At 56.0% G+C, this 57,541-nt stretch carries 53 protein-coding genes and 1 pseudogene (1 of these 54 cut by a window edge); 25 read left to right on the top strand and 29 right to left on the bottom strand.

Annotated features, from left to right (window positions below; translation table 11 throughout):
- Positions 1-654, top strand: the 3' portion of a protein-coding gene (locus JXQ78_RS15730) for a class I SAM-dependent methyltransferase (RefSeq protein WP_330633471.1). 132 nt of this gene lie to the left of the window's left edge; only the last 654 of its 786 coding nucleotides appear in the window; its start codon lies beyond the left edge, outside the window; the stop codon is at positions 652-654.
- Positions 655-668: 14 nt separating this feature from the next.
- Here the strand turns inward: JXQ78_RS15730 and JXQ78_RS15725 are convergent, their stop codons facing one another.
- The gene (locus tag JXQ78_RS15725; protein ID WP_330633470.1) at positions 669-1,277 is read right to left on the bottom strand and encodes a metal-dependent hydrolase; all 609 of its coding nucleotides are present in this window, start codon (positions 1,275-1,277) and stop codon (positions 669-671) included.
- A 384-nt stretch (positions 1,278-1,661) separates the two neighbouring features.
- Between JXQ78_RS15725 and JXQ78_RS15720 the strand changes: the two genes are divergently transcribed.
- The 6 genes from JXQ78_RS15720 (at position 1,662) to JXQ78_RS15695 (ending at position 8,410) form a co-directional block, all read left to right on the top strand.
- Positions 1,662-3,146, top strand: a complete 1,485-nt coding sequence (locus JXQ78_RS15720) for an MATE family efflux transporter (protein ID WP_330633469.1) — start codon at positions 1,662-1,664, stop codon at positions 3,144-3,146.
- 79 nt (positions 3,147-3,225) lie between these two features.
- Complete coding sequence (locus tag JXQ78_RS15715; RefSeq protein WP_330633468.1) at positions 3,226-4,587, top strand: ABC transporter substrate-binding protein; 1,362 nt, start codon at positions 3,226-3,228, stop codon at positions 4,585-4,587.
- A complete protein-coding gene (locus JXQ78_RS15710) occupies positions 4,587-5,369 on the top strand; it encodes an ABC transporter ATP-binding protein (protein ID WP_330633554.1) in 783 nt (260 codons plus the stop codon). Before JXQ78_RS15715 ends, JXQ78_RS15710 begins: the two co-directional genes overlap by 1 nt.
- Positions 5,366-6,064 (top strand): ABC transporter ATP-binding protein, encoded by a 699-nt coding sequence (locus JXQ78_RS15705; RefSeq protein WP_330633467.1) that lies wholly within the window; start codon positions 5,366-5,368, stop codon positions 6,062-6,064. Before JXQ78_RS15710 ends, JXQ78_RS15705 begins: the two co-directional genes overlap by 4 nt.
- Positions 6,061-7,071, top strand: a complete 1,011-nt coding sequence (locus tag JXQ78_RS15700; protein ID WP_330633466.1) for a branched-chain amino acid ABC transporter permease — start codon at positions 6,061-6,063, stop codon at positions 7,069-7,071. Before JXQ78_RS15705 ends, JXQ78_RS15700 begins: the two co-directional genes overlap by 4 nt.
- Positions 7,072-7,204: 133 nt before the next feature.
- Complete coding sequence (locus JXQ78_RS15695) at positions 7,205-8,410, top strand: branched-chain amino acid ABC transporter permease (RefSeq protein WP_407934084.1); 1,206 nt, start codon at positions 7,205-7,207, stop codon at positions 8,408-8,410.
- 2 nt (positions 8,411-8,412) lie between these two features.
- Here JXQ78_RS15695 and JXQ78_RS15690 read toward each other — a convergent pair whose 3' ends face one another.
- Positions 8,413-9,483 carry a rod shape-determining protein gene (locus tag JXQ78_RS15690; protein ID WP_330633465.1) on the bottom strand — a complete coding sequence of 357 codons (1,071 nt, stop codon included), beginning with the start codon at positions 9,481-9,483 and terminating at the stop codon, positions 8,413-8,415.
- A 466-nt stretch (positions 9,484-9,949) separates the two neighbouring features.
- Here JXQ78_RS15690 and JXQ78_RS15685 point away from each other — a divergent pair, with 466 nt between their 5' ends.
- The 7 genes from JXQ78_RS15685 (at position 9,950) to JXQ78_RS15655 (ending at position 17,797) form a co-directional block, all read left to right on the top strand.
- Positions 9,950-10,480: an SRPBCC family protein gene (locus tag JXQ78_RS15685; protein WP_330633464.1), complete on the top strand. Its 531-nt coding sequence runs from the start codon at positions 9,950-9,952 to the stop codon at positions 10,478-10,480.
- 185 nt (positions 10,481-10,665) lie between these two features.
- Entirely contained in the window at positions 10,666-11,883 is a 1,218-nt protein-coding gene (locus tag JXQ78_RS15680) for an MFS transporter (RefSeq protein ID WP_330633463.1), read from the top strand.
- A 115-nt stretch (positions 11,884-11,998) separates the two neighbouring features.
- A complete protein-coding gene (locus JXQ78_RS15675) occupies positions 11,999-12,880 on the top strand; it encodes an RNA ligase family protein (RefSeq protein WP_330633462.1) in 882 nt (293 codons plus the stop codon).
- 362 nt (positions 12,881-13,242) lie between these two features.
- Positions 13,243-14,433, top strand: coding sequence for a cytochrome P450 (locus JXQ78_RS15670; protein ID WP_330633461.1), 1,191 nt, complete (start codon positions 13,243-13,245; stop codon positions 14,431-14,433).
- A 175-nt stretch (positions 14,434-14,608) separates the two neighbouring features.
- A complete protein-coding gene (locus JXQ78_RS15665; protein ID WP_330633460.1) occupies positions 14,609-15,961 on the top strand; it encodes an MmgE/PrpD family protein in 1,353 nt (450 codons plus the stop codon).
- A gap of 85 nt (positions 15,962-16,046) precedes the next feature.
- Entirely contained in the window at positions 16,047-16,877 is an 831-nt protein-coding gene (locus tag JXQ78_RS15660) for a phosphosulfolactate synthase (RefSeq protein WP_330633459.1), read from the top strand.
- Positions 16,878-17,140: 263 nt separating this feature from the next.
- Positions 17,141-17,797, top strand: a complete 657-nt coding sequence (locus tag JXQ78_RS15655) for a hypothetical protein (RefSeq protein ID WP_330633458.1) — start codon at positions 17,141-17,143, stop codon at positions 17,795-17,797.
- Between the two features lie 699 nt (positions 17,798-18,496).
- Here JXQ78_RS15655 and JXQ78_RS15650 read toward each other — a convergent pair.
- The 4 genes from JXQ78_RS15650 to JXQ78_RS15635 form a co-directional block, all read right to left on the bottom strand.
- A complete protein-coding gene (locus tag JXQ78_RS15650) occupies positions 18,497-19,204 on the bottom strand; it encodes a peptidoglycan-binding domain-containing protein (protein ID WP_330633457.1) in 708 nt (235 codons plus the stop codon).
- An 81-nt stretch (positions 19,205-19,285) separates the two neighbouring features.
- Entirely contained in the window at positions 19,286-19,783 is a 498-nt protein-coding gene (locus JXQ78_RS15645; RefSeq protein WP_330633456.1) for a hypothetical protein, read from the bottom strand.
- A 478-nt stretch (positions 19,784-20,261) separates the two neighbouring features.
- The gene (locus JXQ78_RS15640; RefSeq protein ID WP_330633455.1) at positions 20,262-20,480 is read right to left on the bottom strand and encodes a hypothetical protein; all 219 of its coding nucleotides are present in this window, start codon (positions 20,478-20,480) and stop codon (positions 20,262-20,264) included.
- A 449-nt stretch (positions 20,481-20,929) separates the two neighbouring features.
- A complete protein-coding gene (locus JXQ78_RS15635) occupies positions 20,930-21,235 on the bottom strand; it encodes a hypothetical protein (RefSeq protein ID WP_330633454.1) in 306 nt (101 codons plus the stop codon).
- A gap of 102 nt (positions 21,236-21,337) precedes the next feature.
- On the opposite strand from JXQ78_RS15635, the gene JXQ78_RS15630 reads away from it, so the two are divergent.
- Positions 21,338-21,778: a helix-turn-helix transcriptional regulator gene (locus tag JXQ78_RS15630; protein WP_330633453.1), complete on the top strand. Its 441-nt coding sequence runs from the start codon at positions 21,338-21,340 to the stop codon at positions 21,776-21,778.
- 422 nt (positions 21,779-22,200) lie between these two features.
- Here the strand turns inward: JXQ78_RS15630 and JXQ78_RS15625 are convergent, their stop codons facing one another.
- Positions 22,201-24,402 (bottom strand): M48 family metalloprotease, encoded by a 2,202-nt coding sequence (locus JXQ78_RS15625; protein WP_330633452.1) that lies wholly within the window; start codon positions 24,400-24,402, stop codon positions 22,201-22,203.
- 231 nt (positions 24,403-24,633) lie between these two features.
- On the opposite strand from JXQ78_RS15625, the gene JXQ78_RS15620 reads away from it, so the two are divergent.
- A complete protein-coding gene (locus tag JXQ78_RS15620; protein WP_330633451.1) occupies positions 24,634-25,455 on the top strand; it encodes an MBL fold metallo-hydrolase in 822 nt (273 codons plus the stop codon).
- A 57-nt stretch (positions 25,456-25,512) separates the two neighbouring features.
- Here the strand turns inward: JXQ78_RS15620 and JXQ78_RS15615 are convergent, their stop codons facing one another.
- Positions 25,513-25,845 carry a hypothetical protein gene (locus tag JXQ78_RS15615; RefSeq protein WP_330633450.1) on the bottom strand — a complete coding sequence of 111 codons (333 nt, stop codon included), beginning with the start codon at positions 25,843-25,845 and terminating at the stop codon, positions 25,513-25,515.
- 90 nt (positions 25,846-25,935) lie between these two features.
- On the opposite strand from JXQ78_RS15615, the gene JXQ78_RS15610 reads away from it, so the two are divergent.
- Complete coding sequence (locus tag JXQ78_RS15610; protein WP_330633449.1) at positions 25,936-26,349, top strand: hypothetical protein; 414 nt, start codon at positions 25,936-25,938, stop codon at positions 26,347-26,349.
- A 580-nt stretch (positions 26,350-26,929) separates the two neighbouring features.
- Here the strand turns inward: JXQ78_RS15610 and JXQ78_RS15605 are convergent.
- Positions 26,930-27,550 carry a TetR/AcrR family transcriptional regulator gene (locus JXQ78_RS15605; protein ID WP_330633448.1) on the bottom strand — a complete coding sequence of 207 codons (621 nt, stop codon included), beginning with the start codon at positions 27,548-27,550 and terminating at the stop codon, positions 26,930-26,932.
- 98 nt (positions 27,551-27,648) lie between these two features.
- Between JXQ78_RS15605 and JXQ78_RS15600 the strand changes: the two genes are divergently transcribed.
- Together JXQ78_RS15600 and JXQ78_RS15595 are read left to right on the top strand one after the other, a co-directional pair.
- Positions 27,649-28,569: an ABC transporter ATP-binding protein gene (locus tag JXQ78_RS15600; protein ID WP_330633447.1), complete on the top strand. Its 921-nt coding sequence runs from the start codon at positions 27,649-27,651 to the stop codon at positions 28,567-28,569.
- Positions 28,562-29,350, top strand: a complete 789-nt coding sequence (locus tag JXQ78_RS15595; RefSeq protein WP_330633446.1) for an ABC transporter permease subunit — start codon at positions 28,562-28,564, stop codon at positions 29,348-29,350. The genes JXQ78_RS15600 and JXQ78_RS15595 overlap by 8 nt, the downstream gene beginning before the upstream one ends.
- 170 nt (positions 29,351-29,520) lie before the next feature.
- Here the strand turns inward: JXQ78_RS15595 and JXQ78_RS15590 are convergent, their stop codons facing one another.
- Positions 29,521-30,090, bottom strand: a complete 570-nt coding sequence (locus tag JXQ78_RS15590; RefSeq protein ID WP_330633445.1) for a hypothetical protein — start codon at positions 30,088-30,090, stop codon at positions 29,521-29,523.
- Positions 30,091-30,529: 439 nt separating this feature from the next.
- Between JXQ78_RS15590 and JXQ78_RS19130 the strand changes: the two are divergent.
- Positions 30,530-30,724: pseudogene (locus tag JXQ78_RS19130) on the top strand (RNA-guided endonuclease TnpB family protein); the annotation flags it as partial.
- 138 nt (positions 30,725-30,862) lie between these two features.
- Here JXQ78_RS19130 and JXQ78_RS15580 read toward each other — a convergent pair.
- Positions 30,863-31,078: a zinc ribbon domain-containing protein gene (locus JXQ78_RS15580; RefSeq protein ID WP_330633443.1), complete on the bottom strand. Its 216-nt coding sequence runs from the start codon at positions 31,076-31,078 to the stop codon at positions 30,863-30,865.
- A gap of 125 nt (positions 31,079-31,203) precedes the next feature.
- Between JXQ78_RS15580 and JXQ78_RS15575 the strand changes: the two genes are divergently transcribed.
- The gene (locus JXQ78_RS15575; protein ID WP_330633442.1) at positions 31,204-32,121 is read left to right on the top strand and encodes a Gfo/Idh/MocA family oxidoreductase; all 918 of its coding nucleotides are present in this window, start codon (positions 31,204-31,206) and stop codon (positions 32,119-32,121) included.
- On the opposite strand, the gene JXQ78_RS15570 is transcribed toward JXQ78_RS15575, so the two are convergent.
- Both JXQ78_RS15570 and JXQ78_RS15565 read right to left on the bottom strand, forming a co-directional pair.
- On the bottom strand, positions 32,122-32,871 hold the full coding sequence (locus tag JXQ78_RS15570) for a fumarylacetoacetate hydrolase family protein (RefSeq protein WP_330633441.1): 750 nt from the start codon (positions 32,869-32,871) through the stop codon (positions 32,122-32,124).
- Positions 32,872-32,915: 44 nt separating this feature from the next.
- Positions 32,916-33,752: a GNAT family N-acetyltransferase gene (locus tag JXQ78_RS15565; protein ID WP_330633440.1), complete on the bottom strand. Its 837-nt coding sequence runs from the start codon at positions 33,750-33,752 to the stop codon at positions 32,916-32,918.
- A 104-nt stretch (positions 33,753-33,856) separates the two neighbouring features.
- Between JXQ78_RS15565 and JXQ78_RS15560 the strand changes: the two genes are divergently transcribed.
- Positions 33,857-35,308: an enolase-like domain-containing protein gene (locus JXQ78_RS15560; RefSeq protein WP_330633439.1), complete on the top strand. Its 1,452-nt coding sequence runs from the start codon at positions 33,857-33,859 to the stop codon at positions 35,306-35,308.
- Here the strand turns inward: JXQ78_RS15560 and JXQ78_RS15555 are convergent.
- Complete coding sequence (locus JXQ78_RS15555) at positions 35,305-36,537, bottom strand: DegT/DnrJ/EryC1/StrS family aminotransferase (protein WP_330633438.1); 1,233 nt, start codon at positions 36,535-36,537, stop codon at positions 35,305-35,307. The two genes, JXQ78_RS15560 and JXQ78_RS15555, sit on opposite strands and share 4 nt — an antisense overlap.
- Before the next feature lie 110 nt (positions 36,538-36,647).
- On the opposite strand from JXQ78_RS15555, the gene JXQ78_RS15550 reads away from it, so the two are divergent.
- Positions 36,648-37,583, top strand: a complete 936-nt coding sequence (locus JXQ78_RS15550) for a Gfo/Idh/MocA family oxidoreductase (protein WP_330633437.1) — start codon at positions 36,648-36,650, stop codon at positions 37,581-37,583.
- Positions 37,584-37,590: 7 nt separating this feature from the next.
- Here the strand turns inward: JXQ78_RS15550 and JXQ78_RS15545 are convergent, their stop codons facing one another.
- The gene (locus tag JXQ78_RS15545; RefSeq protein ID WP_330633436.1) at positions 37,591-38,478 is read right to left on the bottom strand and encodes an amidohydrolase family protein; all 888 of its coding nucleotides are present in this window, start codon (positions 38,476-38,478) and stop codon (positions 37,591-37,593) included.
- A 60-nt stretch (positions 38,479-38,538) separates the two neighbouring features.
- On the opposite strand from JXQ78_RS15545, the gene JXQ78_RS15540 reads away from it, so the two are divergent.
- A complete protein-coding gene (locus tag JXQ78_RS15540) occupies positions 38,539-39,645 on the top strand; it encodes a Gfo/Idh/MocA family protein (protein ID WP_330633435.1) in 1,107 nt (368 codons plus the stop codon).
- Here the strand turns inward: JXQ78_RS15540 and JXQ78_RS15535 are convergent.
- The 7 genes from JXQ78_RS15535 to JXQ78_RS15505 all read right to left on the bottom strand — a co-directional run bounded on the left by JXQ78_RS15535 (position 39,638) and on the right by JXQ78_RS15505 (position 48,453).
- Complete coding sequence (locus JXQ78_RS15535) at positions 39,638-41,632, bottom strand: alpha/beta hydrolase family protein (RefSeq protein ID WP_330633434.1); 1,995 nt, start codon at positions 41,630-41,632, stop codon at positions 39,638-39,640. The genes JXQ78_RS15540 and JXQ78_RS15535 overlap by 8 nt on opposite strands.
- 5 nt (positions 41,633-41,637) lie before the next feature.
- Positions 41,638-43,536: an ABC transporter substrate-binding protein gene (locus JXQ78_RS15530; RefSeq protein ID WP_330633433.1), complete on the bottom strand. Its 1,899-nt coding sequence runs from the start codon at positions 43,534-43,536 to the stop codon at positions 41,638-41,640.
- Between the two features lie 61 nt (positions 43,537-43,597).
- Positions 43,598-44,638: a Gfo/Idh/MocA family protein gene (locus tag JXQ78_RS15525; protein WP_330633432.1), complete on the bottom strand. Its 1,041-nt coding sequence runs from the start codon at positions 44,636-44,638 to the stop codon at positions 43,598-43,600.
- Complete coding sequence (locus JXQ78_RS15520; protein ID WP_330633431.1) at positions 44,635-45,639, bottom strand: LLM class flavin-dependent oxidoreductase; 1,005 nt, start codon at positions 45,637-45,639, stop codon at positions 44,635-44,637. The genes JXQ78_RS15525 and JXQ78_RS15520 overlap by 4 nt, the downstream gene beginning before the upstream one ends.
- 81 nt (positions 45,640-45,720) lie before the next feature.
- Positions 45,721-47,061 carry an ABC transporter ATP-binding protein gene (locus JXQ78_RS15515; RefSeq protein WP_330633430.1) on the bottom strand — a complete coding sequence of 447 codons (1,341 nt, stop codon included), beginning with the start codon at positions 47,059-47,061 and terminating at the stop codon, positions 45,721-45,723.
- Positions 47,058-48,143 carry an ABC transporter ATP-binding protein gene (locus JXQ78_RS15510; RefSeq protein ID WP_330633429.1) on the bottom strand — a complete coding sequence of 362 codons (1,086 nt, stop codon included), beginning with the start codon at positions 48,141-48,143 and terminating at the stop codon, positions 47,058-47,060. The genes JXQ78_RS15515 and JXQ78_RS15510 overlap by 4 nt, the downstream gene beginning before the upstream one ends.
- 97 nt (positions 48,144-48,240) lie before the next feature.
- The gene (locus tag JXQ78_RS15505; protein ID WP_330633428.1) at positions 48,241-48,453 is read right to left on the bottom strand and encodes a hypothetical protein; all 213 of its coding nucleotides are present in this window, start codon (positions 48,451-48,453) and stop codon (positions 48,241-48,243) included.
- A gap of 89 nt (positions 48,454-48,542) precedes the next feature.
- On the opposite strand from JXQ78_RS15505, the gene JXQ78_RS15500 reads away from it, so the two are divergent.
- Positions 48,543-48,779 (top strand): hypothetical protein, encoded by a 237-nt coding sequence (locus tag JXQ78_RS15500; protein WP_330633427.1) that lies wholly within the window; start codon positions 48,543-48,545, stop codon positions 48,777-48,779.
- Between the two features lie 5 nt (positions 48,780-48,784).
- Here JXQ78_RS15500 and JXQ78_RS15495 read toward each other — a convergent pair whose 3' ends face one another.
- The 7 genes from JXQ78_RS15495 to JXQ78_RS15465 form a co-directional block, all read right to left on the bottom strand.
- On the bottom strand, positions 48,785-49,897 hold the full coding sequence (locus JXQ78_RS15495) for an ABC transporter permease (RefSeq protein WP_330633426.1): 1,113 nt from the start codon (positions 49,895-49,897) through the stop codon (positions 48,785-48,787).
- Positions 49,898-49,902: 5 nt separating this feature from the next.
- Positions 49,903-50,922 carry an ABC transporter permease gene (locus JXQ78_RS15490; RefSeq protein WP_330633425.1) on the bottom strand — a complete coding sequence of 340 codons (1,020 nt, stop codon included), beginning with the start codon at positions 50,920-50,922 and terminating at the stop codon, positions 49,903-49,905.
- An 83-nt stretch (positions 50,923-51,005) separates the two neighbouring features.
- Positions 51,006-52,013 carry a Gfo/Idh/MocA family protein gene (locus tag JXQ78_RS15485; RefSeq protein ID WP_330633424.1) on the bottom strand — a complete coding sequence of 336 codons (1,008 nt, stop codon included), beginning with the start codon at positions 52,011-52,013 and terminating at the stop codon, positions 51,006-51,008.
- Positions 52,010-53,068, bottom strand: coding sequence for a Gfo/Idh/MocA family protein (locus JXQ78_RS15480; RefSeq protein WP_330633423.1), 1,059 nt, complete (start codon positions 53,066-53,068; stop codon positions 52,010-52,012). Before JXQ78_RS15480 ends, JXQ78_RS15485 begins: the two co-directional genes overlap by 4 nt.
- An 88-nt stretch (positions 53,069-53,156) precedes the next feature.
- Positions 53,157-54,044, bottom strand: coding sequence for a sugar phosphate isomerase/epimerase family protein (locus tag JXQ78_RS15475; RefSeq protein ID WP_330633422.1), 888 nt, complete (start codon positions 54,042-54,044; stop codon positions 53,157-53,159).
- A gap of 350 nt (positions 54,045-54,394) precedes the next feature.
- Entirely contained in the window at positions 54,395-55,237 is an 843-nt protein-coding gene (locus JXQ78_RS15470) for a fumarylacetoacetate hydrolase family protein (protein ID WP_330633421.1), read from the bottom strand.
- A 60-nt stretch (positions 55,238-55,297) separates the two neighbouring features.
- A complete protein-coding gene (locus JXQ78_RS15465) occupies positions 55,298-57,112 on the bottom strand; it encodes a DUF2264 domain-containing protein (RefSeq protein ID WP_330633420.1) in 1,815 nt (604 codons plus the stop codon).
- Between the last annotated feature and the right edge of the window lie 429 nt (positions 57,113-57,541).

The following is a 57,541-nucleotide window of genomic DNA, read 5'->3' as shown; positions in this document are numbered from 1 at the left end:
GATCTTGGGTGTGGGACCGGCAAACTCACGCGCACGATCGACGAACGCGCGGCTTCGGCGGTCGGAGTCGACACATCGCGTTCGATGATTCGGACTGCCCGCTCGAATGCGCCGGCATGTGCCTTCGCTCACGCAGACGCCCACCACCTTCCGTTTTCGAACAGTTTTGATGCCGTCTTTTCAAACGCCGCGCTCCACTGGATGGACGACATTGAGCGTGTCTGTCGTGAGGTCTGGGGCGTCCTCGAACGTGGCGGACGATTCGTCGGGGAACTCGGTGGCGCAGGGAATGTCCGTGGGATCTGTAGTGCAACCCAGGCCGAACTTGCGAGCAGGGGCTACGAGATGTCTCTGCCATGGACATTCCCGACTATCGGTGAGTTTGCGACGCTCGTGGCCAATGCCGGGTTCGAACTCACCGGTGCGTGGCTGTTCGATCGACCGACCATCCTCGAGGGCGATGAACTCGGCGTTGCTCACTGGCTGGAAATGTTTGGCGACGAACTGCTCGGACCGGTTCCAGCCACAGAACGGCCATCGGTTGTCGATGGAATCGAAGACCGACTCCGATCGGAACAGTACTGCGATGGCACCTGGACGGCGAAATATCGTCGTCTCAGATTTGTTGCTGAACGACAAATTGAGAACCACTGAGTGGGCAACTCGAGTCAGCCGATGGTGCTGTATAGAAATCCACCGATCTGTGCCGCCAGATCACTGAGCGGAGTTGCAAGGACCGTCACGACGATTATCGCCAACCATCCAAGCAGCAATAGCCCGACGTTGACGATCGGGTTGTCCGAGTACAACGAAGAAAAGGAAATCCGGATCCGCGAAAACGGAAGAAACGGCTGAATTCCGTTCACCGTCATGGCGTCGGCCAACAGATGTAACAAGACGCCACCGGCACCGATTGTCCCACCGATCAGCGCCATCGTGAATGGATCGAGCAGTGCGAGCTGATCCGCTAGCTGTGCGATTATTGCCTGCTCGTGGGCCGCCAGCGACGAAAGCAGCGACGCCAGCGGCAGCGTGATGTGCTGGCCGAGTAGCCACCCCAGACCACTACAGATTCCGCCGACGAACGCAGCCATCAACAGCGAGTGGCTCGTTTTTCGGTGCTCTAACCACCGTAGTCGGTGATCGTAATCCGGCAACGGCTCGATCACGAACACGCCGAGCGCGAGCACCGCCAGTAGTGGTTTTTCAGGTAACAGTACGTACAGAACCGGGGCGATTCCGAGGAGAGTCAGACCGATGTGTCCACGTCGATGCATCAGCTATCCCTCCTGGAGCACGATTTCGGAGTTGGCATTCGACTACCAGTACCCACTGCACGATTGGTAATCGGTAGCAATATACTTTCGGGTAACCTAAAAGTTATAATATACTAACTATAATAAGTAAAAAATTATGTGGGACTTCGAATCTCAACTTTCGAACGGCGACTGGATAGACCTCCCACTCTGAATGCGGATAGCGACTTATTTTATGTATACTTCGATAATTGAAAACAACCATCTCTCGAGAAGATGTGAAAGAATTTTCACGACTTGCATGAACAGTGAGTGTGTAGGATCATGACTGGAGCAGATATCTCTCAGCGCTTGTGGCACATTGCGATTCACCGACCGTTCGTTGCTCTCCGAGGTTGCTGATCGATGGCCAGATCGAATCGTGCTGTTGACGTGGTTGACGGGCCGCTGTTGAAGCCACTGCTCACGCTTTCGTTGCCGATCGTTCTCACGAACCTGATGCAGGTGGGGTACAACCTGGCCGATACGTTCTGGGTCGGCCGACTCGGCCAGGCAGCCGTTAGTGCGCTGTCGTTTTCCTGGGCAATCGTGTTTCTGGTGATCAGTATGGCTGCTGGATTTACCGTGGCAGGGACCGTGCTGGTCGCACAGAACAAGGGAGCCGGAAAAACCGATACGGTCGATCACGTGGCTGGACAAACGATCGCCTTTGTCGTGGGACTGTCAGTCATCTTTTCTGCGCTGGGCTATCTGTTCACACCAGAGCTGCTCGGACTGATCGGGGCGGTTGAAGGCACCGAGGAGTATCTGCTCTCGGTCGAGTACACACGGACCATCTTTCTCGGAATTCCGTTCGTATTCAGCTTCTACATCTTCCAGGGACTGTTGCAAGGCTGGGGTGATACGCGGACACCGATGTATCTCATGGCCGGTGGCGTTGCGTTGAACGTCCTTCTCGATCCGATTTTGATACTTGGATTTCAGGACAACGTACTGTTCGAGGCGTTCGGGCTTTCTGGGCTCCAGGACACGCTCTTTGGGTGGACTGGCTTTGCAGGGTTCGGCGTGCAGGGTGCGGCAATAGCGACGATTACGGCGCGCGGACTCGGTGCTGTCGTCGCCATCGGGCTGTTGCTCGTTGGCTGGGTCGGTCTCGCGCCCTCTCCGTCCGATTTCCTGCTCGAACGAGCAACAGTCGCAAAGATCATTCGTATCGGCGCGCCAGCAAGCATCGAGCAGTCAACGCGGGCGCTTGGCGTGACGATACTAACCGCGCTCGTTGCACTCACGAGCCAGGAAGCCGTTGCTGCGTATGGTATCGGTAATCGACTCACCTCGCTGGTGTTTCTTCCGGCGCTCGGATTGGCACGAGGGACAGAAACCGTCGTGGGGCAGAATCTCGGTGCTGGACAGACAGATCGTGCGCGGACGGCCGTTACGATGGCGCTGGGAGTGATCGCCGGCCTGCTCTCGATCGTAACCCTCGTTTCGGTCTGGTTTGCAGAACCGATCACGGCGGTGTTCATCTCGGGGTCCGAATCAGCTGCGGTCGTCACCTCGGGAGCCGCGTATCTCCGCATTGTTGGACTCACATTCGTGTTTCTTGGGGGTTTCAGGGTGATTCAGGGTGGCTTTCGAGGAAGTGGTTCGACACGGACCGCGATGGGACTCTCGATTCTCTCGCTGGTTGGCTTTCGGGTGCCGCCTGCGTATCTGTTCGTCACACAGCTAGACCTTGGTGCAACGGGGGTCTGGTACGCCATTGCGCTGTCAAATGTCCTCATTCTTGTCGTCGCAGGACTCTGGTTCCGTCGTGGTCGGTGGACGGACGCTGTCGTCACCGAGAGTCCAGAGGGCGAGCATATCGAAGAGCCCACCACTGACGACTGATTGGATTCTGGGTTGATATATTAACCTCACTGTACTTTGTGGTCGTTCCCCATAGTACAATGAAATGGTATTCGATCACATGACACGAAGACAGACGCTCGGAACGATCGGCACTGTTGGTGTGACGAGTCTGGCTGGCTGTCTCGGTGGCAATCCATCGAGTGATACTGACAGCTCAAACGACGGTGGTGGTCCAGAATCGGTGGATATAGGCGTATTACAGCCGATTTCTGGCGATCTGAAGTATTACGGCGAGCAAGCGCTGTGGGGATTTTACACTGGACTTGCGTATAAGGGCAATACGGATCCCATCGAATCGGCAACCACCGGCACCCATTCGATCGACGTTGGATCGACGACGTACAATCTGCACGTCCGCGATACGAAGTTCGAGTCTGATACGGCCCAGTCAGTGGCCACCCAGCTGGTCCAGAACGAGGATGTCGACGTGCTCTTTGGCTGTACCTCCTCAAGTTCGGCAACGCAGGTGATCAAAACTGTGGCCACTCAGGTTTCGATCCCTGTGCTCATTGGTCCGGCAGCGTCTGCCTCGATCACAGCGAGCAAAGAGACGTGTTTGAACAACGTGTTTCGTGCCAGTGAAAACACGGCCATGGACGCTCGCAGCGGTGGGCAGTACGTCGCGAACAACACGGACGTGGATGCGGTGTATCTGTTTGGTGCCGACTACTCGTTTGGCCACGCTGTCGTGGAGAACTATCGAACGGTGCTTGAGGCAGAGGGTGTCGAAATCGTCGGTGAGAAGTTCGTTCCACAGGGCTACGCCGAGTGGAAGGGGTTGCTCGACAACGCCGCCCAGGCCGGGGCAGAGGGTATCGTCGGTGGATTCACCGTTTCGACGCTCCCGAAGCTGTTCACAGCATTTCTCAACGGCGGATACGACTACCGTGTGTTCGGTGGATTCGCGACGCAGATTACGAATCAGGTCGTTGGAAGCACCCTCGAAAAGTCGCTTGATTCACTCACCGAATCAAGCGTGAAAGAGACGCAGCTTGGGCCGTTCACTACTCGGTATCACTGGAATCAGTACGACAACGAAATCAACAGCACGTTTGTCGAGACCTACACCAGCACGTACGGCGTGGTGCCCGATCTGTTCACCGCCGGGACGTTCACAGTTGCGTCGGCGATCGTTCAGGCCGTCGAGGAACGCACTGGGACCGATCCCGATGCGCTCGTCGATGCACTCGGCGGGATGACCGTTGCCGACACGCCAAAGGGACCCGATGGGTACACGTTCCAGGAGTACAACAACCAGGCCCGCTCGGAAATGACGGTCGCCCATCCGGTGGTGACGGCGGAGTCGATTGCCGACAGCTGGGATGCGCCCATCCAGCCGAGCGAACCGGTCGCGCGGATCGGCGCTGAGAACGTGACGATTCCATCTGACGCCGACGCGATGGACTGTACACTCAAATGATTCTCAGAACGGAGCGGCTCACGAAACGGTTCGGCGGACTGACGGCCGTCAATAACGTGGAATTTGCACTCGATTCCTCGGAGTGTTGTGCGGTGATCGGACCAAATGGAGCGGGGAAAACCACCCTGTTCAATCTTCTCACGGGGACGCTTGAGCCCACCAGCGGATCGATATCGCTCATGCGTGACGGGGCGTGGAGTGATATCACTGGGGCGTCTCCCGAACGGGTTGCCTCGCTCGGGGTTCACCGTTCGTTTCAGCTCACGTCTGTGTTCGAGGCAAGTACCGTTCTCGAGAACGTCAGGATCGCCGAACAGGCTGCGGGCGTGAATGCACACAACTGCTGGCGCAACGTCAATGCGTTCGACGAGCATGTCGAGGCCGCCCACGAGATCCTAGAGCGGGTGGGCCTTGCTGATCAGGCTACAGTGGTGGCAGAAACACTCAGCCACGGCGAAAAACGAACGCTCGAAATCGCGATTGCGCTTGCTGGCGATCCCGACGTCTTGTTGCTTGATGAGCCAAATGCCGGGGTCTCCTCAGAGTCAGTCGGTGAAATCATCCAGCTGATTGAGGATGTCGCAAGCGACCACGCTGTGGTGCTCATTGAGCACAACATGGAGATCGTTATGTCGGTCTCCGATCGCGTTCTGGTTCTCAATCAGGGCCAGGTGATCGCAAACGACGAACCGGCTGCCGTTCGTGGTGATGAGACGGTCCAGAAGGCGTATCTCGGCGGATACGAGCGCGGTGATCTCAACACCGGTGGTGAGCCGGTATGAGTTTACTAACCGTCGAGGATGTTCACACCTACTACGGGAAGAGTCACATCCTCGAAGGGGTCTCACTTGCTGTCGATCGAGGTGAGGTCGTCGCGCTCGTCGGCCGAAACGGCGTCGGGAAAACGACGACGCTCCGGACGATCATCCAACTTTCTCCGCCACGGTCGGGGCGTGTCACCTTCGATGGACGGGATTTGACTGGCCTTGACACCCACGCGGTTGCACAGGCTGGAATCGGCTGGATCCCCGAGGATCGACGGATTTTCGATCAGCTCACCGTTGAGGAGAATCTCCGGGTTGCACTCCCGCCGTCGACTACCATTGCGGATGGGCTCTCGGTTGCCTACGAAACGTTTCCCGACCTCCAGGAACACCAGAATCGTAACGGTGGTGACCTCTCTGGTGGTCAACAGCAGATGCTCGCGGTTGCCAGGGGACTCATTGGCGACAACGAGTTGCTGTTGATCGATGAACCATCCGAAGGGCTTGCGCCACTCATCGTCAAGCGGGTTTCGAAGGCCCTGGCAAGGGCTGCAAAGGAATCGACCGTACTGCTGGTCGAACAGAATCTGGGGCTCGCGCTTGATCTGGCCGATCGATTCTACGTGCTGGACACCGGACAAATCGTCGATTCGGGCACGACGGCGGGGCTCAGTGCTGATAGTGAACGGTTTCGGAGGTACGTTTTGGCATGATCGATCAGTTTGTGTTAGTATACGCCGACGCCCTCGGATCGTTTTTCACACCCGAAGCGTTGTTTGGCGTGTTAATCGATGGGCTGGCCAAGGCCAGCCTGTATGTGATGATCGCGAGTGGACTGACGCTCGTCTTCGGGCTCATGGGGGTATTAAATTTCGCACACGGATCGCTCACGATGTTTGGCGCGTATCTTGGTGGTCTGGTGCTCGTGATGACCGCCGGTGGATCACCCACCGATCCGGCAGCTCTCGGTGGGTTTTTCCTCGGTGTTGTCGTCGTGTTCGGTGCGCTGGGGCTTCTTGGTGGTCTCCTCGAATGGGGGCTCATTCGACCGATATATGATCGTCCACCGCTCTATCAGATCCTGCTGACGTTCGGGCTGGCGCTGATCCTCGATGAAATAGCACGAATTGTGGTGATGTTCTACGGCATTCAACCGATCTCTTCCTGGCAAGCGGCGCTTGCAACGAAGCCGGCCATCCTCGGCCGAACGTACGATCTCGGCCCCACCTCGGTTCCCGGACTCGATCTGTTCCAGATCGGGTTTGGACTGCTCACGATTGGGTTCATCTGGGCGTTTCTCACACAAACTCGGTATGGGCTCTACGTTCGTGCCGGCAGCCAGGACGCCGAGATGGCACGTGCGCTCGGCATCGATGTTCGACGAGTGTTCACGGTGATTTTTGCCCTCGGTACCGGGCTTGCCGGCGTAGCAGGGATGTTACTCGCCTGGGATCAGTCCTGGGGGGCAAGCGTCCCCCTTGCAGCAGAGACGCTGTTGCCCGCGTTTGTGGTGGTTATCATCGGTGGCCTCGGAACCGTTCGTGGAACGGTCGTTGCGAGTGTCCTCGTTGGGATGGTCGATGCGATGACGACGTGGTGGTTCAACGAAGCGATCACGTTCACCGGACTTCCAGAAATGTTTCTCTTTCTCATTCTCGTGATCGTACTTGCAATTAAACCACAGGGGTTCTACGGCATATCGGAGGTGGGTGGCCATTAGTAACGCCGATTCAGGATCTCGAACCGAGTTCGATTCGGAGACGCAGGCGGCCATGGCTCTCATTACCCGTGAGTATGCACGCGATCATCTGATTCATCTGCTCGTTCTCGCTGCACTCGCAATCTATCCGGCGGTGTACCACGTGCTGACGAACGGTGGTGCACCCACTGGGATGGTGGCGTTGTTGCCCCGTGTCGAGACGATGGTTGCCGTTCTGTATTTCGGACTGTTCGCAATGTCGTTCGATTTCATCTCTGGCTATACGGGCTATCTTTCCTTTGGTCACGCTGCCTTTTACGGAACGGGCGCATACTTCGTCGTGCTCGTCGCCAACGGGAAGGTTCCACTGCTGGCTCCTGAAACGCCGTTCATTTGGTTGCTCGTGCTCGCGGGAGTCCTCGCTGCAGTGCTTGCGCTGGTTATCGGGACCTTCTCGTTTCGACTGACAGGAGTATATTTTGCGATGATCACGCTCGGGTTCGCCCAGGTGTTGTACGTCTTCATGCGCGACTGGGAGTATCTCGGAGCAAACCCACGCGATGGGATCGCTGTCACCGGGCTGACAGAGGGGTTTCGGATCGGCGTCCCGGGCGTTGATTCGCTCTCGGTAGCAATCGGACAGCTCGCCGGCGAACCGATCGATCTCTTTGGCTCCACACTCGGTGCATCCACAGTTTCCTACTACGCGGTCGGACTCGTCGTGGTGGTCTGTTATATTGCAATGCAACGGATCATTCACTCGCCGTTCGGACGGGTGATGATCGCAATCCGCGAGAATGAAGCCCGTGCTCGGGCGATCGGTTACAACACGTTTTACTACAAGCTTGGGGCGTTCTCGATGTCTGCCTTTTTCGCTGGTGTGGCTGGCGGACTGTTCGCCGGGTTCCGTCGATCGGTGACTCCCGAGAACGGATACTACTTTCTCGTCACTGGTGATGCACTGCTCGCGAGCATCATTGGCGGCTTTGGAACGCTCGCAGGACCACTTTACGGACGGTTGTTCGACGAAGGGCTCCGCGAGTTTCTCTCGAAATCGGGAAGCGGTGGTGGATTGTTGGTGTTTCTCAGGGATTCGCTCGGTCACCCTGCGATGGAAACTGTAGTCATCGGTGGAATGACCGTGGGCGAACTCGTAGAGACGTTTCTCAATGGGCACGCGCCGCTGTATGTTGGAATTGTCTTCGTTTTATTTGTCTTGTACGTTCCGAACGGAATGGTTGGAACTGTCCGCGACCGGCTCGGTGGGACCTGTGCCAAACAACTGCCGGCGTGGCTGTCGGATCGTCTCACTGCGATAGTGACGGCGATCAGAGAGCGAGTCTCTGGCGTCCGACACTGACGCTAGTACAGCCCGTTTTCGACGAGATGCGATGCGAGCTGTTGTGCACCGCGCGCTGCGGCGGTTTTTGGCTCATCGGGGGTGGTGACCTCGACTTCCTGCTGTAGCTCTTCGCTGAGTCGCTGTTCGAACTCCTCGACGAGTCCAGGAATACACGCCATTCCACCGGTTAGCACGATTGGCTCGGTGAGCGTTCGCTTATAGATCTTGATGTACTGGCTGGCGAGTTCCGGGAGGAACTCGTTTGCGATCTCGTTGACAGCATTGTCAACGTATCGATCGAGTGCGTCGGGGACGCTCCGTTCGATCGTGAACTCGTGGGTGCCACCGCCAGGCTGCTGGATTACGTCAGTGAATGGCTCGAAGTCGACGAAATCGCCGTGTTCTTCTTTGTATTCTCGGGCGGTCGTCTGGTCGATGTGCACCCGGCTCTGGGTTTCCTCTTCGACGTTGTCAGCGATCCACCGATCGACTGAGTTCCCGGTGACAGACCCCGTCGAAAAGCTCGCTAGCTGTTCGCCACGGCGGTATGCACAGGCCTCGAGGTTCGTCGAGCCCATATTGATGCCAATGAAGATGCGGTTGATCGCGTCCGGACCGCCACCCAGTGCTGGAATTGCACTACAGAGCGATTCTGGATAGCTGCGAACGAGCTGATTGCCGATTCCACTGGATTCGATCACGTTGGCAAGATTTTCGAGTCCCTTCTCGTTGTCAATGCCGGGACTCGCGTAGACAACCACGCTCTCTTCTGGAACGCCGATCGCACTCGAGAATTTATTGAAGAATGTCGAGGCTGTCTCCGCTCGCTCGTCGTCCTCTGGGAGGCCAGACCGGAGCATGAACTGCACCCGCTCTGGATATTCGTTGGCCGCCTCTTCACCATAGATAACCCGGTGGTCGCCAGTCAGTACGTCCTGATATGTCGCCAGGCAGGTTAGCGCCTCGTGCGTTCGCACGACACCGTCGTCGGGTTTGGCCACCACGGTGCGCGTGCTTCCCAGCTTCACCCCAACCGCATGCACGGACGCCGTTTCTTCTGCTGCTTCGGATTCTTGGCCTTCCTCAAGCATTATAGCCAACTGGTTAACAGCCACAATATATAAAACCCTGTAAATCACCTTCGTCCGAAGGTTAGAGATGTTGAAATGTTGGTGTGTGGTGTATATCGGTTGGTGGTTGGCTACAGAACGGTATTGTCGGATTTATACAGCCTTTCCTGACAAAGGAAAGTGAGGGTGTATCGGCGGGATGCTGACCATTTATAGAACACACCCATGTTTTGCAATACTGCTCACAGCACCACGATCTATGTGACTGGTCTTCGTTGGCTGGTAATTTGAACTGGTGGAAAACGATGTCGTGACCTATCCGGTGTGACGGTAGCGATATCTGCTGATTTGAAATGCAGCCATACCACAGCAAATTTTGAAAAAGTTCGTGATACTCTCTGCTTCGTTGACTGTTCTGTTAACGGATGGTATCTGGACGTAAAAATTGAATCAGAATACATTAACGTGGTGGCAGGCAACCCCTGTTGTGGAAACCGTAGAAGCTAGTACGTTGGTGTACCAGTCGCCAGAGGAAATCTACGACTTCCTCGTGGATTTCCAACAGTACGAGGATTACTCGAAGTACGTGACGAACATCGACCGCGATGGTGCGGACGATGCCGGAGCAGTGTACGACATCACGTGTTCGTGGTGGAAGATCGACTACACTGCCGAGGTAACTGTCACCGACGTCGACGCTCCAAGTCGAATCGACTGGGAAGTGAGTAAAGATGTTGATGCGCACGGACACTGGGAGATCGAACACGTCCCCGAAGAAGCGCCGGACGACGAAGATGACGCCTGTCGGGTACACTGTTTCGTAGAGTTCGATCTCGAATCGGCCGATGCAAAGGCGCTGAACCTGCCAGGAATCATCCCGATTGATAAGGTGATCGATAAGGTCAAGCCCAAAGCAGCGACGTTCGGTCGAATCGTCGCAACGCGAATGGTTGCTGATCTCGAGGGTGAACAGCGCGAACTCGACATCACGGTCCACGAAACACCGGCCACGGTGTGAGCGGGTACAATTTTTTTGTTGTGTGCGTGCTGTGGTGAGTTACTCTGCAACTGTCGATAGCATACGTTATTGATACGTGGATTACTGAAATTCTTATCAGCAATCACTTTTGGTCGGAGCGTTCGATCCATCCGTAGGGACATGATTCGACGACGTAGTGGAGTGAATGCAGTGAGGTGAAGCCAATGATACCTAGCAACTGGCGATTTTCACCATCGTTCGTGGTGAAATACTACTGCTATCAGGCGACCACGACGTATGGATTTTTCTGGCCGGTGTTCACCATTTTTCTTCGGTCACGAGGACTGTCGTTCGCACAAATCGGTCTCTTGGGAAGTCTCTCGGCGGCAACCGTCGTCGTTGGTGAGCTTCCGACGGGCTATCTCGCCGATCGTATCGGACGACGAAACGGATTGCTTTTCGGATCGGGATTGCTCGCGAGTTCGGTACTTGGCTTTCTCGTTGCACAGACGTTCATTTCGTTCGCCGTTCTCTGGGTGCTCTGGGGACTTGGCGTCGCGTTTCAGTCCGGCAGCGCGGATGCCTGGCTGTACGACGCGCTTTCAATGCGGGGTCATCAGGACGAATACACACGAATCCGTGGCCGTGGTGGGGCGATCAATCAGTGGGTAAGTGCGGGGACGATGCTCTGTGCAGGCGTTTTGTACGGGATTGGACCGTTCGTCCCGTTCGCAGTCGGTGGGCTCTTGCTCTGTGTTTCGATGGTGGTTCTCGTGTCGATGTCCACTGTTGGGTCCTCGAGTGAGTCTTCTGATACTACGTTCACGCCGTTCGATGCGATGGCGGTCATCCGTTCTCAGTTGCGTACACCCCCGCTTCGTTCGTTTGTGTTGTATCTGGGGCTCTTTTTCGCAATCATATCATCAGCTGACATATTCATTCAGCCGATTACCGTTCGGTCGCTCGGATTTCCACACGCCTGGCTGGGGCCGCTGTATGCCGGGTTCACTGCCATCGCAGCGATCGGTAGCTACGGTGCGGCTGAGCTTGAGTCTGCTTTTTCTACACGAACCATGGTGGTGCTGGTACCGGTCGTCGTCAGTGTCTGGTTCGTCCTTCCAGTACTGGCTCCGTTCGGTGCGCTCGGGCTATTTTTCGTCATGAAGTCTTCACGCTCTGTGTTACAACCGATTGCGAGCGGCTACATCAATACACACACCGAGTCTGTTGGTCGAGCGACGATTCTGAGCGCCGTCTCGATGGTGTACGCCCTTGTGCGACTCCCATTGAAGCCGCTCGGCGGGGTCGTTGCTGATCTCACCTCTCCGATCGGTGCCCTCGGAGCGCTCGGTCTGTTCTTTCTGTGTGCTGGTGGGCTCGTCAGTCTCTGGGAATCTCCAGTCACGCGATCCGCATCGCGTTCGGAAGGGACTCCCAAATGAGGGCCTGCGTTGGAAAGTGTGTGATTTCTCTGTGGGTCGTTGTCGGTGAGAATGATACTGAAAGTAACCGAAATAATTTTCAAACTATTATCCATCATGGTTGTCACAGATTCAAATGAAACGGTATCCAAAACTCCCAACGTACGAATCTGGGGCCCAGGACGATCTTCTCTCGTCGGGGACGATCGTCGTCACCGAAAAGCTGGACGGATCGAACTTCCGGTTTACGTTCGATGAAGACGAGGGTTTCACATTTGGATCTCGGAACACGGCCGGTGAGCAGCTACACCACAAACAGTTCAGTGAACCGATCTCGTACATCAAATCGAACTGTGAGACGGACGCGCTGTCGTCGCTACAGGAAGATCTCGGCCAGCTCGTGCTCTTTGGTGAGGCGATGATTCCACACACGATTGCCTACGACTGGGATCACACGCCAGCGTTCGTCGGATTCGACGTGTGGAACGTCGAGACCCAGAAATTTTATCACACCGAGCAGGCCAAGGAGATCGTCGAAACCGTTGGACTGCCGTTCACTCCCGTTGTGGATGCAGTTTCTGTAGATACTTCTGAGGAGTGGGCTCCCTCGATCCCTGAAAGCGCCTTCTACAATGGAGTGGCCGAAGGTGTCGTGCTGAAGAACCACCAGACAGAAAGCTACTACAAACTCGTTCGTGAGGAGTTCACAGAAACGCTCAAACGGAGCCCAACCAGGTCAGATTTCACTGACACGGAGCGAATCGTCGAACAGTACGTCACCCCCGCGCGTATCGAGTCCGTTGCCCATCAGCTCGTTGGAGATGGTGCGTGGGAGAAAATCGAACTGCCGATGATGGAAATACTTCCACAGGCGGTGATTCGCGATATGATGACCGAAGAAGGCGGCTCGATCGTGATCGAAGAGGATGTCGAACTCGACACCAGGGAGCTTCGATCGCTGGTTTCTGATAAGTGCGTTTACGTCATCAAAATGATCAAAAACAGACGAGAGAACTAGTTAGTGTTTGTTGATATTCGTCACCCCAGGGAAGAAATATACTCCAGCGACCACAACAGAATCTACCCGATAACCACCAGACCAATTCCACCTACGATCATCCAGATACTCCTGTTGAGGTCTTGTGCACACATCACTCGACTGAACACAGTTAATCCGGCACTAATACAGAGACTCGTGACGGTACACGCAAGCATCGGTCCCGATTATCCGCCTGGCCTGGTGGTTTCGTCCATCGTACGACGAATCATTCATGCTACACGTATACTACTGTATCGGCTTGGATACTCAATCATATTCACACCCATTTCATTATTAATCACATCGATAAGATAATATTCGAATATACTGTGGAATAAATTATGGCACATTCAGACGAGCGTACTGTGTTTCGTGCGCCGCCGGCGGCGTTGGCCGACGAACAATCGCAACTCGAACCGTTCGAATGGTATGAACGAATGCGTCGTACAGCGCCAGTTCAGTACGACGACAAGCTCAACCGGTGGCATCTGTTTCGATACGAGGACGTGGCCACCGTCCTCCGGGACCACGAACGGTTCACCGCCGATATTTCGAGCACGGATATCGAGCTGGTTGATGGCGATCCATTCGAGACGCCTGGAACCACCACGTCGATGCTCCGGACGGCCCCACCAGATCACAGCCGCCGACGGTCGTTTGCGACACCGCGATTTCAGCCGGGAACCATCGCAGAGCACCGAGAGGAGTTCGGCGAGATAGCTGCAGACCTGCTTGATTCGATCGAACCCAACTCGACCGTAGAGCTGATCGATGCGTTCACGCATCCGTTTCCTATCACCGTTATTGCGTCGCTGCTCGGCCTTCCAGCGGTCGAGTACGACCGATTCCGGGAGTGGTCTCTCGCGACGACTGAACTATCACCGACGGATGCGTCTGCAGCACGGCAGGCCCGAGAAGAGATGCGATCGTATTTTTCGAAGCTCGTTCGAGATCGTGCCGATGGCGACGGCGACGACCTCATCAGTCTCGCAGCGTCCAACGATGCGCTTTCTCACGAAGAGACCGTCACGTTCTGTACGACGATTCTTGTTGCAGGAAACGTTACGACGGTGAACCTCATCACCAGCGCGCTGTGGTGTTTCGCGGAATTCGACCTGTTCGATGACGTTCGCTCGGGTGCAATCGATCGGGAGACTGTCATTGAGGAAGTGTTACGATACCGCCCACCAGCCCAGTCAGTTCGTCGTGTCACGACCGAACCGGTGACGCTTTGTGGGACACAGATCGATGCGAATGAACTGCTCGTCGCGTATATTGGTTCTGCAAACCGTGATCCAGTCCGGTTCGACGAACCAGAAACGTTTGTACCAGAGCGCACACCGAATCCACATCTGACCTTTGGTGGCGGTATCCATTTCTGCCTGGGTGCACAACTCGCGCGTCTTGAGGCCGATATCGCGATCGAATGCCTGCTTGATCGGTTCTCGGTGATCGAACCTGATTGCTCATCGCTTCGGCCACAATCACTCGTATACGGTGTTCGTGAGCTCCCCTGTTATCTAGAGCCGTGACCGAGCATCTCAGTCGGCGGTGTCCGCTATCACCGGGATCGTGTGTTTCGGAACGTCCGTTCACGTAATCCTCGCTACGTGATGTTTATTGAGATGCCAACCGGTGTGTGTGTCACAACCGTTACGATCGGGCCCGGACACAGGAGGTTTCCTCACGGCTATGCTATCTCACCACATGACGACGACCGAAGCGCTAGCGCGATTCGTACAGTCGGTCTCGATGGATGAGCTCTCCACATCCACCCGCGAGGAGCTAAAAAAACGGCTTCTCGATTCGATAGGAATTGCCATAGATGCGCTTGATGCAGAGCCAGTAGCCGTCGTCGAAGAGACCGTGCAACTGGCGAATGCCGGCGAACAGTGTACGCTCTGGGGCCAGGGAGAGACTGCCTCGCCGGTCGGTGCCACGATGTACAACACAGCACTGACCCGGTATCTCGATTTCATGGACTCGTTTCTCGCACCCGGAGAGACGCCCCACCCCAGTGATACCATCGGAGCAGTGATCGCGGCCGGCGAGTACGTCGGTGCGTCTGGTGAAACACTGCTCGAAGGTGTGGGAGTCGCCTACGAGGTTCAGGGCGAACTCGCCTGGAATGCACCGGTTCGCGATGAAGGATGGGATCACGTGACACATACGATCATTTCGGCGACCTGTGGTATTGCAAAACTGCTCGAACTCGATGTCGAGACAACTCGCAATGCGATCGGTATCGCCGGAACTGCCCACAACGCTCTCCGCGTGACCCGAACGGGGGGCATTAATGAATGGAAAGGAATTGCCTCTGCAAACGCCGCTCGCAACGCCATGTACGCTGCTTTGCTGGCGCGCAATGGAATGGAGGGACCAACGAACCTCTTTGTGGGACAGAAAGGCTGGAAGCAGGTGATCAGTGGTGATTTCGACCTCGATCTCGATCCGGGTTGTCGGCGAGTTCACGACGTTATGACCAAGCGCTACGTCGCCGAAACGTACGCTCAATCCGCCGTCGAAGGAATCATCGAACTCACAGAGCGCGAGGATCTTGCGGGGAGCGACGTTAAGACCATTCGTCTGGAAACGTTCGCCGGCGCAAAGCTCATCATCGGTGGAGGAGAAGGCGATCGCCACTCGGTCGAAACGAAAGCCCAGGCGGATCATTCGCTCCCGTACATGCTGGCTGTGGCCCTGCTCGATCGCGAACTGGGAAACGACCAGTACGATCCCCGTCGCATCATTCGTGACGACGTTCAGAAACTGCTTGGGAAGATCACCGTTGAGGAAAACACGTCGTTCACCGATCGATTCGACGCCGGAGAGATGCCTGCGCGTCTGATGATCGAACTCGAGGATGGAACCACACACGTCGTCGAAAAAGACGCCTTTGAGGGACATCCGACAAATCCGATGGACTGGGACCAGATCGAACGAAAGTTCCACGACACTGCCCGAGCGCAGTTCGAGGGAAATCGACGCGATGAGATCGTGGCGGTCGTTCGGGAGATGCAATCCAACGACGTTGACGATCTCGTTTCACTGTTGGAATAACGACAACAGATCATCACGCAACTCGGTACTGATGTGGATACCGGTCCTTTACTAAGTGCGTGGCGAGCCCATCGTGGCCCGTATCATGGTTGAGCGAGCGTTCGAGTTTCTGCATCACAACGAGCGGGCAGAAAAGCCACGAGACAAGGGAATCACGGAGATCAGAGGACCGTATTACGACCCGATGGGTCCCCGAGAGCTCCGAGATATTCTGGAGACAATGGGTCGGTACGTCGACATCTATAAGTTCAGTGGTGGTTCGTTCGCGCTCATGCCAGAGGATGCGGTCACCGAACTGATTGAGATTTGCCACGAGTTCGACGTGAAGGTCTCTACTGGTGGCTACGTCGAGAACGTTCTTATTCGGAACAACGACGACGTTGAGCGCTATTTCGAGGAGGCCGCCCGGCTGGGATTCGACATCGTCGAGCTTTCGAGTGGCTTTCTCGCGATCAGCACCGATGATATGGTTCACATGACCGAACTCGTTGCGGAGGAGTACGATATCGCACCAAAACCCGAGATCAACGTCCAGTTCGGTGCCGGTGGTGCCACCGATCCATCGATCTTGGAAGAGCAGGGCCAGCAGGATCCCGAACAGGCGATCGAAGAAGGCAGACGCCATCTGGAGGCCGGAGCAGAGCTGTTGATGGTTGAAGCAGAGGGCATCACCGAGGAAGTAACCGAGTGGCGGACGGACGTGGCGTATCAGATCGCCAACGCACTCGGGATCGAGAATCTCGTGTTCGAAGCACCCGGTCCGGAGATGTTCGAGTGGTACATCAAGAACTTCGGCCCCGAAGTCAACCTCTTCGTCGATAACTCCCAGATCGTCGAGCTGGAATGCATGCGATCGGGACTCTGGGGGAAGGCGACGACATGGGGACGGACGGTCACGTGGAAGGGTGATCGATAGCTAACACATTATGGCCCGTCGGTTACGCTCCGTTTTAGCTTTGACCTGATGGATTTTTCACAGTCTTTATAGGGTGTATTCAAGCCACCTTCGTTTCAAATAAGAACTTTCAGTCTTCGTCGCGTTCACTTTCCAATTTGCACCGTTATAACCTTCGAGACACTGTGACAATCTGGAAAGTGCGGCGAGCACAACGAGATACCACCTGTTACTTAATATTCTAGCGAAAAAATATATTCAATGTTAGGATAAGTATAGAAGTGATGTCTGAAAAGAACTTATCGGTCGGTATTAATCGGCGAACTGTACTCAAAAAAGTGGCCGCGGGAGCAACCATCTCGGCTGGCTTCGCCGGAAATGCAACGGCCACGCAGCGACGTGGTCCATCCGAACAAGAGATTCGAGAGGCGACAACTGGTTATCGCAACATTGAGTCGGTTCGCAAGGCCTTCGCAAATCGACCTGCACTCCTCGAAACCATCGCAGACGCAGGCCTCATCGAGGAGGCGTCCATCGACGCAATTGGTATCGTTAACGAGCCTGCAAAGAACGGACAGAGCCCTGAAGGGATCGTTTACGACGCACAACCTACAGAAGACGGCGCAACGCCGGAAATACGTGTCTCCCGGAAATTTGATGACGGTTTGCTGGTCATGGCTGTACGGCCAGAGATCTCTGATGACTATGCAGCATTAATTCCTCCCGGAGTTGAGGATGATGATGACGTTATTATGCTATCGGAGCCAGCTCCGAAGGCTACTATGTGTGGTGGTTGTCCCGACAACAAGTGCTGCACCGAAACGTGTGGTTTCTGTAACTGTGGTTGTGATCCCTGTCCGAGCTGTACATGCTGTTATTGCTGTAACTGGAACTGTAAGTGCTGTGAGTGTGGGCTGAATTGCGTTTTCGAGTGTCCGTAGCCAGGGAGATGTTTTCTGGCGCGACGGGGTTATAACCGTTATATCTTAGCTTGCATATATTGATGGTTCTCGGATTATGGAGCTGTCTAATATGTGTTTTGGCTTCGCGATACGTCAATGATCGCCAAGATTCCGATCTCCGAATCTAGCGCCTCTGGATCAGTGCTCTCTTCGGGCTGGTAGAAGGACGTAACGATCATCTGGTCGGGTGCTGTCGTTTACCGTCTCACGGGTCTAGAAATTGTCTCTACCATTCTTGATGCTCTGGACATGGATGCGGAGCAAATCGGTTCACGGCGAAAAACGGCTCTCACTGGTACTGTTGTGACTGAGCCACAGATGGTCTGTGGGTTCAGCCACGCTTTTCCATTAAGTGGTTCTGGCATAAGGTGAAGATATAGACGGAGTTCTACAGCAGTTATTCGGCTAGTCAGTGGCTATCGGAGTGTCGCGTAGGTGGATCTTGAATAATAAGATACCACGTTTTCATACCACTACACTCACACGCAATGTGATGTGTTCAATTGTTGCCAAAGGTTCCCCGTAATGATCACGAACTGTTTGGTGATCCTCACTCCGTAGGTTGGAGAGAGCTATTATCTTTGATACACCAGTCTTCGCCGAGCGTATCCGCTTTGGTGACCATTATCCGAGCAAACACAGCAGAAGTAATTGTTATAGAAGGGTTATATTAGGTAATCAAACTGTCCACGCAAGTGAGAACCATGTATTTGGACCGGCAATCCCGTCAGCTGATAATCCCTGACCACGTTGATATCGCTCAACGCCAGCCTCTGTGTTCGGACCGTAGATCCCGTCGACCGCTGTGTCATATCCATAGTCGTAGCGGAGTTGATCCTGTACAGCCTTGACGGGGATTCCTTGGCTTCCTCGGCTGGTCGTGATGATCAAATTAGACCAGGTTTCAGATCCGACAATACCGTCAACTGACAACCCATTAGCGCGTTGGAAATTGCTTACCTGCTTTTTTGTGTTTGGTCCGAATACTCCGTCAACTCCGAGTGAATATCCATGGGCCTGTAGAAAATACTGAATTGCGTGGACCTCACGTCTGCCCAGTTCCTGATCATTATGTCCCTGTCTAAAGACTGGCCAGTCGCTTTCAGCGCTAGCTGTGCCAGTGGCGATCGTACTTCCGAGGCCACTGATAAGGACAGTCGCGCCTGCCTTCTGTAGGAAGCCACGACGACTCCGGAGTAAGCTCTGTTCACTAGTTGAATCAACTGATTCATCAGATCTATTTCTATCCTGATTCACAATATAATATTTATAATGTTTGGATATTAAATTATTCGAATATAGAATACATAATGTATTATAATGGATAAAAATCCATGCAGAATCTATATTGTGGAATATATAGGTCTCTGGAGAAATCTCACTCATGGGGGTGCAGTCATACTGGCCGTTTAAGATAGCGAGCAACGTGTAGCGTCCATTCTGATCGTTTCGTTTCTTGTGGACGGATTAGCCGTAGTAGAGCAGTGGGCGGTGGTCGTATTTTTCTGTAAGTTCGGTGATGTGATCATCTCCAAAGGCGAGCAACTGTGCAGCTTCTTCGGGGAAGTATTCGTTAAATTGGGCTGCTATTTCACGGTCACGGTCATAATCTCCTTTGCGTGTCTCGGCTGGGAAGAGGCCGTGTTCAGATGGTGTGTAGACGGTGAGTACACCGGCATCTGAAGTGTCGCTCATCTGTGCAATGTACACGACCTCGATGCGATCACTACACTGTGCTATCCACTCTACGACAGTGGGTTTGAGTTCGTGTGCATCTATGGTGGTACTGCACCGTCGTCCGAGTGCTCCCCACTCCGAATATATAGTAGGGGTGATGTACTCTGCCTTTTCGGATCGAGATGCTGTAACAACCTTCTCAAGCAGTTGTGCTTCGAGCGAGTCTCTTAACGCCTCAAGTAATGTGTCGTCTGTCGGGTAGACCGTGTATCCGAGCCATGAACTCATACTATTTCACATACCTACCAAGCAATAAAGTAGCGTGCTAGTGCATAGTATGCACAGAAGGAACTCTTCGGTACAGTACGCGGGATGAGGGGCAAGGCTGCCACCTGGTCAACGTCGATGTGTGCACTTTTCCTTTAAGTAGTTCTGGCGATAAGGTAGAGATATAGACGGAGTTCTACAGCAGTTGTTCGGCTAGTCAGTTGACTTTGGCGTATTGAGCCAATAGTCTCTTTGAACATTGATCAACGGATAGTTTCTCCTCACCACTCGCGAGTTCCATGCCAACGGTTGAGTCAGGAGAACGTTTGTATGGGATTGGTCAGCTCGCACGGTAGTTACGGACCGTTTGAATGATCTCAAACATCGTGATATATTATAAAAAGCCACATACTGGTTCTGCCGTCGGAAGATTATCGGACGAAGTGGATAGCCGTCATTCTCTGTGTTTCGGTAACTGTAATGAAACCAGTTCGTGATCTTACTCCTCTGGCATCCCTGTGAGATAAAAGACAACTGCAAGCCCTGTTGCACTCCCTACAGCGGTAGGTACTGCGTTGAGGAACGTGTCTCCCAGGATCATAACCCCGAGGAGTATTCCAGTGCTGAATGCAATGAGCCAGGCCAAAAGCGCATACTCAATCGATGAGAGCGTCTGCATCCAGGCATCTATTCTGTTATAGAGTGGTTGGATTTGCATCGTAACTGGTGGCTGTGATGGGACCATTCGAACATAGTATCTTCGCAGTCGGAAGTAATAGCGTTACCGATATTATCTTATAAAAACAATTCAACACTAAATTATGATTACAAACGGTGATACTCCACACCCTGACGGAAAATGTCAGACTTCTCTCTGCCGCGGGACCGTGGTTCGTCGCAGCTATTGCAATCGATGTCATCGCCAATATTTGGGACTTTCTCGCACTCCCAGGACTATTGACGTCCCCTGTGGATTCACTTTCTTTCGCATTTGTCGCAACTGGTGTTAGTACCCCTGTACTGCATTTCTCGCTGTTGGCCGCACTCGAATCACTACGTAACTGCAACGCTGCAATACTCCTGACTTCATAGCCTGCCACCAACCACAGCACATGTGATTCTGCTGCGTGCAGAGTGCTCGGTTACAACAACCAATCGTGGGCGAATTTAGGACTCATACTCTTTAGATTCGATCACGGCGATTAGCCACATGACTTCCGCGCTGAGATCCTCACCTGACGGTTCGAGCCAGACGCCTTCGTTTTCGACGCCGAGAATCATACAGAGCGGACTTTGTTCATGTCGCACGAAGGGGATCATGGATTTGAGAAATGGATCAGCGTGAGCTGCTGGCAGTCCTGCGACCTTGAGTGCCGAATCAGCAGCCATCATCTTCGGCGGCGTGATCCGCCGATTGTGTAACTCTTGGATGAGATTTTTTATCTCAATGTAGTACCGTCGTCTCGGACTCATTACCCAGATGGGGCACGCAATATCCCGTAAGTTTACCGAATTAATTCGGCCTTTCTCCCGAATCACCACCGGACTTATGACTATTGGGAATATACTTCGCATATGGCCACCCACGACGGGGTCGATTCGGACGACGCTTCCCCCCAGGTAATTGGGTCGGATCGGTCTGTCGCAGAAATGGATCCCATAGAAGCAACGATCGACAATCACCCAATGGTTCAGATCTTTACGCCACCGAGCAGACTGAAAATCCTTGCTACAATGGCGGGCCGGTACGGGTCCGAGTCTGCGCAGTGGATTATCGATCAGACCGAAATTCATCCAGATACCTTCTACGAGCAGGCCGCGATATTGGAGGAGTGGGGGTTGCTCACAGTTGATCACGTTGAGGGCAACAGCAAATTCTATCGGAGCACTGACGGCCAGTGGAATGAATTAGTTACTCGACTATCAAGTGAGTTCGCTCGCTTCCAACCCCACCGGGATGATTTAGATCTGCCGGACGACGAGGATGACGCCCCATATTTCGAGCGTGTGGAGTGACGTTGGATCGTTAACTTCGATTATGTACCGTTCGCCACCGGCTCTGAAAACTTTCTCAGGGTATGATTCATCAAGAACGCTCTCGGTGATCTGTACCAGCGAAAGAACTCAATACGGGGAAAATAACGACACTAAAAATCCGCATCGGTGAACGCGAACGGACGCGCAAAGAAACTTGCAACCATTCGACTCGTGATATTTTCCATGATGAGATATGCAAAATGGCAGACATAATACCACTTGATCTCGACGAATTATCCGCGAACAGCTAATGACACCCTGTGTTGACTGCCTAATTGACATCGATGTGTGCACTTTTCCTTTAAGTAGTTCTGGCGATAAGGTAGAGATATAGACGGAGTTCTGAGACTTTTGTTCAGCTAGTAACAACTTTCCAGAGTCCCAGTCTCGACATTTCCGCACTATGATTGCTCCGCTTTGAGATCCTGGAGCGCTGCAATTCGGCGTTCTGTCGATGGGTGGGTGTTCAAGAGAAATTGAAACAGCTCGAGAATGGACCGTTCAACATGAATCACACCGGCGGTAATCCAGTCCGCATTTTCGCTTGGGCTGTGCGTGATTGGTCCCCATGATTCGCGTGGCAGAATCGACATCGTTGCCAGCTCTGATCGCTCTCTGAGATCTGTTTCGGGGGATGACGTGGTTTGCCCATCGAGTGTGGTGAGTGCGCTGGCCAGCGCTGCCGGTGAGCTGGTAACCCGTGTGGCTGTCCGATCGGCAACGATTTCTCGCGAGCGTGAGAGAATCGAAACGAGCGGTCGGCAGAGACATTTCATGAGTCCACCCACCACCATGAGTGCGTACGCAACGATGTGATGTGGGGGTCCAACTCGCAGCACTGAGAAAATGAGTGAGAAAATCAGAACGATGCCCCCGACGATGATGAAGGGGATAATTGTGATCACCCACAGTATGCTCCGAATGAGACTGAAATCGGTTTCAGTGCGGGACTGATTCGTTGTTCCAGCTGGCTCAGCAGTCTCTCTGGTTATGATCATCTGCTGTGCACGGTGTAGCAGCCCACCTGCAAGAAGGGCTGGCAGCGAGGCGATCGTCATTACGATTGCATCCATGTTGGCGATGTGGGCGAGTTCGTGTGCGATAACTGCCTCGAGTTCTTCTTCGTCTAGCATATCGATCGTTCCCTTGGAGAGAATTAGCGTCATATTCCCTGGTCGATAGCCCCAGGTGATTGTCTCAACTCCGGATTTTGGTGTAACGGCGATTGTTGGAACTGGAATATCGAGTTGTGCAGCAATTCTGTTCGTGATCGTGTGAATGGTGGGGAGCGCTTCGGGCGCTTTCACGGCTGCAGTCTCTGGTTTGGCGTCGATAATCGGAACAAGCTCGTGATAGACGAATCCAATGAGCAGCCAGATCCCGATGACGTTCGTGTTTACCTGCTGCGTTTTGGCGTCGACTCCCAGTATCATCATCGGCACCCAGACTGTGGTCTCAATGAGCCGCCAGATGGCGGTGAAAAAGACGGCTGTCAGTCCCATAAGCAGGAATAACGATAGTATCATCCGAAGCGTAAGATGCCAGTTGATCGCTGAGCCAGTTCTCCAGCTCGAAAACAGCAACGAGACGACACCAACACCGACGACACCGAGTATCGCTGGGGCAGCTGTAGAAGAGACTGCTATCACCGTCTCAATTACGGAGACGACCGGACTACCGATCGTGTGCCACAGCACGATTTTGGTGAACAGTCCACCGGTGAAGACGAACGTCCCAACCATACCACTGAAGACAATCGCCCAACCGAGCCGTATTGCGCCGCGTTTTGCATCCAGATCTGATAGGGCGTCCACAAAAAGCATCAAGAATCCAACAATCAACAATAATTGCAGGTATACTTTTGGCGACGGTGTAGTAGCCGCGAATGACGGTTGAGTGAATACGTAAAAAATAGTTGAGGAAACTAACCAGATTGACACCGAAGACAGGAAAAAATTGAGAAATTTGGCATGGAGGTTGTAATCTCCATCTGCTTCGTTTACATCAGGAACAGTAGTTACCACATCAAGTAGGTTTCCAAATAGGATAAACGATATTGGATCATTCCCGGAATCAGTAGAATTGCCGGTCGCAGGTTCCGTTGCCGTCGAATCAGTGTTCTGATCAGATGATCTATCCGTGCTGTCAGCAGTCCCGTTCAGGTCTCTGAACCCAGTGTATCCGTACAGCTCCAGTTCACAATCTGTACAAAGGATCAGTGTCTCACCCGCCAGATCGTACGAGGAGAGATCTGCTGGGTCTTCTATCTCAGATTCGCAATCCCAGCAAACGTGGTCTTCAGGTGTCCGCATTCGGGAGACTGTTTCCGGCGCATCCGGATGTGGAAACAGCGGTGCCTGCTCGCGAGCGCGTCCAACCGAATCGTCATCCGGATGCATGACTGCGTGACAGGTCCTGCACAGTGTGATGAACTGTGCTTCCTGCTCGGAGCCTTCGTGCTCAGATTGTTCCACGAGCCGGTGGATTTCGAGCGAGTCGTTCGTCTCACGACAGCGCTGGCAGCGGTACGCATCCCGTTCGAACGTTTGCTGGCGAACCTCCGATAAAATCGCATCAGCTTCCGGGTCCGGACGATCATCCATGCTACCTATTCTGATTTGTGGCTATCGGATTATTATCTTTCACTTCTCATATCGATTCGGCACTCGGTTTTTTATATCGAACGCCCAGTCCGGGATGGATTGAGTGCCCCTGGTCTTTAGCGCGTTCGGGTGACCGTTGGTTCTGTGTTTGATGGGCTGTCTCAATCGCGGTCGAACGGACCCATCTGTGTGATCACGACGTTTTCTATTGCATATCGTCTACCAGCTGCCATGGATGTGACACTGCTCGGATCGGGTGATGCTGTGGGGGTTCCCGCACCGCTGTGCAATTGTTCGTATTGTACCGACAGTCCACGACGCCGGCGACCGGGACTCCTCGTCGAAACCGAACGCGCCACGGTGGTTCTGGATGTGAGCCCGGAGATCAAAGAACAACTCCACAGAGCTGCTGTCTGTGAGGTTGATGGCTTTTTTCTCACTCACCACCACTATGATCATGTTGGTGGATTGGATGAACTCGCCCACGCGGCGATGGGATTCGATTCCCACGTCGGTATTGAGGATGGATATCTCTCACCAGAGACGTTCACAGTGGATGAAAAGCCGAAGAACCCTGTGGTCACCGTCTATTTGACCCCAACGGCACTCGGTCGCATCACAGATTCCAATCCCAGACTGACGAACACGGTGGAGTTTCGGACGATCGATCACGGAACTGCTGTAACTGTTGGTGACCTTCGCATTGTCCCGTTTCCCGTACAACATTCTCGTCCACAGTTCGACACACTGGGATTTGCCATCCACCACGTGGGAAGTAACGTTGTGTACGCACCGGATATGTGGTCGTTCATGGATGACGTGGAATACACTGCTGCCGATATTCTCTTTGTGGAGGGAGCGGCCCTCTTTCGGGCATTTGGTCACGGAGAGGAGTCGGATCTCCGCTCAGCACTACAGACCGCAGACGCAGAACGCACCGTGCTCCTTAACCTCAACGAATATTTACAGCGTATGACAACAAAAGAGATGGAGGCCGTTGTAGCTCAAGATGGATACGAACTCGGATCGGATTTTGCCACATATCGGCTGTGAGGATACCCAGCTCTTGCATTGATATCCCGGTACGCAGCGTTGAGTGGTTTCGGATTTCTAAGAATCAAATGATTCGCTGTCAGATTCGAGCCGCTGGATCCACCACTGGGTTCGGTGGATCGTCTCCTCGATCGAATCCCCACTGAGACACAACGCGAATTCATCGTCGAGATATCCACAGTTCAACGGACAGTCATCGTCTGTGGCCTGTCTCATGAGACTCTCTCGCAGCGGAGATTCTCGCTCAGCTTTGACTGTGAGCAACTGCGTCAGTTGTTCGAACGTAATTACGTTCGAACAGTAGACGCCGTGGCGCAACAGCGCCTCGTAGACGGCAATGCTTTCGACCACGTCCTCCTCGCTGTCGAACATCGACACGTTCGAATTCATGACACGACTACTATATTCTTCCGAAATCAATTGCGGATAGGAGCTAATTTTGATCAGCAAACTTATGAAGTTGGCTACGTATATCTGGATATGGCTCAGTCGAATCCGTCATCGGATGGTCCAGACCAGGTGGATGCGACGACGCAGACGAACGCGTTCGATTCGGACGCCCAGTTTGTCGACGCACCGTTCGAAGAATCCCCGTTGCTGACCGTGTTTACGCCCGAGAGCAAACTCAGAATCATTCAGGCCTTACAGAACGCCGTGCGACCACTCCCGACCTCAACGCTCTGTGAACGGGCGTCGATCACGCCCAACACATTCCGTGAGCAGATCGAGACGCTCATCGAGTACGAAATCGTCGAGGTGGCACACACGCACGGCAACTCGGATTTTTATCAGCTCGCCAACCCGGCATTTGATGTGAAACTCCACGAGCTCGTGGTCGAAATCGCCGCACATTCGCCAGCAGTTCGACAGCCAGCGTCGAGTGAGGAGTCGTAGGACCTTCGGTATACAGCTGTGTGTGCAGGGATCTCTATGTGATATAAAATCCAAAATATAATGTCCGTATAATATTCTTTCCCGGCCACAGCCGTGGACTTTCTGAGGATTGCGTTGCTGATTTTCTCGGTTATTTTGGCTGTACTCTTATTATATTATATATCAACACCATGGTTGTAGCCGAACCCACGGTCAAAATAAATTGCTCAGTCTCTGATTGGCCGAGAGTCGTCCCAATGTATAATCCAATACAAGCAATGGCTACTGTGATAATTCTATTGCGATCCCATTGGAATAATATGTCTCATATAGCTTTCATTGGGATAAAAATACGGACTCATAGAGAATAATTCCTGCCTATCGTATGCTATTCGATGTTCTATTCAGTGTCATATCCATCCCTTCTGGTGGCGTATGCTATAGCAACTCGTGGGAAATTGTGTTGGAATACTAAAATCAACTCTCCTGTATCAATTTTCGACTCCTTCAGCCATTACTATCAACATCCCAGAAGGCAGTGAGTGGCCACAGCCATAGTGTCAGCTACGATCTATACTTCATATGATTTCTCATTCCGACATTACTGCGTTTCTGTCGTGGTCAGTCCTTCTGCGAGGGATATAATGAGCAGATCCATTATCTGGTCGTAGTATCCTTCTTCATACTCCTCGTACCTGTCCTTGTGCAACACCTGGAGAGCAATCGTACTCAAAACCCCGAGAACCGTTGCTGGATCACGTTCTGCAAACGGCCCATCACTCTGCTCTTGCAGCGCCTCAATAAAAGGGAGGATGTCCGCCACACCCTCCTGTTGAATTTTCTGTAGTAGTTCTGGGGAGACGTTCCGGAATATCTCCCGGTAATTGTCTTGAGTAAATGTCTGTTGGACGAGCGGGTTGGTCTCAAGATACTCCCTGTAGCATCGAAGCACCCGTTTGAGACCTTCACAAGGGTCTGTCACTTCGTCCAACTCTTCGCGAACGTTCTCGTAAAATTCCTCACTCGCTTGCTGAAGAATCACGAGATACAAATCTGCTTTTGCGTCGAAAAATCGGTAGAACATCGGCTTAGAGATACCGACTGAATCAGTGATGTCCGTGATTGTGGTTTTCTTTGGTCCATGAGTGAACATCAAGCTACGGCCTGTCTGAATGAGGTCCTTTCTGATGCGTTCGCGTTCCTCGTCGCTAAATCCGGGCATGTCATGCTGTTCGGTTGGTTAATAAATAAACTAGTCGGTTAACGAGGTATACTCTATTAACCGAAACAGTTAGATAGTAATAGAACAGAGGAAAAGACATGTCAGCTATTACCGTGACTGATCTAACGAAAGACTACGGGACTGTCCTTGGCGTCGATTCCCTGTCGTTCACCGTTGAGAAGGGGGAAATCTTCGGCTTCCTTGGCCCAAATGGAGCCGGAAAGACGACAACAATCCGGACGATTCTGGGATTGCTCGATCCAACCACTGGAACGGCCACGGTACTCGGCACGGATGTGAGCGACGAGGACGCGTTTATCGGCGTAAAACACCAGATCGGATATCTGCCGGCTGAGCTCGGATTTAACGAGGCTGTTACGGGCAACGCACTGCTTGATTACTACGCGTCGGTCAAGGGAGATCAACGACGGACGGAGCTTCTTGAGTTGTTCACACCGCCACTCAATCAACCGATTCGTGAGTATTCGAGTGGGAACAAGCAACTCCTCGGCATTATCCAGGCATTCATGCACGATCCCGACCTCGTCGTCATGGATGAGCCGACTTCCGGGCTTGATCCACTCAACCAGGCACAGTTCAACGAGTTCATCAGAGACGAAAAGGAAAATGGAACGACAATTTTCTTCTCGTCGCACGTTCTGAGTGAGGTCCGACGCGTCTGTGATCGTGTGGGAATCCTCCGAGAAGGTCGCCTTGTTGGGCTTGAGGATATCGAATCACTGGTGAATCGCAGCGGAAAACGCGTTCGGGTTCAGTTAATCGACGGCGAGAGCGTGGATCTATCGGCGATTGATGGTGTGATAGACATCACGACGATGGGTGATGAAATGCAATTCACATACGCCGGTGACTACACCACGCTCTTCAGACAGCTTGCGAACTACGGGATTCTCGATGTCGAGATCAGCGAGCCCCCGCTTGAAGACGTGTTCATGCACTACTATGGAGATCCAGATTCACACTTGACCGATGGTAGCAGGGAGGAAACTCATGTTTGAGACGGCTCAGTATGAGGCGAACCAGCGACTCCGTTGGACGGTTGGACTTACAGCAAGTGTCAGTCTTTATGTAGCGTTTTTGCTGTCCTATTTTCAGTCGCTACCCAAGGAGCAATTACGCTCAGCGGTGGATGCGATCCCACAGGTTATGCTCGAAGTGTTTGGCATCGTCGAGTTGTCCACTATCGAAGGATGGCTCGCGGCGGAGGTCTATAATTTCGTCGTGATCTGGGCCCTTGGGATCTATTTCGCGTACACTGCGGCAGGCCTGATTGCTGACGATATTGAACACGCCCGGATGGATCTCCTCTTGTTGCTTCCATTCTCCCGGTCACGCCTCCTCGCAGAGAAATTTGTCTCGTTGTTCGTCCCGATTATCACTGTAAATGGTGCCCTGGTGGTTGTTATCTACGTTGCAGCCCTCGGCATCGGTGAATCCGTTGATCCAGTTCGCCTAGTGATGGCTCATGTACTTGCTATTCCATATCTGCTCATCTGTGCAGCGATCGGCATCTATCTGTCAACGTTGTACGATCGAGTGACCGTCACACAGCGAATCGCCGCGGGAATCGTCGTCGTTCTCAATACAATCAGGTTCGCAGCGTCGGGGACGGGGCTCGCGTGGATAGCGTATATTAGTCCACGTGCGTACTATGATCCATCAGCGATCTTGATTGATGGGACTTATAATGTAACCTTTGCTTTCATCTTGCTTGTCGCAACCGTTGTGCTCGTGCTCGTCAGTCAACGCCGATTTCAGCGAAGAGACATTAATCGATAACCGGGATATCCACGATCAAGACGCATTGTCTGGACTACCCTGATATGTCCGTGCTATCGATTTTTCAACTTCATGCTCGCGTGCGTGCTGTACAACACATGGTGGCCGGTTGACCTGATTGTGAAGCTTTCGCTCGGGAATATCCGAGCATTTGCTGCTGTCAACAAATCCTATATCAGCTCACTCTCGGTCCGCTCTTCGAGCAGATCGTTCCCAGCCGCGCTATTCCGGGTATGTTCAACAATGAACGGCGACGTTCCGATCGAACCGTCATCGAGTTCCGGGACGTCTCCAACACGGTCTGAATGGTTTTCATACGCTGCTGTGAATGCCACAGCAATCGTGAACTCAGTGTACTCCTCATCAGCCTCGGGATCTGGAAATCCGAGCTCCTTGGCCAGTGTATACCACCAGAAATTGAGCACTGCGTAGTGAGATTCGTCCGTTCCTTCATGAATGGGGCGGGCCAGGTCGTCGTCGACCCAGTCTTCGAGCTGCTCTAGCCCGTCGTTCGTCCGGAGCCACTGCTGGACATCATCGTTCGTGAAGTCATAGAGTAGCTCATCATCGTCGTCGAAGTAAAGATCTGACAACTCTTCCGTAGCGCTGCTCTTTCCGTCTCCGCCGAAAATCGACGACAGAGCGTACAACAGTCCCAGGACGACGATGACGACGAGCACGAGCCCGCCGAGCTCTCCGCCGCCTCCTTGAAGCACCGTACTCGTGATCTTTGCAATCATTTAACTGTCTCATACTCTCACTTTCTTACTGATATATCTTTTCACAAAGAAAATATGGGCTGCAAAGGGTCTGTTCCGTACTCGTAACCGTATTCGTGCTGTTCTCAGCACTCACGTCGGCGTTGAGACGGCCACCGAATCGATGAGTGCGTCCTCCCGATTGAGGCTAGTCTTCTGAAAATCGTTCTGACAGTGCGTTTCGTCCACGCACCCTCCAGCTGGTCTGCATCGTCGAGAATGATGATCTGTCACGAACCATCGTAGTTCTGGAGTCGGGCGGTCAACTCGTCGTGTGGATTGTTCTCATCGCCGTGGCCGTACCGGGTCGAGAGTTGTCGTCTGACGGCTGTGTGCTTTCCGTCCGTTTGCCCGTTAGCGTGGTGGTGGTGAGTGCATCGTCTGTCCCTGGTTGTGGCTGGCTGAACGCTCGTACTCGCCGACTTCGACGGGGCGCTTCTGGTCGGCTGATGAGTTCAATCACTTGCGTCGAGAGTACGAGAAGCGGCGTGCATCGATCCAGCAGTGGGCTCTCGTTACGCCCACAAAACCATCGAGATGTTGGGCAAAAAGAGTCGGCCGCTTCGAGATACACCGACACACGGTGGCGAACGAACTCATCGAAGAGGCCATCGAGTGTCAGAAGTGTGTGTATGAAAACCACGCCAACTACAACGTCACCAGAACTGCTATGCAGTTCTGGTTGGCTCACGAAAGCGAAGCTTTCCAATGGTCAGGAAATCTTTGGTTTCCCTTGACTTCACTCCGAGGCGATTTACCCAAGAAATACGTCGACGATATTGCTCGTTCTGGAGCTTTCAGCGCGATACAGCTCTGAGTAGCCACAGTTCGTACACGAGACCACTTTAAAGCTGTTTGTCTGGATGTCGAATAATTTACTCAATCCACCACCAGTAGTGGAAATATCTCCCACCTCGGTGTCTGTGTGGTTGCATTTCGGACAGCCACGGGTGTTCATATCGGAGACCATATGCCAAATTAGCGGCACAATTTGATAAATATTTCGTCGGCTTGACTGCGTGGTGCTCTCAGTCGCTAAAATGGGTGTCCACATCGACCGTAGCTTTACCTCGGTGACGACCGACAGTGTAATTGATGCATCGAATCGGCATCCTGGGGCTAGACAGCAGTCATCCGTCGGCTTTCGCTTCGGTTCTCGAGCGTATGCCGTCGATGACGATCTCGGGGGTGTGGGACGGCGGTGCAGTTCGTGAGCCAGCAACGGTTCAGTCGTTTGCACAGACACACGACGCCACGATCGTTGATTCACCGGCGTCGCTGGTCGACCACGTGGATGGCGTCATGGTACTGTCGGTGAACTGGGACACCCATGTGTCGCTGGCCACACCGTTTCTGGAGGCCGGCGTGCCGGTGTTGATTGACAAACCGCTCGCCGGTGATCTCGAATCGCTCGCTCGGCTTGAGGAAGTTGCGGGTCAGACGCCGCTGTACGGGGGATCAGCACTGGGATATCACCCAACCCTGCTGGAGTGGCCCACTGGTGGAGCCAAACGCCAGCTCTGGGTCGCCGGCTACGAACATCCGTTCTACTACGGCGCTCATCTGACGTCGACTGCCCGTCGACTCGCCGGCGCGGACTGGCGGTCAGTCATCCCGACTAACCAGCCCGGACAGACTGTCCAGGTGACGTTCGAGAACGACGTGGTGGCGACGATCCGATTCGACGGCGGCGACGATCCGGGCGCGTTCGGCCTGCTCGACGTTGGTGAAGTAACTCGGACGACACTGATCGAGGGCAGCAATAGTGACGAGCGCCGATCGATGTACGAATCGTATCTTGCTGGCTTTCGGGCAACGATCGAGGGATCGATCGACGAATCGGCACGGTTGCTCGATGGCGCACGGTTGTTGCTGGCAACGCGTGGTGCCCTCGATCATACCGAGCGTCTCGAGCCGACGAGCCCAACACTCGCGGACGTACACGCCGACGGCAGGTCGTTTCTCGAGAGCTACCAACCCTACGTTGCACACTCTGGCAGTTCGACGAACTGATCAACGGGCGTGTTCGGCTCGCGTGACGGTGTTTTCTAGCACGCCAACGCCCTCAACCTCGACGGCAACGGTGTCTCCCGCAGTGAGCTCGCCAGGACCAAATGGGGTCCCAGTTGCGACGACATCACCTGGCTCGAGCGTGATCAGCGAGCTGATTTCGGCAATGAGCTCGGGGATCGAAAAGAGCAGATTGTCCCGCGAGGACTGTTGTTCGGTCGTGCCGTTCAATCGGAGCTCGAGCGTTGCGTCGGCTGGAACGTCGTCGGGGGTCGCAACAACTGGACCGATCGGACAGGAGGCGTCAAACGCCTTCCCTCGTACCCAGTTTCGTTCCTCGCGCTGGTCTGGACGGTTGGAAATATCGTTCACGCAGGTAAAGCCGGCGACGTACGACATGGCAGCCGATTCGTCGACACAGCGACACTGCTCGTCGATGACGACGCCGATCTCCGCCTCGTACTCGATCGGCGAACGATCGGCCGGCAGCTCGATCGCCCCGCCGGGAGCAACGACACAGTTCGGCGTTTTCAAAAACAGTTCGGGACGATCCGGTCGTTCTTCCTCCCGGCCGGATTCGAGCCGGTGGTCAGCGTAGCCGCCCGCCTGGCAGACAATTTTGGTCGGTTGCACTGGTGGAAGGAGCGTCACTTCCGCCGGATCGTACGTCGTTGCCGGCGTCACGATCCCATCGTCGGTCCACGTTCCTGATCGGGGCTGTCCGGCTGGATCGCTGAATCGTACGGTTCGCATCGATACCGAGTGTGTTGTCACCCCGTATCAATATGTGTTCGGACTCATCCCAGGGCGAAATCGGCGATCGCCCAGACGTGCGGGTCGCTGAGCAGTGGATCATCGGATTCGTGTGTCATACGTGTGAGAACACGTTGGCGCTCGAATCCGTGTGCCCTGAGCAAGTCGTTCGTGTGCTCGCTTGCGATCACGTCGAGCAGACAGTCCCCAACGGCCGTGTGGTGGCCAACCGCACCGAGGAGCGCCGAGGCGGTGCTAGCATCTGGTGCCACGAGCGGCCCGATCTGGGATGCCTGCCTGCCTGGTCGAACCATGACGTAGCCCAGCGGATTGGTCTGAGTGCCCGCGAGCAGGACCGTCGTTTCGTGGGCCTCGAATATCGAGTTGAGCAACGCTGTGCGATTGGGGCCAACCGCAGTTCGATCGCAGTCGATCACGGGAGCAATCTCAGTCGCTGGTTCGATAGTAACCGTGTTGGTCGCCCCTGCTGTGGGTAGTCCTGCCCATCGCTCGACCGTGTGCGTATCTCGAAAGCCCTGGCGTTCGTACAGGCCTCGCCCGGCCGTTGTTGCATCGAGACCGACAGCGGCTGCCTGCTCACGCGCGTACGACAGTCCACGTTCGAACAGCGTAGACCCAAAGCCTTGCTGTCGGTGGGGCTGTGCCACTAGCACCATGCCGATCCAGGCCACTGCTCGGTCGAACGTGAGAACTGTCGTGGTCGCAACCAGCTCGCCATCGACATATCCACCGAAACAGCCGTCCGGAGCGAGTTCGAACAGCCGCTCCCAGTCGGCCGGACACTGATTCCAGCCGGCCTGCGTCGAGAGCGCCATCGCCGGGGCCAGATCGTCGTCACCGAGCGGTTCGATCCGGAGCATACCACACAATGTGTGCCAGCCGTGCTAATCTTACCGGTGGCACAAGCGACACATCAGCTGGGACCGTCACCATGGTTTATTATCGCAACTGCTGAACTGGCGCTATGACGGTTTCAGTGAGCGAAACCGAACTGCACGTCAGAGCACTCCAGCGACGGATGCCGTTTCATTTCGGTGGTGTGGAGGCAACGGCAGGGCCACAGGTGCTGGTGGGGGTTACTGCACGGATAAACGGTGAGACGGCCTCCGGCCAGAGCATGGGGGCGCTTGCCCCGATGTGGTTCTACAAGGACCCATCGATGTCGCTGGAAACGGGAATTGCGGCGATGATCGACGTGTTCTCAACAGCGGCGTCGATCGCCGAACGGACGACCGGACAGACCGTGTTTGCGTTCTGGCAGTCGCTGTACGATGGCGTTCAGTCGTGGGCAACTGGTCGGTCGTATCCACCGTTGTTGTGGAGATTCGGCGTGAGTTTGCTCGAACAGGCCGTCATCGACGCATACTGTCGCAGAATGGAGACGCCGTTTCCAACGGCAGTCCATGAGAACGACCTCGGCATCGATCTCGGTGTTATTTATGACGAACTTGAAGGGATCGAACCGACGACGTTGCTTCCAGATGCGCCCGTTCGCTCGACGGCGATTCGACACACGGTCGGACTGAGTGATCCACTCGATGACGACGATCTCACACCGGAAGAACGACTCGAAGATGGTCGTCCACAGACGCTTGCCGAGTACGTTCGGACTGATGGGGTGACGCATTTCAAAATCAAGCTTGCCGCGACCGACGCGGACGCACAGCGACTGGGTCGGATTCACGCGGTGCTCGAATCGTCTCCCATCGACGAGTATGTCGTTACGCTCGATGCCAACGAGGGCTATTCGAGCGCCAGGGCGTTCAAGCGCCAGTATCGAGCCCTCTCTGTGGATCCGGCGGCCTCACCGCTGCTCGACCGCGTCAAATACGTCGAACAGCCGCTGGCTCGCGACGAATCGTTCACCGACGAGACTGCCTCAACGTTTGCCGACTGGGACGATCGACCGGCCGTCATCATCGACGAGTCCGACGATTCGCTCACCAGCGTGCAACGTGCACTCGATGTCGGCTACGACGGAACGAGCCACAAAAACTGCAAGGGCGTGTTCAACGGGATCGCCAATCGCTGTCTGCTTGCGCATCGACGGCGGCGCGATGGGAGGACGTATGTGATGAGCGGCGAAGACCTCACCACGCTCGGGCCGATCGAACGCGAGCAGGATCTCGCCGTGATGGCAACGCTCGGTATGGATCACGTCGAGCGAAACGGCCATCATTACTATCTTGGCTTGAGTGCCTTCGGAGAATCCACACAACAGGCTGCACTCTCGGACCATCCAGACCTCTATCGACGCCACGAGCAGGGGTTTGTGACGCTCAATGTTCAATCTGGATCGATTCAGCTGGACTCCGTGCTCGAGGCTCCGTTCGGTCGAACGGTAACGATAGAATCAGAGCGGTGCACACCGGTCGATTCCTGGCACGTCGACTCAATCGTTCACGCCGATGACTAATCGAGCAACGAGTCCACGTTCGACTGGATTTTTCGTATGGCGGTACCGATCGATTGAATGCCCGTCTCATCGGTTAGCAACACCGTGTGCGTGAGACTGACGTTGCGTCGAGTGACTTGCTCAACGCCGGGTAGGTGAAGGTGTCGATACCGTGGCACAGTTGCCTCCGGCGGGACGAGCGCGGCCACCCGTGAGCGGCTGAACGCTGGTTGTTCGTACATCGGCATGGCGTACCCAGTGCTTGCCGGGATTTGTTCTGCGGTGAGTGCTTCGAGAAATCGATCACGAGAGAGTCCACCGAACGCGTCGCTGTCGTACTGGAGATCGAACAGACAGTAGCCACGCGCGGTGATGCGTTCGTCGTCGGGTTTCGTCTTGATTCCATCGATAGCGTCGATTTCCGATCTGAGCAGGCGTTCGTTCTCGCGCCGGCGCTCGTTTTCCTCGGGGAGCTTTTCGAGTTGTGCACACAGCACTGCACCCTGAAACTCCGTCATCCGGCAGTTGGATGCCAGCTCATAGTGGTGATAGACGCTGTTCGACCGGCGACCAATGTTGCACAATAGCTCGCCACGGTCGGCAAGCACCGCGTCGTCTGTCACCACCATCCCACCTTCACCGCCAGCAAGCGCTTTCGATTCCTGGAACGAGAACGTCCCAACGTCGCCGATCGCACCGACTTTCCGACCGTTCCATTCCGTCCCCTGGGCGTGTGCGGCGTCCTCGATCAAAAACAGATCGTGCTCGCGAACCACCGGTAGCAGCGCGTCGAAATCCATCGGATAGCCAGCAATGTGAACGCCGATTACCCCAACCGTTCGATCAGTGATGGCGTCGGTGATCGCGTCAGCATCAACGTTGTACGTCCGTGGATCGACGTCCACGAACCGTGGGACCGCTCCGACAGAGGTGACCGCGCTAGCGGTGGCGATAAACGTGTATGGCGGGACGAGAACTTCATCACCGGGCTGAACGTCGAGCATTCGGAGTGCAAGCTCGATTGCGACCGTCCCGTTGGCCACACCGATCGCGTGTGTGGCGTCGTGGTACGCGCCAAACGACTCCTCGAATCGGTCTACCCACTCGGCATCGTCGTACGATCGACACCATGCGCCTGATTCGACAGCATCCAGCACGTTCGCCTTCGACTGTTCGGTGCTCTGGGGCCAGTTCGGAACCTCAAGGGCCTCGCCAGCCGGGTCGCCACCGTGGAGCGCGAGCTTCGACATATGCATCAGGTCGAACGGATCGCTAATAATAATTCACGAACATACGTTGTTGAAATGTAATTTAATGAGGTGACGAAAATTTATGGTGCTGGCGGGGGCGATACACCTCGATGGCCGAAATTGGGGTGCTTGGAGACGCCGGACTCGCGCGAGCGTACGCGCTGCAGTGCCGAGAACGTGATGGCGTAGAACTGGTGGCTGTGGATGGGACGAGCGCGGCCGTTGCTGGTCGTACTGTAACGACATACGATTCGGTCGATGCATTGTGTGCGAACGCCCCGGCGACGGTCATTCTGTGCACGCCGCTGTCAGATCGTCGGTCGACGATTGCCCAACTCTGCCAGTCGGGCTGTGAAATCGTCTGTCCGGGTCCGATCGCCGATACCGGTGAGAAAATAACGGCGATCGGCTCGATGGTGGCCGATTCTCCGGGTCGGCTCGTTTCAATAGCCGACCACCGGGTATCGCCGCCAGCGTCCACGGCGGCAGAACGCGTGCGAACGGGAGCGATCGGCACTGTTGGAACCGTGCGAACGTTCAGACAGTTCGTCGCAGGCAACCTACTCACTCGGGGGGCTCCACTCGCAGATCTTGCGTTCGGAGTGGTGTTTCACGAACTGGATCTCTGTCGGTGGCTGTGTGGGCCAATCGAGCGCGTGTTCGCAAGAACGGTTTCTGGTGCGAGACTGACCGCAGCGATCGTGACGCTCCGGTGTGGATCGGCGGTGGGCCACATCGAGGCTCGGCTGACAGATCGATCGGCGTTCGATCCATCGCATCGATTCGAGCTCGCAGGAGATGGCCACCTGTCGTACGACAGCCAAACGGATACGCCGGTGACGACGACCCCCTCGCACGCCGAGCCGCCGACTGGGACCCATCGTCTCGGTCCTGAAATGGTGCTCAGATCTCTGTGTGCAGATGGCGGTGACCGTTTCAGTTTCGAACGCTCGATCGAGTCGTCGATCACGACGCTCCGGGCAACGCGTGCAGTGCTCGAATCGATTGATCGGGAGGTCCCCGTCACCGTTGGGTGCCCCGAGTGAGCCACGCTCAGGCAAGAATCGAGCGGATGTTCTTCGAACAGATCTGCTCCCACTGGTATGGTTCGAGATCGAACTCCGAAAAGAAGCCAAACTGCATGATCGACTGGCCAGGCTGGAGGTAGTCCGATCCGAACAGAAGACTCTCGTGATGGCGACGGAGAAAGGTTTCACCATAGATTTCATCGCGCGTGAGCGCGTTGAAGCCGGACGTCATAGAGAAATCTGCCCAACAGTTGTCATACGTTCCGAGCAGCGCATCACAGCGTCCACCGGGTTCGACGGGACCGTCGGGGTAGCCACCGATCTGTTCGACATCCCCAGAAATGTGTGCCCACCAGCCCGGTGCGTGAAAGACGAAATCGACGCCCGGGTACTGTTGTAGCAGCGACTCAACTGCAGGCAGCCCCACCGCATCGGTACAGCAGACCGAATCAATATGAATCAACACCGGAAGCCCCTCGTCGGCACAGATTTCGTACAACACGTGCATATACTCGTGATCCAGCGGGAGATCGCATTTCAGTTCGCCGAATCCCCTGGCACCCAGCTCGACGTACTCGCGAATAACCGCAGCGTATCGATCCTTACCCCATCGATAGTACATTCGTGGATCGACCGAACAGAACGGGATGAGCCGGTCGGGGTAGCTGGCAACCGCACTGAGCACGTCTCGTGTTGTGACGTAGTGACTCGTCGACAGTGGTGAGACCAGCGGATGCACGACGGCCTGATCAACGCCATGGGCGTTCATATACTCCACGAGGCGGGACGGAGACACTGGGAGCGCATCGACACGCACCTGACCGATGTGCGTGTGCGCGTCGATGATCGTTTCCACTGGCTGGACCGATGGCTCGGTAATGGCGGCGTCAAGAAACCGCTCACGCGTGTCCATGGATTCGTTTCGGCGATTCGGTCGGGGACGGTATAGTTCTATGGCGCACTCGACCAAACGTTGAAATACGAGACCGGAGAACTCCTCAGCGAACGCATGTCTCAGCCACTCACAGTGGCGATCGTCGGCTGTGGGGAGATTACGGCAAAGCGCCGTGCAGAGCAGTTTCAGCGCGCCAGTGGCGTCGAAATCGGCGTGTCGATGGATGTTGAACCATCGCTTGCCAACGACGTGGCCGACCGCGTTGACTGTTCGGTGGTCACCGAGTACGACGAACTGCTCGAAATGGATGCGATCGACGTGGTGTATCTGGCGACCCCACACCACCTCCACGCGCCACAGGCAATTGCTGGTGCACGCGCTGGCCATCACGTGCTCGTCGAAAAGCCGATTGCGGTCGATCTCGACTCTGCGACGGCGGTAATCGATGCGTGCCAGGACGCAGGGGTAACCCTTGGTGTCTGTGACACCTACCGGTATCGCGCCACCTATCGGCGCGCTCGCGAGCTGATCGAGACGGGCTATCTCGGCGAAATCGTCGGCACGAAACTCACCGTCTGGGCGCGCAAACCCGACGCGTACTGGGATGGCGGCTACACGGGACGGGTCGAGACCGACTGGCGAAAATCGATGGAAACGAGCGGCGGTGGTATTCTCTCGACGAACGTTATTCACAACGTTGACGCGATGAACTATCTCACTGGTCTCGAGCCCGAGCGGATCGCCTGTGAGTACGACACGTTCGCGAGTCCGGTTGACGTCGAGGATTTCAGTGTTGCGACGATCCGGTATAAAAACGGGGCGATCGGGATCATCGAGGCGAGTTCGTTTTTGCTCGATGGTCCGCCAGAGCAAACAGTGCGCGGCGACCGGGTGTACGGCACCGATGGCGAGCTCGTCATTGGCGATCCACTGTATGTACGGACGAACGAAGCGACCGATCTGGGAGCCGGAGAGACGTTTCACGAGCTCTCGGTGCCGGCGCTTCGCCCGGCGGGCGAGCGGCTGATCGAGGCATTCGCCGAGAGTGTCCACAATGGCACGGAGCCCCCAGTGAGCGGCGAAGACGGTCGCGATGCGCTCGAACTCGTCACCGCAGCGTACACCGCAGGCAACACCGGTTCGACCGTCTCAGTGCCACAGACCGAGGACGATCCCCCTACGTGAGCGCATCGATTCCGAGCCCGTCTTCGGGAAACGCTACGCGTCGAACGTCTCGGTCAGCGAGTGCAGCCAGAAGCTGTGGAACGTCGAGCGTGCCGACGACGCCATAACAGAGCAGTCCCGGATCCACGATCGTCCCGGGTGTCGTCGCTCGTTCGTAGAATGCTGGCACGTCCTCGATACAGACCGGCTCAAACGCGGGTTCGCTCACCGCCGCAAACAGCGCGTAGATAGCACCCTTTCCTGCGCCGACGAGTCCAACCGTCGTCTGACCAAGCCGCGCGGAAAGATACTCATGAGCACGCACCACGTCGAATACGCGCAATCCGAGCAGCGAACAGCCTGTCATGAGCGCGTCGGACGCCAGTTTGTAGACAGTTCCGTGTACGTCGAAATACTCGCCACCATTGTTCTGTGGTGTATTGACTGTACGTGCTCGAACGCCGCCCATCCCGCGGGGATCGAACACGAGCACGAACCCACGATCACGAGCGAGTGCTGCCACGTCGTCTCGATACTGCGGTAGCTCTGCGGTGCCACGGTCAAGCACGACGATCGTTGGACAGGATGGCTCTGTCGTCTGCGTCCGCACGGCGATCGCCGTCGTGTGCACGTCATCCTCGCTCTCGAAAAACAGCTTCTCCCAGACGAGCCCATCGGCCGATTCGGTGTCGAGACGACGCGGTGAGAGCGATGGCCGCGTGCGGTCAAGATCGAAGCGTTTGCGGACCCGCCTTCGCAGGGTTTCAGCGTATGGTCCTGTGGTGGGGGCTGGCGTGGTTGGCTCCAGGGACTGAACGGCTTGGGCTGTCAGGTCACTGATGGCTCGCTCGCTCGCAAACGCCTCGAACACTGAATCCGCAGAGAGACAGGCGAGCGACTCTTCGGATTCGACTGCCGATTCGTGTGGCGAGACGATCGTCGATTCGTCCAGTAGCTGCTGGCGAAACCAGTTGACTGCAGCGGTTCGAAGCGTGGATCCGAGGCCGTGTGTTGAATCCGACACCACAAACTCAAGTGACTCGGTGGCATCGTAGAGCGCATAGGCCGTGCTTGCCCGCTCGTAGGACTGCTGTGCGCCGCTTATCGGGAGGAAATCCGACTGTGATGCCCCAATACAGAGCGGCTTTGGTGCGAACGCCGTGAGAAAATCGTCGTATCTGGGGCCGACGCGGACTGCATCCGGGAGGATTTGTTCTGCATCCTGTGCCTGGCCGGTTTTTGCATAGACTCCTTTTGCGGTCACGAACGAACAGGGCATGGCGGTTGTGATCCGATCGTCGAGCAACATGCAGTAGGCGGTCTGGAGCCCACCACCTGAATTACCCATCACTCCGAGCTGTTCGCTTGCGACGAACGGAAGCGACTGCAACACGTCGAGCGACCGTATCGCATCCCAGATCAGATACCGGGACAGATTTTTTCCCGCGAGCGTGCATCCGCCACCGAGCCGCGTGTGAATCGTCACGGGCGAGGCGCTCGGGTTCGCACGGTCTGTGGGTCGTCGTCGTTCACCCTGACCGATCGGATCGACCACGAGCACGGCACAGCCGTTGCGCGCGAGCTCGATACACGCTCGCTGATAGGCGGGCGCTGCTTTTCCCGCCGGTGCGTGCCCACACAGAAATAAAACGGCAGGAACAGGACCGGACGAATTGACTGGTCGATAGCAGTTTGCTGTGACGTGAACGTCGGGGAGACTTTCGAAAATGACCGTCTCGACGGTGTACTCAGAACGCTCGAACGCAACCGCTCGCATCGGATTGAGCGGCGTGCGCTCGAACAGTCCACCGATCGTCGTCACTAGTTGTCGTCTCATTCGCTGGCGGTGCCGGTTCAGTCCAGCCCGAGAGTCGATCCGTGCGCGTAGGCGATCACCGGCACGGAGTTGCCGTTCGAGCCGCCGGTGAAAATATCGTGGCAGCTCGGCGTGCACGTCGTAGAAGCCATCAACGTTGGGCTGAAACTGTAGCGACCCTTCACGCGCCACGGCAGTTACTCCTCCACCGGTGAGACCAGTCCATGTTTGACGGTGTAATAGACGCTGGCGTTGTTCGCACCGGTGAACTGCCAGGACTGTTGTGGCCAGTCGTACTGGTTTGTATCACCCCACATTCCACCGAGGACGACGTACGTGTCGATATCGGGTAGCAGAAAGTTCCACGCCCAGCTCAGCTGTCGAACGATATCGGTTGCGCGTTCTTCGGAGACCGGCGATCGGATCTCGTTGATCAGTTCGTAAATGTTGATCGTGGTCGTCGAACCGTCGCGATCGAGTCGACCAACCGTCGTTGGGATCTCCGGACGTAACGGCTTGCCATTGTACGGCGAGTGTGTTTCACCGCCATCGAGCCACTCCTCGATTGTCGCGTTGAGCGTTGCATCCGCCGTAAACGTCGCCGGCCCGAGCCGCCATCCCCAGAACGTCCGATAATCAAAATACGAGAACGGATGGAGCGTGCTACCAGCATAATGGCTTTCCGTCGAGAGATCCCACTCGTCCATTCGCTGGTGTTCGTAGATGATATCAAGCTTCGTCGACCGGTCCACGGTTCGAAATTCGACCGGAAAGCCAAACTGCTCGAGCTGTGCGGCAACGAACTTTCCGGCGATGAACCACTGATCATCCGTGTCGGTGACAAATCGCAACGGCTGGAGCTCGTTCCCATCGGGTCGCACCACTGTGCCGTGCTGTCGTGAGTAGCCCGACCGCTCGAGAAATCGCTCGGCGAGCTCGTGATCGGCAGCTCGTGGCTTGTAGTCGATGTACTGCTGGCGCTGGGGACCGAGATATGTCTGATTGAACGATGGGTCCATCCCCGAATGGACCGGGATTGGCTCGCCGTTGCCGGCGGCCGCGGCGATCGGCTCGGTGTTGATTGTGGCAGCCATCGCCCGTCGAACGTTCACATCGCGGAGTGCCGGGCGATTGTTCCAGTTGATGAGCAACTTGACGTTGTTGAGCGTGGGATGTTCTGAGAGCGTTTCGAGGTGCGTCGGTGCGGCTCCACGATACTCCACGGGAAAGATTCCTCGGCCAATATCAGCGCGATCCTGTGTGAGTAGCTGTCCGAATCTGGCCTGACTCGGTGCGAACTGCACCCGGAGCGTGTCGATACCGATCGAATCCGCGTTCCGATGGCCGTCCCAGCGCTGTAACGTCGCGCTCACGTCGCTCACCTCGGTCAGCCGGTAGGCACCCGTTCCGGTCGCGGCGTCCATGAACTCCTCATTCGAGATGGAAAGCTCGGTTAGCTCTTTCGTGATCGCGTCGCGCTCTGTGTCTGTCGTTGCATCCTGATAGCGCTCAAGCCACGGCTGCCACCTCGTGCGACCCTGATACAGTGGTCTGACGAATTCGTAGTTTGTGAAAATGTCTGGATTGGTTGGGTCTTTAAAATGATAGGCGATCGTCGTCGGATCACGGAGTTCGATCCGCTCGAACTGACTCGACTCGGGCGACTGCAATCTAACCAGTTCCTGATAGGTGTACCGGTCGCGGGCGGTGTACGCATCGCCGGTCCACTGGGCGAGATCCTCGCGAAAGGTGACTGCCAGGACGTTGCTTGCAGAATCGTACTCCCAGTCGGCGTAGGCCCAGGGCTCTAGCCGAGCGTTTTCGTGAAACAACACTGCTCCCCATTCGAACACCCAGTTGGCGAGATTCTCCGAAAACCCCTCGGTTGCGAACGGATTCCAGTTGATGTCCGTCGGTGGAATCGAGATGCTCATCGCCTCATCCAGCCCCGCACGACCACCTGCCCCGAACGGTGTGTCCACCATCGAACAGCCTGCCAGGCCGACCGTTCCTCCGACACCCAGCGCCGTGAGAAATTTCCGACGCGAGACGGTCAAGTCAGGGCTGCTCCCATCACTACTGGTATCAGTGCCCATACTGCTAGATTGAAACTCGAACCACCGACAAAAAAACCTTGTGTCGGCCGACTGGTGTCGTTCAGTGCCGCTCAACCGGTACCCATCGATCCGAATTGGCGGCCGCATAAATCGCATCGAGCACTGATAGCACCTCGATGGCGTCGTCGATGTCAGCTGGCACGGTACCGCTGTCATCGCACGCAGCGAGAAACTCCTCGATGAACGCCTTGCCCCAGGCACCACCATAGCCGTTGGCCGGAGTGTATTCGTGTGTGATCTGGCTGGGTGTTTCCGGACGCCACTCACGATTCGTTTCGAGTTCGATCGTCGTGTCGCCTTCGAACGCGAACGTGTCACTGATTGGCTCCCACTGGCTTCGGCCTCGATCGCCGAGGATGTCAATATGGGTGTCGTAGCGGTCGTCGCCCAGATAGTAGCCACAGGTCAGCGAGCCGGTCGCACCACTTTCCGTTTCGAACTGCACGATCGCCCCGTCTTCAACTTCGACAGCTTCGGTTCCGTACTGCAGCGAGGCAGCGACCGTCTCGATCCGTTCGTCGAGTATCCACCCAAGGAGATCGATCCAATGGACGCCAAGCCACTGGACGATCCCGCCGCGGCTCTGTGCCGGATCGTAGAGATAGTGTGTGTGGTCGCGGGTAGCGAGCCGTGAGGCGACGAATCGACAGTCGACGGCGCGGAGATTGCCATAAAACCCATCGCTTGCGAGCTGGCGCAGCTGCTGGCTATGGGGATGGCCGCGCCATGCGTACGCGAATCCAACCGTGGCGTCGCTCTCGTAAACGTCCGGTGCGATGGCCGCAAGCTCCGCGGTGGTGCGTGCGCCCGGCTTTTCACAGAACACGTCGATATCCCGTTTGACGGCCTCGCGAATCACTGCCGGTGTGGTTCGGTTCGACGCAGTAATCCAGACGAGATCGACAGCTTCTGCCGCTAGCAACGTCTCGTACTCCCGATATCGGTTCGTCTGGTCTGAAACCGACACATCAACGTCGGGATCGCCCGCAACGGCGGTTACGTCGAGTCCAAGCTGACGGATCGTCTCGAGATATGGCTCACGGTGGTGGTGATCGAGTCCAATGTAGCCGACCGAGGTCATTGGACTGCCGGAAGCACCTCCGAACCAAGCCGTTCTAAACAGTCCATCGTCGGTTCGTGGGGCTGGCCGGGAAACTGCACCCGAAGAATCACGTGATCGACGCCGAGTGCGTCGTATGCTTCGAGCGATTCGATGCAGTCGGACGGCGTTCCCACGATGAACTTCTCTTCGAGATCGTCGTACTCGACAGCAACGTCGTTCTCGTCCATGTAGGTCTGGTTCCACCGCGCATACCACTCATACAGCCGCGTCAGATGTGGCTCGATCGTTTCACGGGCTTTGTCCCTGGTTTCACCGACGAAACAATCTCGCATCAGTATTACCTCGTTGTTCGATCGATCTTTCTCGAACTCTTCAAGCGCATCCTCGTAGACCGCAATCTGTGATTCGAGTTCCTCGATCGGAGAGGATGCGCTTGCAATCCAACCCGAACCTCGATACGCCGCTCGTTTGATGGCTATATCAGCGTGGCCACCGATCCAGATCGGAATCGATCCCGGTGCAGGTCGCACGAACGCATTGTCGTAGGTGAAATGATCGCCGTCGTGCGTGACGCGGTCGCCCGCCCACAACGTATCGAGCAGTCCAATCGCCTCGATGAATCGGCCGACGCGCTCGTCGGCGTCGACGCCGAACGCAGCAAGCTCGGCCGGCCGGTACCCAAGTGCCCCACCGAATCGAACGCGTCCATTGGAGAGCCGATCGATCTCGGCGAGCTGCTCGGCCAGTCGGAGCGGATCGTGCAACGCAGGAACCAGCGCTGCCGTTCCGAGATCAAGTGTGTCCGTCCGTCCCGCAATCGCTGCTAGCAGCGTGATCGGTTCGATAAATCCCTCTTCGTGGAGGTGTCGCTCACCGACGGTTACCGAATCGAAGCCAGCCGATTCGAGCAGCGCTACCTGTTCGAACGTCTCAGCGGGTGGACACTCGCCACCGGGTTCGTGATACTGGTTTAGAAACACCCCGACGTTCACACGGCGCTCACCTCGTGACACCACCATAGACTGGCACTCGTCACCATACCACACGTACAACAGGCCGGCTATTATACCCATCGTCCGAGTCGATGGATCGCTCTGTGATCAGTCCTCGGGCGCTCCACCGTCGGTCCGCCCGTCAGAACTGTCTGTTGCCGATTCGGACGTTTCGAGATGACAGGCAACTGGGTGATCGCCGTCAGGGAGTGCCGGTTCGGACCGCTCACAGATGCTTTCGAATCGCTTTCGGAGCAGCTCGGACGCCTGCTCGGGCTCATCGTCGAGGACGGCACAAAGCGCCCGCTCGACGACTTCGCGGTTCTGTCCACCGAGTTCTACCGAGAACAGTTCGTCGTAGAGTCCCTGCTGTGTCGGATCGTCGGTGGCAAGAAGTGCGGCCGGTTCGGACAGTTCACCGTCATCGAGTCGCTCTCTCACGTCAAGCACTTCGTTGTACGCCTTCTGGTCGATCTCGACGGTCTCCGGCGGGAGCATTTTCGGACAGCGTGGGTGGAATCGACAGCCACTGGGCAGCGATGTCGGATCTGGAACGTCGATCGACCGCACCGGCGGTGTTTCAGCTTTCGCCTTTCGGGCCAGGGATGGATCGAGCTCTGGTGTTGCCCAGCGAAGCAGTTTCGTGTACGGGTGTTGTGGTGACTCGATGATCTCTGTTGGTGTGCCGATCTCGACGAGCTTTCCTAGATACATGACACCGATTCGTCCCCCTGCTCGTTCTGTGAGATACCGTGCGTTGGCCAGATCGTGCGAAACGAACAGAAATGACGTTTCAACCGTTGACTGGAGTTCGAGCATGAGGTCCATCATCTCGATCCGCAACGACACGTCGAGTGCACTCACTGCTTCATCTGCCAGGACGAGATCGGGCTGTACCAGCAGTGCCCGTCCGAGGGCAATTCGCTGGCGCTCACCGCCGCTGAGCTGGTGTGGAAACCGGGTTGCGTAGGTCTCAACCGGGGTGAGTCCGACCCGCTCTAACACTTGATAGATCGTTGCCTCTCGTTGTTCTGCGCTCAACTCCGGTTGCCACCGACGGAGCGGATCACCGAGCGAAGACAGTACCGTCCGGTTTCCGTTGAGCGAACTCCCCGGATCCTGATGGACGATCTGCAGCGAGTGTCGAATCTCCTCGAACGGTATTGTCGCCGAACTGTCGCCGTCTCTTGTAGCCCAGATGTCCTGTCCGCGATAGCTGACCGTACCATCTGTCGGTCGCTGGAGGCCAACGGCGGTTTTACCGAGTGTGGTTTTCCCACAGCCGGATTCACCGACGAGTGCGACGACATCGTTCGATTCGATCTCGAGCGACACTGCATCAACGGCCCTCACGCCACTCTCCGTGCGGCCGCGCAGTGGGTCAAGCAGTCCGGGTGAACCGAACTCGACGGTCACATCCGAGAGGCTGACGATTGTGTCGTCGCTCATGGGCCGACCTCCCCATCACGGAGCGTGTACTCGACGCTTTCTCGCGCGCGCTCCGTGTGATAACACGCGACTTCGTGTTCGGTTTCCAACCGTTCAAACGGCGGGTCGGCCGATTCACAGCCCTCATCGGCCAGCGGACAGCGAGGATGAAATGAACAGCCTGCGGGCGTGTCCGTCGGATCCGGTGACTGCCCCTCGATAGGGGCCATCTCGGTAACCGGAACGTCGACGTTCGGAACGGTGCGCAAGAGCGCGCGCGTGTACGGATGGCCGGCGTCTTCGATCACCGTTGCCGTCGGTCCGCATTCGACGATCTCGAACGCGTACAGCACCGCAAGCCGGTCTGAGAGTCCGGCGACCAGCGGGAGGTCGTGTGTGATGAACACGATGGTGAGATCGAACCGATCCTGAAGCGACGCTAGCAGATCGATGATCGATCGCTGCATGAGCAAATCGAGTGCGGCCGTTGGTTCGTCCATCACGAGCAGTTCGGGTTCGAGCACGAGCGCCAGAGCGATCAACGCCCGCTGGCGCATCCCCCCGCTGAGTTCGTGGGGATACGACTCGAGGACACGATCGGCATCGAGATGGAGTGCAGACAGCAGTTCGTGAGCGTGAGCCATTCGCTCACCGTGGTTTTTGCCGTGTGCGCGAATCGTCTCCTCAAAATGGTCGCGAATTCGCATCGTCGGGTTGAACGACGCCATCGCTCCCTGAAACACCATGGCAATCGATTCCCAGCGAACGCGTTGCAACCGGTCGGAAGAAAGACCCAGCACGTCGAACGGTTCACCAGACCGTGGATTGAACTCCACCGAGCCGGTCGTTCGGCCGGGCTCGATCACTGCGTCCAGCAACGCGCTCGCAAACATCGATTTTCCGGAGCCGCTCTCGCCGACCACGCCGAGAATCTCCTCGCGCTCGATTTCGATGGATACCTCCTGGAGGACGCGTGCCACACCGCCCTCGCCTGCAAACGTTACTGTCAGATCGTCCATCCGGACGATAGTGTCCTCGTCCAGCGATGATTCGCTCACGGTCATGCCAGTCTCTGTTGGCGCTCCGCGTGATCGGTCAGTCACGATCGTCCAACCCCATTCGTCGTCACATTGGTAACACCCAACCATGAATCTTCTCTCATCTGATACTTGGACACACTGTTCGCTATGAGCGACAGCCTCAGGAAGCGACCTGTTGAACGACCATTGCTGCGACAGCAAGCCCCAGTGCCGTCATTCCCCAGATGCCGAACATGCCGGCGATTGCGCCGTTCAGAACGGTTGCGCCGAGCAGAATGAGCGTACAGCCACCAACGACGAGCAGACGTCCCACCGCGCTCGTCTCCGCACGCAGTGAGCGTTCGAGTTCTGTGATCCGATCGTGTGTGGTCATACCATTTCGATTCGTCCTGGCGGTAACTATAGATTGCGTCGGTCCCACCAGTCAGAGTGATTAAGGGGCTCGGTTGTGAGCCAGATAGCATGCGTGATCGATCTGGACCGGCAGTGATAGACCGTCTCTGTGGGCATTCGGCACAGTTGCGTGTCATATTTGGCATCTGCTGTGCGTTCACCGTGGTAGTTCTCGGATCGTTGTTCGTGACTACCGATAGCGCAACCGTCGTGATTGCACTCATCGATCTCGTGACGCTCGGCGTGCTCGGGGCGATAACCGGTGGCACACTCATTGCGTGTGCCCGCTATGAGTCGACCTCGTGATTTACTCAATCGCCAGTGGATACCCCAGTTTCGTCGTCATAACCAACCGCCTTCGAGTGGCGCGCCCTGAGCTGAGGATTGAACACGCGATCGAGTCCCTGTGAGAAGACGATTAATCCGAACGAAAACACGACGAGCAGACACATGGGGGCAAACAGCCAGTGACCCGCCCGATCGACGTTGGAGAGCGCGCCGGCCTGATACGCCTGATTCATCATCACACCCCAGTTGAACGTCGACCCGATCGGGAGCAACCCGAGAAAGTAGAGCGCCACGGACTCGAAGATTACCGCCCGGGCGGCGTTGGCGGCGTTGATCAGCGTGTAGGGCATGAGCTGTGGAATCACGTCGCGTCTGAGCACCGTCCCGGGCGAAAGTCCCATCGCACGCGCGGCTTCCACGTAGGACTCAGTTCGGATGGTGAGTACCTGAGATCTGAGTGCTCGTGCTAGCCCCGGCCAGTTGTCGATCGCGAGCAACACACCAATCACGAATGGGTCGGATGGCTGGTAGACCGCCGCGAGCAAGACGATGAGCGGCAGTGCGGGGATCGTCATCACGATGTCAGTGATCGTCATCAACACAGTGTCGATCACGCCACCCCGGTATCCGGCGACGGTACCGACGAGCAGTGCAACGCCGGTTGCAAACACCGCGCCGGCAAGCGCCATCTTCAACATTGCGGGCGTTCCATGGACGAGCCCCCGGGCGATGTCCTGACCAAATCGGTCGGTTCCGAGCGGTAGCGATAGCGCTACCCATGGGAGTGTGAATCCAGTTTCTCCCAGTGATAGCGAAACAATATCGATCCAGCCACCACTGGTCGTGATCGCGCCAATCCCGCCGCGAAACGCACCAGTGTAGACGGGAGCTTCGCTGACTTCTGGAGCACTGATGAGTCGGACACCGACCGTCCCGAGCACTACAAACGCGGTGAGGATTGTCGCTCCAACGGGCATTCGCCAGTCAGTCATCGCCACGCGAAGCGGGGATAACACCCACACGTCGAGGGTTCGATACCAGCGTTCAGACCGTGACGTTGGGGATGGGCTTTCTTCTGGCGGAACGTCAAAGAGGTCGGTCCGGCTCTGTCTGTCGTCGATGTCGTGTCCGTCCATGGTGATTAATACGACTCCGTGTCACCGGTGTTTGCGCGCGGGTCGATCAGCCCGTAGGTGAGATCGGCCACCAGTACGCCGAGCAGCGTGACGATCGTGAAAAACAAAAAGACGCCCATCAAAAGGGGGTAGTCACGGTGTTCGAGCGCGCCGAACGTGTACCAACCCACGCCGGGGTAGCTGTACAGCTGTTCCATGATGATCGAGCTGCTGAAGATGCTAGAAATACCGACCATCAGTGAGGTGTACAGCGGCAAAATCGCGTTTCGCGTCACATATCGCGTGGCAATCCGGAACTCACCGAGTCCACGGAGCTGTGCAACCCGGATGTACTCCTCTCCGAGCACACGAACGCTGTTGCCACGCATCGCGAGCGCCTGGGTTCCGAATCCAACGACAAAGCCCGTCGCGATCGGCAAGATCGCATGATACACGACACTCGCCATGAACGGCAGGTTGAATCCGGGTGTCGTCGCCGGATTGTAGCGCCCCCCGGTTGGAAACAGCCCCGCCTCGAATGCGAGAAATGCCAGGAGCAAGATGGCGACGACGTAGTACGGCACCGAGGATGTGATCGTCGCCACGACCGACATGGCGCGGTCGAACCGACCACCTTCGTGGTAGGCCATCACGGCTCCGAGTAACACGTTGACGCCAAAGCCCAACAACAGTCCGTAGATGCTGATGAACACCGACCATGGCATTGCGGTGAATAGCAACTCGAAGACGGGCTCGTTCTTCCAGATCGACGTGCCGAAATCCTGATGGAGCACGACAGATTCCATGTAGCCAAGATACTGCTGATAGAGTGGCTCATCCGGACGGATCCCGGTTCTCACTGCGACCATTTGGTTGATTCGCTGGACGTTCACCTGACCGCCATCGGCCATCGCTTCCTGTACCAGCTGTTGTTGCATCGCCTCAACCGGGCCGCCGGGAAGCAATCGATAGAGAAAAAACGAGATCGTGACGACGAACAACAGCGTGATGAGCGCCTGCACCGTTCGTTTCACGACATACTGCATGGGTTGACCACCGCGAGCGAGCCGCTTAGGGCTGTGGATGGAACAAACGAATGGCGCGCCCTCCACAGCTTTTTTGTACGAATTCAGTGTTTGGGAGTTGGAATCGAGACAGGGCCCCCCGTTCTGGCTGACTCGTACGCACCGACGCAGACGGCCAGCTCCCGAACGCCATCGTGGCCGTCGATCAGTGGTGGTCGCTCCGACGCAACCGCGTCGATGAAATCAGCAACGACGCCAGCCATCGGTTCATTCCCCGCGTAGATCGACTCACTCCCAGGCCGATCACCGGCAGGCCGGGTTTCATGCAGGGTTTCGCCGTAGCAATCGACAGTGAGTTCGCCATCGGTGCCACAGATGGTGAGCGTCGCATCACCCCAGTACTCCCAGTTCGAAGGGCGATCCCAGGAGCCATCTAGCGAGAACGGTGTTCCGTCATCGAGTGCCATCGAGAGCACGTTCACGTCTTCGACGGCGAGCGCTTCGTGCATTGTCGCCAGCTCAGCGTGGACGGAGACAATTTCTCGGCCAGTGAGCCACCGGACGAGATCCACGATGTGCACCGTGTGGTCCATCACTGCGCCACCGCCGGCGGCGTCTGGATCGGCCGACCACCCAGTTTCGTGGCGATTGCGGAGCTTCGCGCGGTTCGTTCCGACGAGTAGCTGTGGCTCGCCGAGCCGTCCGTCGTCGTATATCCGCTTTGCACGCCTGGCCGGCTCGCTGAATGGCAGTGGCATCACCATTCCGAGCGCGACGCCGGCCTCATTACAGGCCGCCAGCAGCGACCGAGCCGTCTCCATCTCGGTCGCGAGTGGCTTTTCACAGAGTACGGCTACGCCCGCATCGGCTGCCGCATGCACCCAGCGATCGTGTGTGGCGGTCGTCGAGCAGACACAGACGGCGTCGGCGAGCTCGAACAGCACCTCTGGAGTGCGAACGGTGATCCCGTGGCGCTCTGCGATTGTGCTGTCACGCTCTCGGTTGTCGGTTGCCAGTCCCACGATCGTCGCGCCATCGTGAGCACCGAACAGCTCGATGAGAAGCTCGGTGTGAACGTGCGCTCCAGAACAAAATCCGACGGCGACCGTCATCCGTCGGATGCCGGCGTGATCGTCCCGCTCTCGACCATTGCGGCGAGTGGATTGTCGATTGTAGACAGCGGAAAGTCGATGCGCCCACGCTGGCGAGCTGACTCCCAGCAGCCAAAGACGATCTCCGTCGCGTGTTTTACTTCCTCGCCCCCGATTATCGGTGTTGCTCTCGTTTCGTGGCACTCGATCACGTGATCGATCGCGTTCTGGAGCATTGTCTCGTCGTTCGTCGAGATCGTCTCACTCTCACCGGCACGATTGATTCTGAGGCTCACATCGGTGTCATCCTGCGGCCAGAGATCGATCCAGCCTGCGGTCCCGACGAGTCGAAGGAGATGATTTTCGAGCGGAGTCATCTCCCCCGTTGCGAGCACCGCATCCACGCCGTTGTCGTACCGCCAGTGGGCAATGGCCTGGTTTTCGTTGTGGGTTCCATACCGAACGTTTTCGGTGTGATAATCGATCTGGCAGAGTGCCCACGACGCTTCTCCGGAGTCATGAAAGTGTGTACAGAGATCGATCAGATGGCTCCCGAAGTCGAAGAGATTCTTCCCACCGACTTCGAATCGCACCAGCTCACCGATCGCACCGTCGTCGATCAGCGCCTGCGCACGGGCCGTCGTTTCTGCAAATCGGCGCTGGTGGTTGAACGTCAACTGCACGTCCTCTGCGCTGGCTCTATCGACCATTCTCTGGCAGTTGCGCCAGGTATCAGCCATCGGCTTTTCACAGTGAATAGCCCCAACAGCACCCGAGTCGAGCAGATCGAGGACGATTTCGGCGTGTGTCGGTACTGGCGTACAGACCGAGACGACATCGGGCTCGATGTCTTGGACCATCGAATCGTACGATTCGTACACGTTCGAATCGGGGATCTCGAATCGATTGGCAAACGCCAGCGCGTGGTCGGCAACGAGATCAGCGCAGGCCACGAGCGAACACGACTCGTTCGCATCGTAGGCCTGGGCGTGCTGGTAGGCCATTGCTGCACTGGTTCCCCACTCTGGGTTGTGCGGGTCAGGACCGGTTCCCACGAACGCAACCGTCACAGACATGGACTATGTGTTGGCTGTCACCACTATTCAATCCTGTTCTGCTCATAAAGACAGATCTGAAAGCAGCTCCGATGATTGGGGCTGTCAATTACAGCCGACCGCTCTTGTGGGGTGTGGATCCGTTCCAGAGGGCTTCGATCGCTCGTCGCTCGTGGCTGGCAATAGCCGATTCGTCGAGTGTTGGTGTCGCCGCCAGGTGACACTCGGCCGTTATTGCGCCGTCGTACTCGCGATCACACAGTGCATCGAACAGCGGTTGCTGGTCGGTGCCGCCAGTTCCGAGCAAACAGGATCGAAACAGCGTCTCGCCGTCAGCTCGCTCGACAGAGTACGATCCGTAGGCGTTGGGATCTGCGATCTGGAGTTCGTCTTTCACGTGACAGTGACCCAGCCATTCACCAAGCGTCGACAGTGAATCGGGCCCATATGAAGCGTTTGAAGTGTACATGTTGCCGGCGTCGTGAATCGCAACAACGTTGTCGCGGTCGATCCGTTCGAACAGTTCGACGGCTGTGGCTGCGGTTTCGACGATCGAGTGCGGATGAATTTCGACCCCGATCTGTAGCGGCGTCGCCCGATCGGCTGCTCGGCGGAGCCACTCCACAGCTCGGGCGTAGTCTGTCTCTGTCGCCCGGTGTTCTGGTGGTCCGCCGGGATTGTGTCGGATCAATCCACACTCTAGGAGCTCGGCCAACTCGCAGTAGTGCTCAAGTGCTTCGAGTTCGTTATGGCGCTCGTCGTCATCCTTCTCGCGGTTCGCGTAGTAGCCAGTGTACGTTGCAAGACCCACAACGTCCAATCCCAGTTCGTCGAGGTGAGCCCTGAGTTCCGTGGCGGTCTCTTTGGTCGTCTCTGGACCGAGATGTGGCGCTTTGCCCATCAGCTCGATCGCGTCGTATCCCGACTCGACTGTTAGTTCACACGCCTGGTCGAGGCTGTATTCACCGAACAGTTTGCTCATCACTGCGGTCTGCATGGGACGATTTCGCCGTCGGCTCGCTTGTACCTAGGGCCGACCGGTCAATTCTGTGGGTAGAATTACGCCCATGCGGTTCTGATTGGGTCCAGCTCTGCACAGCATGCACTACACAATCTACGTTTTTACGCTCTGTGACCATTAAATTCTATTTCTAATATCCGAAGTTATCTGTCGTTCGTGCTACTGTGCGGAGGGTTGGATGCGCCATCATTCGGTAGAGTACCGGGGATGGTGACAGGAGTACTGCTGTAATGGATAATTCGCGCGAACGTCATTTTTCGGGAGGCCATCGTCCGATTTTATGTCTGTGTGGTTTCGAACAAAATTATAAAAAATTTCTTACTTGTTCACTCTCCGATGACTGGATTATTCAAAGTCCCGATAGCTTCGATGGTGGCTGCACAGCTGTCGCCGGGTTCGAGACAATCGACTGGTTCACGGAAAATTCCGACACCACCGGGGGTGCCAGTTGAGATAATATCACCCGGATGGAGCGTGATTGACTGGGAGATATACGACACCAGTTCGCCAACGTCGAAGACGAACTGTTCGGTGTTCGAGGATTGTTTTACCGTTCCATTTACACGAAGTTCGACGTCGAGCGCGTTCGGGTCGATATCATCGACGGCGAGTGTTGGTCCCAGTGGGGCAAACGTGTCGTAGCTTTTGCCACGGAAGAACTGTCCGTCCTCAAATTGCGAGGTACGCCCACTCACGTCGTTGAGAACAGTGTAGCCGGCAACGTGATCGTACACCGCGTCTGGTTCGATTGCGGACGCGCGCCGACCCATCACCACCGCGAGTTCGACCTCATAATCGACCTGCTCGTCTCCTCCGGGGTGAACGATTGGGTCGTTGGGATTCGTCACGGCACTGTTTGCCTTCGAGAAGAGCATTGGTCGCTCGGGGAGCTCTTTGTCCTGTTCTTCTGCGTGATCTCGGTAATTGAGTCCAGCACAGATGATCGTCCCTGGCTCATCAATAGGTGCGAGCAGTGACACCGAATCCACTGACACCTGCGAGAGCGTCCCTTCTGTCACGGCCCGTGCGATACGGTCTCGAAAACTTGGATTCGTCCAGTCTGAAAGCGTCGGATCGCCCTCTTCAATGCCTGCGAGTGCGTGTATCGTATCGCCTGTTTTGATTCCCCAAGCTGGAACGGTACCACGGGTGTAGCGAACTACCTGCATCATCATACCAGACTGTATCTGGCTATTTAATTGTTCAGAACCACATCGATCCAGCTGCTATTAGTCGGGTGAACACTCAAAAAGCGTTGTTCCGTCGAAGGTTACGACGACGCCGGAATCCGTTCGACGAACTGCTGGTTGGTGCTCCCAGACTGATTTCTCGTTCGGACTCGCCAGGACGGCGGTCGCGAGCCAGTGCTCGCCTGCGTCTACCGTTCCCCGGAGTGTTGGAACGACCGTCCGTCCGTGCATGAGATTGGTGTTGGGTTCTTGATCGACGATTGTTGTGGCTCTCTCACCGAACAGGTCGGTGAGTTGGCTCACCCCACTTGGAGCGGTCGTTCGGGCCGTGGTGGCAGTGGTCTCTCGCTTGAAGTCGTCGGTGTCATCTCCGGTTTTGTGTATCGCAAAGCCGCCTTCTTCCGCGTGGAGTGATCTATTCGTTCGAACCCTGTGGATGCGAACGTGACCAGGCAGTGCTGGAGTGAGCCAGCTGTCGACCGTCACCCCCTCCCAGGGGTGCCATCGCGTTCGGATCGTGGTCCCCGAGAGTTCGGTCTCGTCGGGATCCTGGATCACGTACTGATCGCCGTCCAGGCTGAGGGCGATTGCACTGTCGTGTCCGGCATTGCCGGCCCCGATGCGACGACTCGCGACCGAGAAGCCAAATTCGGTGGAGTAGGCGAACTTCGAGTACTTCTCGCGGGCGTAGATGCTCTTTTGTCCGCCAGACAGTGCGAATAGATGCGCACCGTCTCGACAGATGACTTTCCTGGCCACGGGCTGGCTGTGAACAGGGGGATGCTCGGGAAGTGGCGCTTCGTCTGCCTGCCAGAATGGATGGTCATCCGCGACCAGCAGCGGAACGAACGCTTTCATCGCCCAGTAGGGTGAATTCGGGGAGTTGTACGGTTCAGATGGTTTCAGCGTCGGATACCGATATCCCACCGAGAGCACGCCGCCGTCGGTGAAAATCGGTTGTCGAAGCCACCATCGTACGTTGCGAGCCCACAGCCCACGGAGCACGTCCCAGTCTAGCCGTGGATTCTCACACAGGGTGAGTGCTCCCCAGAAGGCTGCCTGTGCGAACCGGTAGGTGAGACTTCGACCGAACGCCAGCGCGCGCCCTTGGCGATCGAACCAGCGGCTGTACTCGGTCGCAAACGCACACGCACGATCGCGAAACCGCTTCGCTCGCTCGGGGTCGTCCCCCCCGGCAATGTCTGCGTAGAGAAGTCCGTAGAAATGCATCGCCCAGGGGAGATAGTAATCCACCGCCCCACCCTCGGCTGCGGGGCCGTCCGTGTACCAGCCATCACGTTCGTAGAACGACTCAAGCCGGTCGAGGTCAGCCTGTGTCGTGGTCCAGTCGTGACGAGCACCGACTGATCTGAGTCCGGCGTTTACCATCACCCGAAAGAACAGCCAGTTGTTGTCGTGGAGTGAAACGGTGTTGATCCGATGCAACCACTCCGCAAGGCGTGATTGTTCATTTGACGACAATGGCTCCCAGAGTCGTTCTGGGGTGTATGCGAGTCCGACACCGATTGCGGCCATCTCGACGAGTTTCTGTGAGTAATCGTCTGGTTCTCCCCAGTATTCTGCATGGGCCCGATCAGTGCCGTTCACGAGCCCGCGGCGAAACTGCTCCCATCCCTCGAACGACCCGTGGACGCCCAGCGGAACAATGCCCCACAGCGGACGGGAAACCCCTTCGAGTTCAGCGGACACGTCTGGAAACTGTGCGCCTGTAGCGGTCGGACGAATGCGGGCACAGCCATCGCTCCTGTGTGTTACCAACGGATCGACGAGCTGCTGGACCGCTCGTTCGAAATCTGCACGGTCTGAAAGCGGATTCTCTGCCACCGGATTCATCACCCAGCCGTTTCGACCGAAACCGTATAAAATGTCGCCATCGGCCGTTTATACCGGTCGTACGTGCTCAAATTCATCATGAAATCCGATTCCTCGAACTGCTGTTGGGACTGTTTCTGTCGTCCTCCCTGTTACGCGTTCGACTTATACGAGCGGCTGGAAAAATATGACTGCTGTGCGGGTGAGTAGTTCTCGTTTCCCAGTCATTGGGGGCGTTACCTGCGCACGGTGTCATCACTGGTTGCTATCCCGAATCCCCGGGTCGTCCACTATTACCGGATGGCTCCAGTGATTACGTCTGTACGTCTGTAATGGAATACTCAGCCTGGACCGATACCAGCGATAAACCAATTTGCTCAGAACACGGTAGAGGAATCTGCTTTCGGTGTATTGCAGTATTTGTCCGGAGGTGGCGAGGACGATCGCTCA

This window comes from Halocatena halophila (assembly GCA_027563145.1).
GTDB lineage: Archaea > Halobacteriota > Halobacteria > Halobacteriales > Haloarculaceae > Halocatena > Halocatena halophila.
The sequence above is the reverse complement of the archived record's forward strand: the minus strand, read 5'-3'. Positions and strand labels throughout refer to the sequence as shown.

What these genes read in the sequence shown, in the direction of transcription:
- JXQ78_RS15720 (WP_330633469.1), top strand. Translation starts at nt 1,662, where the DNA reads ATGGCCAGATCGAATCGTGCTGTTGACGTGGTTGACGGGCCGCTGTTG.
- JXQ78_RS15705 (WP_330633467.1), top strand. Translation starts at nt 5,366, where the DNA reads ATGAGTTTACTAACCGTCGAGGATGTTCACACCTACTACGGGAAGAGT.
- JXQ78_RS15590 (WP_330633445.1), bottom strand. Translation starts at nt 30,090, where the DNA reads ATGATTGCAAAGATCACGAGTACGGTGCTTCAAGGAGGCGGCGGAGAG.
- JXQ78_RS15610 (WP_330633449.1), top strand. Translation starts at nt 25,936, where the DNA reads ATGGCTCAGTCGAATCCGTCATCGGATGGTCCAGACCAGGTGGATGCG.
- JXQ78_RS15500 (WP_330633427.1), top strand. Translation starts at nt 48,543, where the DNA reads ATGCGTGATCGATCTGGACCGGCAGTGATAGACCGTCTCTGTGGGCAT.
- JXQ78_RS15470 (WP_330633421.1), bottom strand. Translation starts at nt 55,237, where the DNA reads ATGCAGGTAGTTCGCTACACCCGTGGTACCGTTCCAGCTTGGGGAATC.
- JXQ78_RS15660 (WP_330633459.1), top strand. Translation starts at nt 16,047, where the DNA reads ATGGTTGAGCGAGCGTTCGAGTTTCTGCATCACAACGAGCGGGCAGAA.
- JXQ78_RS15490 (WP_330633425.1), bottom strand. Translation starts at nt 50,922, where the DNA reads ATGCAGTATGTCGTGAAACGAACGGTGCAGGCGCTCATCACGCTGTTG.
- JXQ78_RS15640 (WP_330633455.1), bottom strand. Translation starts at nt 20,480, where the DNA reads ATGCAAATCCAACCACTCTATAACAGAATAGATGCCTGGATGCAGACG.
- JXQ78_RS15665 (WP_330633460.1), top strand. Translation starts at nt 14,609, where the DNA reads ATGACGACGACCGAAGCGCTAGCGCGATTCGTACAGTCGGTCTCGATG.
- JXQ78_RS15715 (WP_330633468.1), top strand. Translation starts at nt 3,226, where the DNA reads ATGACACGAAGACAGACGCTCGGAACGATCGGCACTGTTGGTGTGACG.
- JXQ78_RS15675 (WP_330633462.1), top strand. Translation starts at nt 11,999, where the DNA reads ATGAAACGGTATCCAAAACTCCCAACGTACGAATCTGGGGCCCAGGAC.
- JXQ78_RS15565 (WP_330633440.1), bottom strand. Translation starts at nt 33,752, where the DNA reads ATGCTCCGGATCGAACCGCTCGGTGACGACGATCTGGCCCCGGCGATG.
- JXQ78_RS15605 (WP_330633448.1), bottom strand. Translation starts at nt 27,550, where the DNA reads ATGCCCGGATTTAGCGACGAGGAACGCGAACGCATCAGAAAGGACCTC.
- JXQ78_RS15560 (WP_330633439.1), top strand. Translation starts at nt 33,857, where the DNA reads ATGACGGTTTCAGTGAGCGAAACCGAACTGCACGTCAGAGCACTCCAG.
- JXQ78_RS15645 (WP_330633456.1), bottom strand. Translation starts at nt 19,783, where the DNA reads ATGAGTTCATGGCTCGGATACACGGTCTACCCGACAGACGACACATTA.
- JXQ78_RS15480 (WP_330633423.1), bottom strand. Translation starts at nt 53,068, where the DNA reads ATGTCTGTGACGGTTGCGTTCGTGGGAACCGGTCCTGACCCGCACAAC.
- JXQ78_RS15515 (WP_330633430.1), bottom strand. Translation starts at nt 47,061, where the DNA reads ATGAGCGACGACACAATCGTCAGCCTCTCGGATGTGACCGTCGAGTTC.
- JXQ78_RS15615 (WP_330633450.1), bottom strand. Translation starts at nt 25,845, where the DNA reads ATGAATTCGAACGTGTCGATGTTCGACAGCGAGGAGGACGTGGTCGAA.
- JXQ78_RS15530 (WP_330633433.1), bottom strand. Translation starts at nt 43,536, where the DNA reads ATGGGCACTGATACCAGTAGTGATGGGAGCAGCCCTGACTTGACCGTC.
- JXQ78_RS15670 (WP_330633461.1), top strand. Translation starts at nt 13,243, where the DNA reads ATGGCACATTCAGACGAGCGTACTGTGTTTCGTGCGCCGCCGGCGGCG.
- JXQ78_RS15465 (WP_330633420.1), bottom strand. Translation starts at nt 57,112, where the DNA reads ATGAATCCGGTGGCAGAGAATCCGCTTTCAGACCGTGCAGATTTCGAA.
- JXQ78_RS15525 (WP_330633432.1), bottom strand. Translation starts at nt 44,638, where the DNA reads ATGACCTCGGTCGGCTACATTGGACTCGATCACCACCACCGTGAGCCA.
- JXQ78_RS15650 (WP_330633457.1), bottom strand. Translation starts at nt 19,204, where the DNA reads ATGAGTGAGATTTCTCCAGAGACCTATATATTCCACAATATAGATTCT.
- JXQ78_RS15550 (WP_330633437.1), top strand. Translation starts at nt 36,648, where the DNA reads ATGGCCGAAATTGGGGTGCTTGGAGACGCCGGACTCGCGCGAGCGTAC.
- JXQ78_RS15475 (WP_330633422.1), bottom strand. Translation starts at nt 54,044, where the DNA reads ATGCAGACCGCAGTGATGAGCAAACTGTTCGGTGAATACAGCCTCGAC.
- JXQ78_RS15700 (WP_330633466.1), top strand. Translation starts at nt 6,061, where the DNA reads ATGATCGATCAGTTTGTGTTAGTATACGCCGACGCCCTCGGATCGTTT.
- JXQ78_RS15555 (WP_330633438.1), bottom strand. Translation starts at nt 36,537, where the DNA reads ATGTCGAAGCTCGCGCTCCACGGTGGCGACCCGGCTGGCGAGGCCCTT.
- JXQ78_RS15580 (WP_330633443.1), bottom strand. Translation starts at nt 31,078, where the DNA reads ATGGTCTCCGATATGAACACCCGTGGCTGTCCGAAATGCAACCACACA.
- JXQ78_RS15505 (WP_330633428.1), bottom strand. Translation starts at nt 48,453, where the DNA reads ATGACCACACACGATCGGATCACAGAACTCGAACGCTCACTGCGTGCG.
- JXQ78_RS15620 (WP_330633451.1), top strand. Translation starts at nt 24,634, where the DNA reads ATGGATGTGACACTGCTCGGATCGGGTGATGCTGTGGGGGTTCCCGCA.
- JXQ78_RS15635 (WP_330633454.1), bottom strand. Translation starts at nt 21,235, where the DNA reads ATGAGTCCGAGACGACGGTACTACATTGAGATAAAAAATCTCATCCAA.
- JXQ78_RS15520 (WP_330633431.1), bottom strand. Translation starts at nt 45,639, where the DNA reads ATGGTGGTGTCACGAGGTGAGCGCCGTGTGAACGTCGGGGTGTTTCTA.
- JXQ78_RS15655 (WP_330633458.1), top strand. Translation starts at nt 17,141, where the DNA reads ATGTCTGAAAAGAACTTATCGGTCGGTATTAATCGGCGAACTGTACTC.
- JXQ78_RS15725 (WP_330633470.1), bottom strand. Translation starts at nt 1,277, where the DNA reads ATGCATCGACGTGGACACATCGGTCTGACTCTCCTCGGAATCGCCCCG.
- JXQ78_RS15570 (WP_330633441.1), bottom strand. Translation starts at nt 32,871, where the DNA reads ATGCGAACCGTACGATTCAGCGATCCAGCCGGACAGCCCCGATCAGGA.
- JXQ78_RS15545 (WP_330633436.1), bottom strand. Translation starts at nt 38,478, where the DNA reads ATGGACACGCGTGAGCGGTTTCTTGACGCCGCCATTACCGAGCCATCG.
- JXQ78_RS15690 (WP_330633465.1), bottom strand. Translation starts at nt 9,483, where the DNA reads ATGCTTGAGGAAGGCCAAGAATCCGAAGCAGCAGAAGAAACGGCGTCC.
- JXQ78_RS15495 (WP_330633426.1), bottom strand. Translation starts at nt 49,897, where the DNA reads ATGGACGGACACGACATCGACGACAGACAGAGCCGGACCGACCTCTTT.
- JXQ78_RS15600 (WP_330633447.1), top strand. Translation starts at nt 27,649, where the DNA reads ATGTCAGCTATTACCGTGACTGATCTAACGAAAGACTACGGGACTGTC.
- JXQ78_RS15595 (WP_330633446.1), top strand. Translation starts at nt 28,562, where the DNA reads ATGTTTGAGACGGCTCAGTATGAGGCGAACCAGCGACTCCGTTGGACG.
- JXQ78_RS15680 (WP_330633463.1), top strand. Translation starts at nt 10,666, where the DNA reads ATGATACCTAGCAACTGGCGATTTTCACCATCGTTCGTGGTGAAATAC.
- JXQ78_RS15625 (WP_330633452.1), bottom strand. Translation starts at nt 24,402, where the DNA reads ATGGATGATCGTCCGGACCCGGAAGCTGATGCGATTTTATCGGAGGTT.
- JXQ78_RS15575 (WP_330633442.1), top strand. Translation starts at nt 31,204, where the DNA reads ATGCATCGAATCGGCATCCTGGGGCTAGACAGCAGTCATCCGTCGGCT.
- JXQ78_RS15630 (WP_330633453.1), top strand. Translation starts at nt 21,338, where the DNA reads ATGGCCACCCACGACGGGGTCGATTCGGACGACGCTTCCCCCCAGGTA.
- JXQ78_RS15485 (WP_330633424.1), bottom strand. Translation starts at nt 52,013, where the DNA reads ATGACGGTCGCCGTCGGATTTTGTTCTGGAGCGCACGTTCACACCGAG.